This is a genomic window from Halomonas sp. IOP_6, from assembly GCF_021151565.1.
GTDB classification, from domain to species: Bacteria; Pseudomonadota; Gammaproteobacteria; order Pseudomonadales; family Halomonadaceae; genus Vreelandella; species Vreelandella alkaliphila.
On the sequence record NZ_JAIRBO010000004.1, the window covers coordinates 343,017 to 400,687 of the forward strand.

50 protein-coding genes and 1 tRNA gene (2 of these 51 cut by a window edge) are annotated in these 57,671 nt (G+C 52.9%); 33 read left to right on the plus strand and 18 right to left on the minus strand.

Annotated features, from left to right (window positions below):
- The 3 genes in view from K7H08_RS10000 to K7H08_RS10010 are tightly spaced (each overlapping or abutting the next) and all read right to left on the minus strand, a layout consistent with a single transcriptional unit that may run on beyond the window.
- Window positions 1-211, minus strand: partial view of a TRAP transporter large permease gene (locus K7H08_RS10000; protein ID WP_125752651.1) — the 5' portion only. 1,052 nt of this gene lie to the left of the window's left edge; the window shows 211 of its 1,263 coding nt (coding positions 1-211); it begins with the start codon at window positions 209-211; its stop codon lies beyond the left edge, outside the window.
- Window positions 208-732 (minus strand): TRAP transporter small permease, encoded by a 525-nt coding sequence (locus tag K7H08_RS10005; protein ID WP_038479280.1) that lies wholly within the window; start codon window positions 730-732, stop codon window positions 208-210. Before K7H08_RS10005 ends, K7H08_RS10000 begins: the two co-directional genes overlap by 4 nt.
- A complete protein-coding gene (locus K7H08_RS10010) occupies window positions 732-1,772 on the minus strand; it encodes a TRAP transporter substrate-binding protein (protein WP_193061108.1) in 1,041 nt (346 codons plus the stop codon). The genes K7H08_RS10005 and K7H08_RS10010 overlap by 1 nt, the downstream gene beginning before the upstream one ends.
- Before the next feature lie 290 nt (window positions 1,773-2,062).
- Between K7H08_RS10010 and K7H08_RS10015 the strand changes: the two genes are divergently transcribed.
- Window positions 2,063-3,454: an FAD-binding oxidoreductase gene (locus tag K7H08_RS10015; protein ID WP_231657818.1), complete on the plus strand. Its 1,392-nt coding sequence runs from the start codon at window positions 2,063-2,065 to the stop codon at window positions 3,452-3,454.
- A gap of 35 nt (window positions 3,455-3,489) precedes the next feature.
- On the opposite strand, the gene K7H08_RS10020 is transcribed toward K7H08_RS10015, so the two are convergent.
- Both K7H08_RS10020 and K7H08_RS10025 read right to left on the minus strand, forming a co-directional pair.
- Window positions 3,490-4,437 (minus strand): LysR family transcriptional regulator, encoded by a 948-nt coding sequence (locus K7H08_RS10020; protein ID WP_231657819.1) that lies wholly within the window; start codon window positions 4,435-4,437, stop codon window positions 3,490-3,492.
- Between the two features lie 121 nt (window positions 4,438-4,558).
- Window positions 4,559-5,554 (minus strand): TRAP transporter substrate-binding protein, encoded by a 996-nt coding sequence (locus K7H08_RS10025; RefSeq protein ID WP_231657820.1) that lies wholly within the window; start codon window positions 5,552-5,554, stop codon window positions 4,559-4,561.
- Window positions 5,555-5,697: 143 nt separating this feature from the next.
- Here K7H08_RS10025 and K7H08_RS10030 point away from each other — a divergent pair.
- Window positions 5,698-5,774, plus strand: a tRNA-Arg gene (locus K7H08_RS10030).
- A gap of 217 nt (window positions 5,775-5,991) precedes the next feature.
- Here K7H08_RS10030 and K7H08_RS10035 read toward each other — a convergent pair.
- On the minus strand, window positions 5,992-6,840 hold the full coding sequence (locus tag K7H08_RS10035; RefSeq protein WP_231657821.1) for a sulfurtransferase: 849 nt from the start codon (window positions 6,838-6,840) through the stop codon (window positions 5,992-5,994).
- 245 nt (window positions 6,841-7,085) lie between these two features.
- On the minus strand, window positions 7,086-8,003 hold the full coding sequence (locus K7H08_RS10040) for a LysR family transcriptional regulator (RefSeq protein WP_231657822.1): 918 nt from the start codon (window positions 8,001-8,003) through the stop codon (window positions 7,086-7,088).
- 130 nt (window positions 8,004-8,133) lie between these two features.
- Here K7H08_RS10040 and K7H08_RS10045 point away from each other — a divergent pair, with 130 nt between their 5' ends.
- The 6 genes from K7H08_RS10045 to K7H08_RS10070 are packed head-to-tail and all read left to right on the plus strand — an operon-like array spanning window position 8,134 to window position 14,458.
- Complete coding sequence (locus tag K7H08_RS10045; RefSeq protein ID WP_231657823.1) at window positions 8,134-9,108, plus strand: TAXI family TRAP transporter solute-binding subunit; 975 nt, start codon at window positions 8,134-8,136, stop codon at window positions 9,106-9,108.
- A gap of 18 nt (window positions 9,109-9,126) precedes the next feature.
- On the plus strand, window positions 9,127-11,004 hold the full coding sequence (locus tag K7H08_RS10050) for a TRAP transporter permease (protein WP_231657824.1): 1,878 nt from the start codon (window positions 9,127-9,129) through the stop codon (window positions 11,002-11,004).
- Entirely contained in the window at window positions 11,001-11,930 is a 930-nt protein-coding gene (locus K7H08_RS10055; protein WP_231657825.1) for a 3-hydroxyacyl-CoA dehydrogenase NAD-binding domain-containing protein, read from the plus strand. The genes K7H08_RS10050 and K7H08_RS10055 overlap by 4 nt, the downstream gene beginning before the upstream one ends.
- Complete coding sequence (locus K7H08_RS10060) at window positions 11,927-12,775, plus strand: 3-keto-5-aminohexanoate cleavage protein (RefSeq protein ID WP_231657826.1); 849 nt, start codon at window positions 11,927-11,929, stop codon at window positions 12,773-12,775. The genes K7H08_RS10055 and K7H08_RS10060 overlap by 4 nt, the downstream gene beginning before the upstream one ends.
- Complete coding sequence (locus K7H08_RS10065; RefSeq protein WP_231657827.1) at window positions 12,772-14,145, plus strand: acyclic terpene utilization AtuA family protein; 1,374 nt, start codon at window positions 12,772-12,774, stop codon at window positions 14,143-14,145. Before K7H08_RS10060 ends, K7H08_RS10065 begins: the two co-directional genes overlap by 4 nt.
- On the plus strand, window positions 14,138-14,458 hold the full coding sequence (locus tag K7H08_RS10070) for an AtuA-related protein (RefSeq protein ID WP_120386128.1): 321 nt from the start codon (window positions 14,138-14,140) through the stop codon (window positions 14,456-14,458). The genes K7H08_RS10065 and K7H08_RS10070 overlap by 8 nt, the downstream gene beginning before the upstream one ends.
- Before the next feature lie 93 nt (window positions 14,459-14,551).
- On the opposite strand, the gene K7H08_RS10075 is transcribed toward K7H08_RS10070, so the two are convergent.
- The gene (locus K7H08_RS10075; RefSeq protein ID WP_095603511.1) at window positions 14,552-15,544 is read right to left on the minus strand and encodes a YeiH family protein; all 993 of its coding nucleotides are present in this window, start codon (window positions 15,542-15,544) and stop codon (window positions 14,552-14,554) included.
- A gap of 99 nt (window positions 15,545-15,643) precedes the next feature.
- On the opposite strand from K7H08_RS10075, the gene K7H08_RS10080 reads away from it, so the two are divergent.
- The 10 genes from K7H08_RS10080 (at window position 15,644) to K7H08_RS10125 (ending at window position 29,224) form a co-directional block, all read left to right on the plus strand.
- On the plus strand, window positions 15,644-16,564 hold the full coding sequence (locus tag K7H08_RS10080; RefSeq protein ID WP_231657828.1) for a LysR substrate-binding domain-containing protein: 921 nt from the start codon (window positions 15,644-15,646) through the stop codon (window positions 16,562-16,564).
- A gap of 453 nt (window positions 16,565-17,017) precedes the next feature.
- A complete protein-coding gene (locus tag K7H08_RS10085; RefSeq protein ID WP_231657829.1) occupies window positions 17,018-18,367 on the plus strand; it encodes a purine-cytosine permease family protein in 1,350 nt (449 codons plus the stop codon).
- A 262-nt stretch (window positions 18,368-18,629) separates the two neighbouring features.
- Window positions 18,630-20,675: a hydantoinase/oxoprolinase family protein gene (locus tag K7H08_RS10090; RefSeq protein WP_231657830.1), complete on the plus strand. Its 2,046-nt coding sequence runs from the start codon at window positions 18,630-18,632 to the stop codon at window positions 20,673-20,675.
- Window positions 20,672-22,645 (plus strand): hydantoinase B/oxoprolinase family protein, encoded by a 1,974-nt coding sequence (locus tag K7H08_RS10095; protein WP_231657831.1) that lies wholly within the window; start codon window positions 20,672-20,674, stop codon window positions 22,643-22,645. Before K7H08_RS10090 ends, K7H08_RS10095 begins: the two co-directional genes overlap by 4 nt.
- A gap of 107 nt (window positions 22,646-22,752) precedes the next feature.
- On the plus strand, window positions 22,753-23,721 hold the full coding sequence (locus tag K7H08_RS10100; RefSeq protein ID WP_231657832.1) for an AraC family transcriptional regulator: 969 nt from the start codon (window positions 22,753-22,755) through the stop codon (window positions 23,719-23,721).
- A gap of 57 nt (window positions 23,722-23,778) precedes the next feature.
- Window positions 23,779-24,063 (plus strand): cupin domain-containing protein, encoded by a 285-nt coding sequence (locus K7H08_RS10105; protein ID WP_038479197.1) that lies wholly within the window; start codon window positions 23,779-23,781, stop codon window positions 24,061-24,063.
- Window positions 24,064-24,558: 495 nt separating this feature from the next.
- Complete coding sequence (locus tag K7H08_RS10110) at window positions 24,559-25,548, plus strand: Bug family tripartite tricarboxylate transporter substrate binding protein (RefSeq protein ID WP_231657833.1); 990 nt, start codon at window positions 24,559-24,561, stop codon at window positions 25,546-25,548.
- 104 nt (window positions 25,549-25,652) lie between these two features.
- The gene (locus tag K7H08_RS10115) at window positions 25,653-26,153 is read left to right on the plus strand and encodes a tripartite tricarboxylate transporter TctB family protein (protein ID WP_198348844.1); all 501 of its coding nucleotides are present in this window, start codon (window positions 25,653-25,655) and stop codon (window positions 26,151-26,153) included.
- Window positions 26,154-26,184: 31 nt separating this feature from the next.
- The gene (locus K7H08_RS10120) at window positions 26,185-27,693 is read left to right on the plus strand and encodes a tripartite tricarboxylate transporter permease (RefSeq protein WP_198348845.1); all 1,509 of its coding nucleotides are present in this window, start codon (window positions 26,185-26,187) and stop codon (window positions 27,691-27,693) included.
- 124 nt (window positions 27,694-27,817) lie between these two features.
- A complete protein-coding gene (locus K7H08_RS10125) occupies window positions 27,818-29,224 on the plus strand; it encodes a hypothetical protein (RefSeq protein WP_231657834.1) in 1,407 nt (468 codons plus the stop codon).
- A 9-nt stretch (window positions 29,225-29,233) separates the two neighbouring features.
- Here K7H08_RS10125 and K7H08_RS10130 read toward each other — a convergent pair whose 3' ends face one another.
- The 3 genes from K7H08_RS10130 to K7H08_RS10140 all read right to left on the minus strand — a co-directional run bounded on the left by K7H08_RS10130 (window position 29,234) and on the right by K7H08_RS10140 (window position 32,070).
- Entirely contained in the window at window positions 29,234-29,947 is a 714-nt protein-coding gene (locus tag K7H08_RS10130) for an SDR family NAD(P)-dependent oxidoreductase (protein WP_198348846.1), read from the minus strand.
- 103 nt (window positions 29,948-30,050) lie between these two features.
- Complete coding sequence (locus K7H08_RS10135) at window positions 30,051-31,202, minus strand: acyl-CoA dehydrogenase family protein (RefSeq protein ID WP_231657835.1); 1,152 nt, start codon at window positions 31,200-31,202, stop codon at window positions 30,051-30,053.
- Window positions 31,203-31,248: 46 nt separating this feature from the next.
- Window positions 31,249-32,070, minus strand: a complete 822-nt coding sequence (locus tag K7H08_RS10140) for an IclR family transcriptional regulator (protein WP_231657836.1) — start codon at window positions 32,068-32,070, stop codon at window positions 31,249-31,251.
- Between the two features lie 279 nt (window positions 32,071-32,349).
- Between K7H08_RS10140 and K7H08_RS10145 the strand changes: the two genes are divergently transcribed.
- From K7H08_RS10145 to K7H08_RS10185, 9 genes are all read left to right on the plus strand, one after another.
- Complete coding sequence (locus K7H08_RS10145) at window positions 32,350-33,141, plus strand: enoyl-CoA hydratase (RefSeq protein WP_231657837.1); 792 nt, start codon at window positions 32,350-32,352, stop codon at window positions 33,139-33,141.
- Complete coding sequence (locus tag K7H08_RS10150; RefSeq protein WP_231657838.1) at window positions 33,141-34,670, plus strand: 3-hydroxyacyl-CoA dehydrogenase; 1,530 nt, start codon at window positions 33,141-33,143, stop codon at window positions 34,668-34,670. Before K7H08_RS10145 ends, K7H08_RS10150 begins: the two co-directional genes overlap by 1 nt.
- A gap of 40 nt (window positions 34,671-34,710) precedes the next feature.
- Complete coding sequence (locus K7H08_RS10155) at window positions 34,711-35,934, plus strand: CaiB/BaiF CoA transferase family protein (protein WP_231657839.1); 1,224 nt, start codon at window positions 34,711-34,713, stop codon at window positions 35,932-35,934.
- Window positions 35,935-36,053: 119 nt separating this feature from the next.
- Window positions 36,054-36,785 carry an oxygen-insensitive NADPH nitroreductase gene (gene nfsA / locus K7H08_RS10160; RefSeq protein WP_089040414.1) on the plus strand — a complete coding sequence of 244 codons (732 nt, stop codon included), beginning with the start codon at window positions 36,054-36,056 and terminating at the stop codon, window positions 36,783-36,785.
- A 385-nt stretch (window positions 36,786-37,170) separates the two neighbouring features.
- A complete protein-coding gene (aroQ, locus tag K7H08_RS10165; protein WP_198348853.1) occupies window positions 37,171-37,614 on the plus strand; it encodes a type II 3-dehydroquinate dehydratase in 444 nt (147 codons plus the stop codon).
- A 331-nt stretch (window positions 37,615-37,945) separates the two neighbouring features.
- Window positions 37,946-38,767, plus strand: coding sequence for a CoA transferase subunit A (locus K7H08_RS10170; protein WP_038479192.1), 822 nt, complete (start codon window positions 37,946-37,948; stop codon window positions 38,765-38,767).
- A complete protein-coding gene (locus K7H08_RS10175) occupies window positions 38,764-39,537 on the plus strand; it encodes a CoA-transferase subunit beta (RefSeq protein WP_089040417.1) in 774 nt (257 codons plus the stop codon). The genes K7H08_RS10170 and K7H08_RS10175 overlap by 4 nt, the downstream gene beginning before the upstream one ends.
- A gap of 10 nt (window positions 39,538-39,547) precedes the next feature.
- Window positions 39,548-40,750 (plus strand): 3-oxoadipyl-CoA thiolase, encoded by a 1,203-nt coding sequence (gene pcaF / locus K7H08_RS10180; RefSeq protein ID WP_198348856.1) that lies wholly within the window; start codon window positions 39,548-39,550, stop codon window positions 40,748-40,750.
- Window positions 40,751-40,760: 10 nt separating this feature from the next.
- On the plus strand, window positions 40,761-41,594 hold the full coding sequence (locus K7H08_RS10185; protein ID WP_231657840.1) for an alpha/beta fold hydrolase: 834 nt from the start codon (window positions 40,761-40,763) through the stop codon (window positions 41,592-41,594).
- Window positions 41,595-41,809: 215 nt separating this feature from the next.
- Here the strand turns inward: K7H08_RS10185 and catC are convergent, their stop codons facing one another.
- Genes catC through K7H08_RS10200 form a run of 3 tightly spaced genes read right to left on the minus strand, consistent with a single transcriptional unit; the run spans window position 41,810 to window position 43,850 of the window.
- On the minus strand, window positions 41,810-42,100 hold the full coding sequence (catC, locus tag K7H08_RS10190; protein WP_089040420.1) for a muconolactone Delta-isomerase: 291 nt from the start codon (window positions 42,098-42,100) through the stop codon (window positions 41,810-41,812).
- A gap of 39 nt (window positions 42,101-42,139) precedes the next feature.
- Window positions 42,140-42,436 carry a YciI family protein gene (locus tag K7H08_RS10195; RefSeq protein ID WP_198348858.1) on the minus strand — a complete coding sequence of 99 codons (297 nt, stop codon included), beginning with the start codon at window positions 42,434-42,436 and terminating at the stop codon, window positions 42,140-42,142.
- Window positions 42,437-42,482: 46 nt separating this feature from the next.
- Entirely contained in the window at window positions 42,483-43,850 is a 1,368-nt protein-coding gene (locus K7H08_RS10200) for a short-chain fatty acid transporter (RefSeq protein ID WP_331460285.1), read from the minus strand.
- Between the two features lie 136 nt (window positions 43,851-43,986).
- On the opposite strand from K7H08_RS10200, the gene K7H08_RS10205 reads away from it, so the two are divergent.
- The 6 genes from K7H08_RS10205 to K7H08_RS10230 all read left to right on the plus strand — a co-directional run bounded on the left by K7H08_RS10205 (window position 43,987) and on the right by K7H08_RS10230 (window position 52,657).
- Window positions 43,987-44,892, plus strand: coding sequence for a 3-hydroxyacyl-CoA dehydrogenase NAD-binding domain-containing protein (locus tag K7H08_RS10205; RefSeq protein WP_231657842.1), 906 nt, complete (start codon window positions 43,987-43,989; stop codon window positions 44,890-44,892).
- Window positions 44,889-45,917 carry a cyclase family protein gene (locus K7H08_RS10210; protein WP_231657843.1) on the plus strand — a complete coding sequence of 343 codons (1,029 nt, stop codon included), beginning with the start codon at window positions 44,889-44,891 and terminating at the stop codon, window positions 45,915-45,917. Before K7H08_RS10205 ends, K7H08_RS10210 begins: the two co-directional genes overlap by 4 nt.
- 116 nt (window positions 45,918-46,033) lie before the next feature.
- A complete protein-coding gene (locus tag K7H08_RS10215) occupies window positions 46,034-47,800 on the plus strand; it encodes a sensor histidine kinase (protein WP_231657844.1) in 1,767 nt (588 codons plus the stop codon).
- Entirely contained in the window at window positions 47,797-49,179 is a 1,383-nt protein-coding gene (locus tag K7H08_RS10220) for a sigma-54-dependent transcriptional regulator (protein ID WP_231657845.1), read from the plus strand. The genes K7H08_RS10215 and K7H08_RS10220 overlap by 4 nt, the downstream gene beginning before the upstream one ends.
- A 239-nt stretch (window positions 49,180-49,418) precedes the next feature.
- Window positions 49,419-50,444 carry a TAXI family TRAP transporter solute-binding subunit gene (locus K7H08_RS10225; protein WP_038479180.1) on the plus strand — a complete coding sequence of 342 codons (1,026 nt, stop codon included), beginning with the start codon at window positions 49,419-49,421 and terminating at the stop codon, window positions 50,442-50,444.
- Between the two features lie 80 nt (window positions 50,445-50,524).
- Entirely contained in the window at window positions 50,525-52,657 is a 2,133-nt protein-coding gene (locus tag K7H08_RS10230; protein WP_095603552.1) for a TRAP transporter permease, read from the plus strand.
- A 91-nt stretch (window positions 52,658-52,748) separates the two neighbouring features.
- Here the strand turns inward: K7H08_RS10230 and K7H08_RS10235 are convergent, their stop codons facing one another.
- The 4 genes from K7H08_RS10235 to K7H08_RS10255 all read right to left on the minus strand — a co-directional run.
- On the minus strand, window positions 52,749-53,675 hold the full coding sequence (locus tag K7H08_RS10235; RefSeq protein ID WP_038479174.1) for a YihY/virulence factor BrkB family protein: 927 nt from the start codon (window positions 53,673-53,675) through the stop codon (window positions 52,749-52,751).
- A 124-nt stretch (window positions 53,676-53,799) separates the two neighbouring features.
- The gene (locus tag K7H08_RS10240) at window positions 53,800-54,321 is read right to left on the minus strand and encodes an RNA polymerase sigma factor (RefSeq protein WP_038479171.1); all 522 of its coding nucleotides are present in this window, start codon (window positions 54,319-54,321) and stop codon (window positions 53,800-53,802) included.
- 82 nt (window positions 54,322-54,403) lie between these two features.
- Window positions 54,404-56,851 carry a GNAT family N-acetyltransferase gene (locus K7H08_RS10245; protein ID WP_269438860.1) on the minus strand — a complete coding sequence of 816 codons (2,448 nt, stop codon included), beginning with the start codon at window positions 56,849-56,851 and terminating at the stop codon, window positions 54,404-54,406.
- A gap of 2 nt (window positions 56,852-56,853) precedes the next feature.
- A protein-coding gene (locus K7H08_RS10255) for an MFS transporter (RefSeq protein WP_231657846.1) crosses the window boundary here: on the minus strand, window positions 56,854-57,671 show its 3' portion. It continues 355 nt past the right edge of the window; the window shows 818 of its 1,173 coding nt (coding positions 356-1,173); its start codon lies beyond the right edge, outside the window; the stop codon is at window positions 56,854-56,856.

Sequence of the window (57,671 nt, forward strand, 5' to 3'; positions counted from 1 at the left end):
TACCCTGGGCCATTAAGTCACCGGCCAGAATAAACATCGGGATAGCGACCAGGGCAAACGAGTTAATGCCCTGGAACATCTGCTGGGTGACCACCATCAGTGGCACGCCCGACTGGTACAGCGCATAAAGCGTGCTTGCCCCAATCGCAAAGGCAATCGGCACTCCCAGTAGCATAAACAGGAAGAACAGCCCGAACAGCACCAGAGTCATAGTGGCTCCTCCGGCGCGGCGACCGTCGGCTCACCGTTCACCAGTACGTCGATCATATCCACCAGGGCGTACCACGCCATGATGGCGGCAGAGAGTGGGATGACTGCATAGATGTAGGTCATCGAAAGCCGCAGTGAGGCGGATTTCTGAAAGCTTTGCACCTGCATATAGCGGTAGCCAATCACGATGAGCGCGATCATAAACGCCAGTACCACCGCCAGTGCAGCCAGGCGCGCCAGCTTGCGCAAGGGCAGGGGAAGCGCATCCACGGCAAAGGTCACGGCGATATGCCGCCCGCGTTGGAAGGCTAAGCTGCTGGCTAAAAACGTAATCCACACCAGCAGAAAGCGCGCGACTTCTTCCGTCCAGCCAACGGCGCTGAACAGTACCCGCGACACAATCTGCAGAGTGATCACACCAATTAAAGCTGCCATGCCTGCAAACACCACGGGCTGGATGATGGCATCCAGCCCGCGTTCGCTACGTTTCAATAGTGTTAAAAGTGGCTGTGCAAACGCCATCACTGATTTAGCGCCTCCTGAATGCGCGGTAGGTAATCACCAAACTGCTCGCCATACTTCTCATACACTGGCGCCACGGCGGTCTGGAAGGCTTCAATATCTGGAGTTTCGTTGATCTCCATGCCCGCCTCGCGAAGCTCAGCCAGTTGTTCAGCTTCCATGATAGCATTCTGCTCTCTTGCGTATGCAGATGCTTGCTTGGCGACATCCAGAACAATGGGCTGAAGCTCTACCTGGAGGCCGTTCCAGGCGGGAAGGCTCATAATAAACGTTGCTGGCGCATAAATATGCCGAGTCATCGTTAGGTAGTCCTGGGTTTCCGCAAGGTTGAAGGCATGAATAGCGTTAACGGGGTTCTCTTGGCCATCAATAGTGCCTTGCTGCAAGGCGGTTAATGCCTCTGTCCAGGCCATGGGTACAGCGTTGGCACCGAGCCCGCGGAATGTATCAACATAAACCTCATTTTCGATGACCCGCAGCCTTAGGCCTTGAAGGTCTTCAGGGGCATTGATTGCATGCTGGCTATTAGTGATATTCCGAAAGCCACGTTCAGCGTATGCCAATCCCTTCAGGTTCACATCCTGTAATTTGCCTAGGATTTCCTGGCCGATTTCACCATCCAGCACAGTATAGGCCGCTTCGGAGCTGGGAAAGAGAAACGGGAGCTCGAAAACGGAGAACTCATCGACGAAGTTAGCCACCGGCCCGTTGGTGATAATGCCCATATCCACAGTGCCGATTTGCATACCCTCTAATAAGGTGCGCTCATCGCCCAGCGAGGCATTCGGATAAATATCCACGCTAACCGCGCCATCGGTACGTTCGCTAATCAGCTGTTGGAAGCGCTCAGCAGCAATATGGTAAGTATCTTCCGTATTCACTACATGGGCTAGGCGCAGCGTAGTAGGGGCTATCTCTTCCGCTTGTCCAGCGAGGGGCAAACTGAGTAGACCTACTCCAATAAGGGGAAGAGTTAGCTGTTTAAGTTGGCGTGCCGATTTAGTCACAGCGTTCAGCGTAAAGCAGGCAAGGTTACTCACATTATCTCCTAAGAATTAGTGGTTTTAATTATATTGAGGCGTGGTTTTATTGTTTTCTTAATGCTCATCTATATCACATTGATTATAGGGGGCAAATTACTTATTTTTATTCCATTATTCGTTCTGCTAATCCGAAAAATCTTTATATAACTTGTACTTGAGTGATTTTTAGGTTGGCGATAACCTGCAAGAGGTTACTTTTAATTGCGCACTTTTGAATGAAGCACTACAGGGTTTTAAACGCCAAGTGCTTAAACCAATGGTGTGGTCAGCTAAATCAGGAATAAGAAATGGATAAGTTGCTGAACGACCTTGTTGCAATCGTCGGCCCTTCGGGGGTACTGCTTGGTGATGATGTCTCGCAGCGTAGCGTAGATTGGTTTACAGGGGCGCCTTGTCGCGCTAAGGCGATTGTTAGGCCGCGCAGCACAGAACAGCTGAGCCGTGTCATGGCTTTGTGTTATCAGGCCGACCAGCCTGTGGTGACACACGGGGGCATGACCGGCATTGTGCATGGCGGGGTGGCAAGCCCAGACGAAATCGTCGTGTCGCTGGAGTTGATGAATCAAATAGAGGAGATCGACCCGGTTGGTTCCACAGTTCTAGCTCAGGCTGGGGTGACCCTGCAGCGCGTACAGGAAGCAGCGCAAGAGATCGATATGCAGTTCCCACTTGACTTGGGGGCAAGAGGCTCTTGCACCATTGGTGGCAACATCGCCACCAATGCCGGTGGTATACGGGTAATACGCTACGGCATGATGCGCCAGCAGGTACTGGGACTAGAGGCGGTACTTAGCGACGGCACCGTAGTGAGCTCATTGAATAAAATGCTGAAAAACAATGCAGGATACGATCTGAAGCAACTGTTTATTGGCAGTGAAGGTACGCTGGGAATCGTTACCCGTGCAGTACTACGGTTACAACCCAACATGCCCAGCGAGCAAACGGCATTAGTGGCGGTGCCCTCTTTCGATGCGCTGACTCAGCTGCTGAATCTTGTCTCTCGTGAGCTAGCCAATAGCCTCAGTGCCTTTGAAGCGCTGTGGAATAATCACTATAAACTGATGACCACAGAAAGTGGTAAGCATGCGCCTGTACTAGCGGATAACTCACCTTTCTACGCCATTATTGAAACACTGGGGCTGGATGAGGCCGAGGACGCTGAGCGTTTTTCCCAAGTGCTGCAAAAGGCACTAGAGGTCGATTTGATCACCGATGCGGCTTTGGCGAGCTCCCAAGCCCAGCGTCAGGCGATCTGGGCCATAAGAGAAGATATCGAAGTGCTGGTGAACGAGCTGAAACCGATGTTCTCCTACGATGTCAGCCTGCCGATTCCCAGTATGCAAGCGTATGTCGATATTTTAGAAGAGAACCTTGAAGCCCAGTGGCCTCAATCAGGCAAAATGGTGGTATTTGGTCACCTTGGTGATGGCAACTTACACATTATGATCACGGTACGTGACGATAGCCCGGACAGCCGACGCCAGGTTGAACAGCTTGTCTATTCGCCTCTAAAAGCGTTTGGCGGCTCCATTTCTGCAGAACACGGCATAGGTCTTGAGAAGAAGGACTATCTGTCAGTCTCCCGTACCAGTGAGGAGATTGCCTTAATGAAACGCCTGAAAACCGCGCTGGATCCCAAAGGGCTATTGAACCCCGGCAAAGTGATAGCGCTGGACTAGCGTTTGCCTGAATGGTCAGTAAGTATCGCCAGCCTTTAGGGAGCGGGTGTTATCAGCTCCCTAATTAGCGATCTTAACCAGTGTATGCCTGAGTCGTGATCCTTCCTTTCATCCCAGCATAGGCATACTTTAAAGGGCGCTACATCTAGGGGCAGGGCGTAGAACTTCAGGCTATTGTTGCGACAAATCACCTTGGCGGCACTCTCAGTCACCACACAGAGTAAATTCGTCGAGACCAGTATCTCTTGGAGAGGAGTGATATAGGGTGTTTTGGCGACGATTTTGCGTTCTAACCCCAGTATTCTCAGCTTCTCATTGATTAACAATGGGCTGTCTTCGCGGTGAGACAATGCGATTTGTGGGGCGTTTAAAAAAGCGTCAAGCGTGATCGTGTCGTTGTCTCCGTATAGGGAAGCATCACCAACACAGCCAATTACATCATCAAACAGGTATTCGTGATAAGAGGTGAGTGGCAAGCTTTCCAACTGCACCATGGCGAGGTCGATATCGTGGGCTTGTATGGCGTGCTGAGCATCTTCGGCACTGGCTATGCGGGTAGACAACATGTTGAAGCATAAGTCGGGCGCATGGGTTAAACAGTGCTGAATGAGCTTAGGTTGTAACTGCTGGCTTACATAGTCCACCAGGCTGACACGAAACTCGCGTTTCGATGTAGCCGGTGAGAACTCGCTGTTGCTATACACCGCCTGATCGAAGTAGAACAACCCTTTGGCCACAGCGGCATCCATCTGCCGGGCAAGCGGAGTTGGCTGCATGCCATCCAGCGTTTTAATAAATAGCGGGTCATCCATCAGCAGGCGCAACTTCTTTAGCGAATGGCTGACGGCTGGCTGGCTAAGGCAGAGCGCTTCTGCGGTAAGGGTTAAGCTCCTTTTCCAATAAAGCGTATGAAAAACCAATAATAAATTGAGATTTATCTTATGTAGTCTCGTTGCCAACTTTATATTGGTTGGTTCAGTCATCAGGCGTCTCTAATTGGCAAAGGCTGTTCACGCAGTACGCTGACACTGCGCAAACAGCTATCGGTCACTTCAATAAAACCAACCTCACGCTACGGGAAGCCGGGCAGGTAGCAAAGACCGTTTACTTAAGTGCCTCCTGAATGCGCGGCAGGTAATCACCAAACTGCTCGCCGTACTTCTCGTACACCGGCACAACAGCAGCTTGGAAGGCTTCCATATCCGGCGTTTCGTTGATTTCCATACCGGCTTCGCGCAGCGCCGCCAGTTGGTCGGCTTCCATATCCGCATTCACTTGGCGCTCATGTTCGGCGGCTTCTTGGGCGGCTTCTTTCAGTACGGTTTGTGCCTGTTCTGGCAGTTGGTTCCAAACGGGCATGCCCATTACAAAAATGGCCGGGGCGTACGTATGGCGGGAAAGGGTCATGTAGTTCTGGGTTTCATCCAGTTTGAACGAATGGATCACGTTTACCGGATTTTCCTGGCCGTCGATGGTGCCTTGCTGCATGGCGGTCAGCGCTTCTGTCCACGCCATGGGAATAGCGTTGGCGCCCAGCTCGCGGAAGGTGTCGGTGTACACCGGGTTTTCCATCACACGAATGCGCAGCCCATCCAGATCTTCCGGCGAATTCACCGCGCGTTCGCTGTTGGTCAGGTTGCGGAAGCCGCGCTCTGCGTAGGCCAAGCCTTTCAGATTCACGTCAGACAGTTTATCCAGCAGCTCCTGGCCGATCGGGCCATCGAGCACGCCATAAGCAGCTTCTGGTGAAGGAAATAGGAACGGCAGTTCAAATACTGCCATCTCTTCGACAAAGTTGGCCACCGGGCCGTTGGTGATCAGCCCCATATCCACGGTGCCGATCTGCATGCCTTCCAGCAGAGTGCGTTCGTCACCCAGCGAGGCATTGGGATAGATTTCGATGTTGACCTTGCCATCGGTGCGCTCTTCCACCAGTTCTTCAAACTTGGTCGCGGCGATATGGAAACCATCTTGCTCGTTGACCACGTGGGCCAAACGCAGGGTAACGGGGTCCATATCAGCAAAATCAGCGGCATTCGCGGCGCTTACTAGCGCCAGTGAAATGCCCAGTGCCAGCGTGTTACGTGCAAAAGTTTTCATTATAGTGTGTTCCCAGTTTTACTAAAGATAGGAAGTGCTCCTAAAGCATGCACCACACTGCGGAAAACGGTCAATCAAAGCGCCTGTAAAACAGCTGACTAGCTGGACACAGCGCGCCCACACGGGTACGATACGCACCCAAAGCGCCCGTAGCTCAGTTGGATAGAGTGTCGGCCTCCGAAGCCGAAGGTCGTAGGTTCAATTCCTACCGGGCGCGCCAAATTAATGAAAAAGCCCACGAGAAATCGTGGGCTTTTTTGTTGGCACCCCGTTTTCCCACCTTTGGTTCCTTTATGCACTTCGTGGCGTTCGCCATCGTGTTGAGACCCATAGCCTCTGTGTGCTTGGAGTGTAGCGAATTCAAGCCCGACGCTTGCTGTTTGCGTAGAGATTTGTGAAGCGTCCATTGCTACTGGTCAGAGCCATTCATACAAAGCCTAAGCCACTGGGAGTGACTCATCGCTCCCCCAGTCTGCCCAAGAACCGTCGTACAGCGATAGCTGATGGTATCCCGCCAGTTCGGCGGCCAGCAGAATGATGCAGGCGGTGATGCCCGAGCCACAGGAAAACACCAGTTGGGGTTCACTGTTGGATTGGAGAGACGGAGCAAGCGTTATAAAGATTGTCTTCAGCTCGCTAACAGGTTTAAAACAATTTCCCTCTAGCACCTCTGTAAACGGCAAATTATGGGAATTGGGGATATGACCACTGCGTACCCCAGGGCGGGGTTCAGGCACCTGTGCCAGGAAACGTGAACGTGATCGGGCATCAACAACGGTTACTCGGCTATCGTCCAGATGGTGCAAAACGTACGCTGAGTTTCGCACTCGGCTGTGATCAAGGTTGGCGACGAAGTTGCCGGGTTTGGTTGTCGTTTCCGCGATGGTAGAAACAACGTCCCGCTGTTCGGCTAGCCACTGTGGCAATCCTCCATCCAGAACAAAAACGTGTTGAACGCCCATTGATCGGAAAATCCACCAGGCCCGCGGCGCCGAATAGATGCCTTGATTATCGTACAGTACGACGAGGCTTTCGGTCGTAATGCCCAGCTTTTGAGCTTCCTCAGTGACTTGCTCCTCTGTTGGAAAGGCGTGAGTCTGAGAAGAGCCGGTATCACAAAGCACACTTTCAAGATCGATCTGGCGGCTACCCGGTATCCACACCGGGCGATCATAGACGATAGGCTCTTTACCAATCACCGTCGCCATGCTCGCATCGATCAGCACTAACCGTTTGTTATCTAGGTTGTCTTGCAGCCATTGGGTCGTCACAAGGGGGGATGACATTATGTTCTCCAATCAAGTGCTGGCAGTTTGTGTTGTTCGGGCGATAAGTAGAAATGTGTTATAGCATCTCTATCTCAAACGCCGCTATTTGCCCGTTGAGCGCTTGAAAACTCCGCGCCTACTAGGTGACTTGGCTTGCCAGTCCCACTTATCGTAAATATATAGCCCTTCAAACAGGCAGCCCAGGGTATCCAGCAGCATACTGAAACCGATGGAGTAAGCCCTGGTAACGTTGGAGCTGCTTTTTAGTGTTCATGGGTAGAAATACCTCCTAATTGTCCGGCGTGTGCCCGTATAGTTTCCAACATGGTGGTTGCCGCAGCAGAAGGTGAAACTCGGGATGGCGTAATGATTCCCAGCGAGCGGGGCACATAAGGATCAATTAAAGGACGCCACTCTATACCTTCTGCAGAAATCTGACGGAAACTGAGTGAAGGAAGCGCAGCAACCCCTAGGCCTGCGGCGACCATTCGTCCAGCTGTACCTATTTGGCTCACTTCACACATCAAATCCATTTCCAAACTCAATTCGCTCAACACGCTCTCAATCGCAGCACGCGTGCTCGAAAGACGGCTCAACCCAATAATGGGATAGTGCAGTAGTGCCTCCCAAGGAATGGTATCCAACGTCAACAAGGGGTGCCCAACCGGGCATACCGCTACAAAGTAATCTTCTACGAGTGATTCAAAATGGGTCGCTTCTGCGAGTAGCGGTTGTACCGATAGCCCAATATCTGCCCGCTGGTCACTCACCAAGTCATCCACCTGGGAGGCCAACACATCGTGAACACTAATGGCAATATTGGGAAAGCGTTGGCGGTAGTCGGCGAGCACGGTCGGTAAAAAACCCGCCGCTAATGTTGGCAACGCTGCCAACGTTATTTTGCCTCTCTGTTTGTTGAACAGCTCTCCAAGGTCGCCCAGAGCTTCATCCCAATCGCTAATCAGTCGTCTAGCAGTGGGCAGAAAAAACTTTCCTTCCGGGGTGAGCTGCACGCCGCGAGGAGAGCGGTTGAACAGCACGCCACCGACACACTCTTCTAATTTGCGAATGGCAATACTTAACGCTGGCTGTGACATGTAGAGGCGCTCAGAAGCCTCAATGAAGCTGCCGAACTCGGCGATTGCTACAAAAGCTTTTAACTGACGTATAGAAGGCTGCATAAATAAAGTAAAAGTCTCGTTCGTATAATTATATTAGACAAATACTAGCAGGCTCTCTCATTCTTAATAAGTCAAATGACGTACATCTTCTGGAACCAACAACCCACAATACCCAGAGAGAGCAATGACTATGTATTCGCTAAAAACGCCGCTCTTAACCGCTATCCTCAGTGCTGGCTTGATCGTTGGCACTGCGGCCCAAGCAGAAGAACAGCTTTTAATTGGCTCTACCTCCACATCCTCTAGCCAATACGGCTATTTCGTTGCCGTTGGGCAAATTATTAATCAGCATGTGGATGGTGTGCGCACCTCGGTAGTAGAGACCGGTGCCACGGTCGACAATTTGCGCCGCATTTTAAGAAACCAGGTCGATATGGGCCTCGTCACCACCAACGTGGGCTATCACGCCTATGCGGGTGAAGGTGAGTTTGAAGGTCGCCCTGTGGATAACCGCCTTCTTTGGGTCTACTCCCAAGCACCACAAAATGTCGTGATGCGCGAAGATTCTGGCGTTACGAGCATGGCAGAACTAGACGGCGCGCGCCTTAACCCTGGTATTACCGGCTCTGCTACCGAAGCCACGACGATTGCCGTTATGGAGACGCTTGGGCTCACCCCTGAGTATGTGCGCGGTTCTACTACGGATGTGGTTGCCGGTGTAAAAGATAACCGTATGGCGGGATACGTTAAATCTGGCGTGGGTGAAAAGCTGGATGGCTCCTCCATGGATATTGCGACGTTTACGCCGATCCAAGTGCTGTCGCTTAGCGATGAACAAGCTGAAATTCTGAATGAGCAAATGCCAGATATTTCTGTCGTTCACATTCCTGAGGGAGCAGCTGATGGAGTGCCAGCTTACTCCACTTGGAGCTTTGGCTTAGCGATGCATGCAAGCCCAGAGCTTGATGAAGAAACGGCCTACCAAATTGTTAAAGCCGTGATGGAGAATCCCGAGCCGCAAGTCAGTGCGCTAGCTAACCTTGCCGATGTTGATATCGCCGAGCTCACCCTAAACAGTGGAACGGTGCCCTTTCACCCAGGTGCCGCGCGCTATTTTGAAGAGCAGGGATACGAGATTCCTGAACATCTGATGCCGTCAGAATAAGGCGAGGAGCTCGATTCCATGCGCAATAAACTGCTCATGCTGGTCGCCCTGTTTTTGGGCGGCTTCATTTTCTACACCTCAGCGACCGGGCCTTTTGAAAGCTTGGTTCACCGCAGTCTCTTTCTTGCGCTGGTTATCGGGCTGGGGTTACTCACTTATCCATTGGGCGCTGGTAAAGCATGGCGCCCCTTAGGGATAGTCATTGATTGTTTATTAGCCTTGGGGGCAATAACCGCCTGCCTGTTCATTACTTTCAACGCTAATAGCATTCTGACCACCTTACCCTGGGCAACGACGCAGGATATGGTGTTCACTGCCATTTTAGTGGTGTCCATTTTGGAAGTTGCCCGACGGGCTATTGGATGGGTATTTCCACTACTAGTGGCAATGGGTATCGCCTATGCTCTGCTGGGAGACCGACTTTCAGGACCGCTCAGCCATCGAGGTTTTGATACTAGTTTCGTGACGGAAACGCTGTTTCTCGGTGATTTAGGCGTATGGGGGATGCTACTCGGCGTAGCCGCTACCACCATTGCCGCGTTTGTACTCTTTGGAAGCTTGCTGCTCCACACAGGTGGTGGCCAAACCTTTATTGATCTTTCAATGCGCATTGGCGGGCGTAGCCAAGGGGGGGCCGCCAAAATTGCGACGGTGGCTTCCAGCCTGTTCGCTATGGTCAGCGGAAGTGCGGTAGCCAACGTTGCCACTACGGGCAACTTCACCATTCCTATGATGAAACGGCTCAAGTACCCACCGGCCTTTGCTGGCGGCGTTGAAGCTGTTGCCTCCACTGGGGGCCAGATCGCGCCGCCGATTTTAGGCGCGGCGGCGTTTATCATGGCGGAGATACTTGGTGTCAGCTACGTCACGATTGCCCTAGCTGCCGTATTACCCGCGTTCCTTTTCTATGTGGCTGTCTTTTTTACGCTGCACTTAGTAGCTGTGAGAAGCGAACTTCCTTTAGTACCTGAAAGCGAGCTTCCCGCGTGGCCAGATGTACTCCAATTTAAGCGTCTAACCCCTATTGTTGCCGCGTTGGGTGGCTTGTTTGGTGGCGTTCTTAATGGCTACTCCATCCAATTCGCAGCTTTCCTGGGCATTACCTTTCTGTTGATCAGTTATCTTTTCTTTGCTCTCTTGAACCGAACGCCGCCCCGTCAAATCGTACGTTCGCTAGTGACAGGCCTGGAGGATGCCGGCAAGGGCATGGTCATCATTGGCGTTTTGCTAGCAGGGGCACAGATTTTGGTGGCAATGCTCAACCTAACGGGTATTGGCGTCACGCTTTCGACGCTAGTAGTCAGTGTCGCTGGTGAGCAGGTTCTCCTGGTGGCGCTAATTGTCGCGGTCATCTGCCTCATTATGGGCATGGGCATTCCTACCACCGCAGCCTATGTATTGGTCGCCGCTGTACTGGCGCCTGCGCTAACCCGCATCGGGATCGAGCCGCTGGTTGCCCACCTGTTCGTCTTCTATTTTGCGACCATCTCTGTCATCACTCCGCCCGTGTGCATTGCGGTTTTTGTTGCCGCTGGCATCGCTAAGGCTGGCTGGCTACAGGTCGCTGGTCACGCGATCCGCCTAGGGGCCACCACCTACATTATCCCTTTCCTGATTCTGGCGTACCCCGCGCTTATCGGTTTAGGCGATGCCTGGGACATTACCTTAGCCGCTGCTCGTGCCATGGCCTTTGTCTTGGCTTTCGCCGGCATATTGGGGGGGGCCCGGCTCTTCGGCAACCGATGGCTGGATAGTGCGCTACTGGCAACCTCAGGGCTATTGGCGCTGGTGCCGAATATCGCACTTGGGTTATTGGGCATTGCGAGCCTGACGGGGCTCTATCTATGGGCGTGGCAATCCTCTCGGCGTATTGCACTTCAAGGAGTGGAGCTATGAGTCATCAAGGAGTGAGCATGACGAATATTGTGATGATTGGTTGTGGCACTATCGGCATTAGTTGGACCGCCTACTTTCTTTCTCGCGGTTTACATGTCACCGCTTTTGACCCGGATGCCACCGCCCGCGCCAACTTTACTCAGCGTGTGGCTGAGGATATGCGTGCCCTTGGCACCGATACCCGCACGCCCGTGGTAGCGCAAACACTGGCAGAGGCCTTACAGGGCGCAGAGCTGGTCGTCGAAAATGCGCCTGAATCCGTAGCGCTCAAGCAACAGCTATTAGCAGATATTCAACGGGCAGCGCCATCGCAAGCGTTGGTGGTGAGCAGCACCTCCTCTTTAAAGCACTCTGATATCACCCAGGGTGTGCCTGCGCCTGAGCGCATTATTATCGCTCACCCCTTCAACCCACCCCACCTAGTCCCTCTGGTCGAACTCTATGGGCCAGATACTGAGCTGGTGCAGCGATTGGTCGATTTTTATCGAAGCATCGGTAAGCAGCCGGTGATGTTACGTAAAGAGATGATCGGTCATATTGCGAATCGCCTCTCTTCGGCATTGTGGCGGGAAGCGCTTTATCTATTACAGGAAGGCGTGGCCAGCGTAGAAGACATCGACCTGGCTGTGACGGCAGGCCCTGGATTGCGTTGGGCCATTCAAGGGCCGTTCCTGACCTATCATCTGGGTGGTGGTCAAGGGGGTATTCGCCACTACTTGGAACACCTCGGCCCTAGTCAGGAGTATCGCTGGGCAAGCTTAGGCCAACCGACCATGAACGACGAACTTTATGCGCAAGTGATCCATGGGGTGGAGTCGGCTACGCATGGCCAATCACTGCCTGACCTTTTCTCTGAACGAGATCGTCAATTGACGGCTATTCAGCAAGCGCTAGCGACTAACGTAAAACAGGAGGAGGCCCGATGAGCGCCTCACCTTGTTTGCTAATGGTTGCTCCCAACGGGGCTCGGCGCGTCTATCAAGACCATCCTGCCATCCCACTGACCCCGAAAGAGCTCGCGCGGGATGCTCAAGAGTGTCTAGCGGCTGGCGCCTCAGCTATGCATGTGCATGTGCGTGAAACCGACGGACGCCATTTACTTGATGCTGGTGCCTATCAAGATGCGATTAGCGCCATTCAGGATGCCGTAGGAGATCAGTTACTCCTTCAGGTCACCAGCGAAGCCGGTGGGCGTTATTCGCCTTCAGAGCAGAGACGTGTCATTGAGGCGTTACAGCCAGACTACGTTTCTATCGCGGTGCGTGAATGGTTCGGCGATGCTTATGAGGTTCGAGCCAGTGGCGAGCTGTGCCGTTACCTGGCAAGTTGCGGCACTCATATTCAATATATCGTTTATTCGCCTGAAGACATCATCTATTTCAATCAGTTAAGAGAGAAAGGTGAAGTGCCTAATGGCCCGGCTTTCTTACTCTTCGTGCTTGGGCGCTATGCGGATCCACCCATTGCCGATCCAAACCGCCTACCGAGCTTTTTACACGCATTAGTGGTTGGCGACCATTGGGCGGTCTGTGCGTTTGGGCCGACCGAAGGTGATTGCTTAGCGCTGGCAGCCCAGCAAGGTGGCCATGCCCGCGTCGGCTTTGAAAATAATCTATGGCGAGCGGATGGCCAACTCGCGACCAACAATGCCGAGCTAGTCGCCGCGACTAAAGCCCGTATTGAAGCAACGGGACGTCGGGTGATGAGCGCATCCGAAGCACGTCGTTTTCTTGCACTTACCACCGCTGCTAACACGGGGGTGACCTTATGACGGTCGTAGTAGGTTGTGGCGCGGGTTTCTCTGGTGATCGTACCGATGCGGCTAGGCCGCTGGTCGATGCCCTCATGTCTTATGATGCCCCTCGTGCGCTGATGTTTGAAACACTCGGGGAGCGCACGCTGGCGGCTGCTCAGTTACGCCGGATCAAAAACCCTGACAGCGGCGATGAGCCGCTGCTGGAAGAGTTTTTATCGCCTGTTCTGAGTGACTGTCTGGCTCACCACATTACGATTTTGGGTAACTTTGGCGCGGCTAACCCAGATGCCGCGCGTCGTCGCATTCAGCAGTTGGCTAAGCGCTTAGGCCACTCTCAAGCGTGCTTGGCCACTATTCAAGGCGATGACGTAAGAGATCGCCTGCATGAGCTCGACTGGCTGGCTTGGGAAGGCGAAAAGCGCGCAATTTCAACCTTAGAGCAAGTTGTTGCCGCTAATGTCTATCTCGGTGCAGATGCCCTAATAGAGGCAATGACCCAGGGGGCTCAAGTCGTGATCACAGGACGCGTGGCCGACCCTTCACTGGCGCTTGCTCCTATCTGCTACCACCACGACTGGGCAAGCGATGATTGGGACAGACGGGCAGCAGGGGCATTAGCAGGTCATTTAATCGAGTGCGGCACGCAAGTGACGGGTGGCTACTTTGCTGACCCCGGGGTGAAAGACGTGCCTGGCATGGCTTCGCTGGGGTATCCACTTGTCGAAGTTGAGCGTAATGGGCGACTCGTTGTGACTAAACCCCCAGGCACAGGGGGCTTGGTCACTGAGCAAACAGTAAAAGAACAGCTGTTATATGAAATACACAACCCCAGCGCCTACATCACACCGGATGTGGTTATTGATCTTGAGCATGTTTGCATAAAGCAACTGGCCAAAGACCGTGTTGAAGTTACCGGGGTACGTGGCAAACCCTCGCCAGCGCGGTTAAAAACCACCGTTAGCTTCCTCGCAGGCTATCAAGGTGAAGCTGAAATATCTTATGCGGGCCCGAATGCTTTCGCCAGAGCACAACTAGCCAGAGAGACGCTGCGTCAGCGTTTGTCATTACGCTGCCCCGCCGATCTGCGCGCCCGTTACGACTTAATTGGTGTTTCTAGCGTTTTTGATGGCGATGCCCACCTAAACACTCAACACAGAGACGCAACAGCGAGCGACATTCGCCTTCGCCTCGCGGTAGAGCATGCTGAAAAATGCGTAGTGGAGCGGGCAACACAGGAGTTATTAGCACTTTATTGCTGTGGACCAGCGGGCGGTGGCGGTATACGTCGGCATCATACTCAGCGGTTAAAAACCGCCTCTTATCTAGTACCAAGGCAGCAAGCTGCTCCTGTTGTAACACTGCATAAAGGAGAAGGTGATGAGTGAGCTATTGCACCGTTACGCACATGCCCGGGCAGGCGATAAAGGTGACCGACTAAGCTTAGGGGTTTTTGTGTATCAGGAGGCTCACTATTCCTGGCTCATCGAACAACTCTCGGCATCAAGCGTTGCCGCGCTATTTGAGCATCGAGGCGTTAGTCACGTAACCCGCTACTTACTACCACATCTCAATGGAATGAACTTAGTTCTGGATGATGCGCTACAAGGGGGAGTTAATGGCGCACTCAACTTAGATGGCCACGGAAAAACGTTGTCGGCCTTACTGTTATCTATGAAAGTAGCGTCACCCCCAACTTAACTGCACTAATGAAAGTCAGTAGGCGTTCTTATTTTTAGACCATGACGTTTGAACTTGTAGAGGCGAGGAGGTGTGAGATGGTGCAGCCTCTGTTCAGCCCATCAGAAGCTGACTGGCTAGGCCACCTCCCACCAGAAGTAAGCCAAACAGGATGAACCCCAGTATAAAAGGGCGGATACCCAACTCCTTGAGCTTTTCGACTCGGGTTTCAAACCCCAGTGCGGCCATGGCCATGGTCAACGCAATCTGACCCGCCAGAACGAGTATCTGATGGAGGCTGCTAGGCAAGTGGATAACACTGTTGAACACAATCATGGCGATGAACCCGAAGGCAAACCAGGGGATTATGGGCTTGCCCGCCTCTGATCCTGAGTCACGGGCCTGCTGACGAAGCCACCATTGCCCGACGATCAATAGGAAGGGCAGCAGCAGTATCACGCGAACCATTTTGACAATGACAGCACTGGCCAATGCCTCGGGGCCCACCGCATCAGCAGCGGCCACGACCTGGGCGACTTCGTGGACAGTCGCACCGATATAGACCCCAAAGAGACCTTCGTTCATTCCCGCAAGCGGGTATAAAAGAGGGTAGACAAGCATTCCCATTGTGCCGAAGAGTACGACAGTGGCGACGGCTATGGAGGAGGCAGCGGGCCGCGAACGAATGACCGTTTCGGTTGCGAGCACCGCCGCTGCACCGCAGATGGCACTGCCTGCACTTGTTAATAGTGTTGTTTCACGATCCATACCCAGTATGCGGGTGCCGATCTGATAGCCGATGATGAGAACACTGCAGATCACCACCAGATCCAACAGCAACACCTTAAAACCAAGGGCGAAGACTTGTTGCAGAGTTAATGACAGTCCAAACAGTACAATGCCGCCCCGCAGCAGCCAGCGGGTGGCGAATGTTAATCCTGGTTGAGTACTGGGAAGGCGGTGTGCAAGAGGCAGGTTACCCACAGCCAGGCCTAACAGTAAGGCGAATACCAATGGGCTAATACCTTTGGAAGCGAGTCCGGGGAGGTTAGCCAAGCCAAAACCTGCCAAGGTTAGGGTGCTACACAGAATCAGACCTTGCCACATGATGCTTTCTCTTGTTGGTGCGTACGTGGCTAGCATAGGGGCAAAAATGCTGTATGGTTATCAACATATAACCATATGGCTGTTCGGTAAAAACGATATATGACCCCTCATGTGACTTTTCGCCAGTTACAGGTTTTTGTCGCTGTTGCTCGTGACGGCACGGTTATTGCTGCTGCTGATCACTTAAAACTGTCTCAATCGACTATTAGCCAATCGCTCTCAGATCTTGAGCGTCATCTGGGTGTCGAGCTTTTCGAGCGGCTAGGCCGACGCTTGCAGCTCAATAGCATGGGAAGCTACCTGTTACCCCGTGCTGAGCGCCTTCTGGAAGGTATGGCCGATTTTGTTGCTGTCGCTGAGGATCCCGAAAGCCAATTGCAGGGCACGCTTAATATATCGGCCAGCGCTACCACGGGGACCTATCTGCTCCCCCCTCTGGCGGGATACTTCAGCAATCAGAACCCGAGGGTGGATCTTCGGCTACGATTGCGTAATACCGGAGAGGTGATTACGGATCTGCTGCGTTTTGATGCCGATTTGGGGCTGATCGAAGGGCAGTGCCACGAATCGCGCCTGAAGAGTGAAACATGGTGCGAAGACCAGCTTGTGATTGTCTGTTCCCCACAGCATCCCCTTGCCAGGAAGGAGTGGCTGGATGACGCTGATATCAGAGCTGCCGCCTGGATACTGCGCGAACCTGGATCAGGCACGCGTGAAGTATTTGAGGCTGCTGTGTTACATCATGTCGAACGATTGCAGGTGCGCATGGAACTCAGTCAGCATGAAGCCATCAAGCAAGCAGTGAAAGCTGGCCTCGGTTTGGGCTGCCTCTCTCATCGCAGTGTGGAAGGGGAGCTTGAAAGAGGAGAATTGATTTCGCTGAACAGTGGGTTAAAGCTCACCAGGATTTTTTCATTGGTGTGGCATCCAGAGCGTTATCGGAGCCCGTTGTGGCAAGCGTTTAAGGTTTTTTTGATCGATAATCATGGCAATCCTCCAAAGTCAGGCAGGCCACAATAACTGGGTTCGAAATGTACAGCTAATATGTCGTGCACAGAGCCTATCGGAGACACTGCTTTTCACGCTCAGGCTGCCAGTAAATGGCATCAATTCGGTCACATCAGAAGCTCATCAGAAAGTACGCTTCTTAAAAGTCACGCTTGAAGAGGCGTTAGCAGCGCGAGCCCACTATCAAAAAGCTTTGGATCAATTGAGGCAGATGCCTTAACGACGGCAATTTGTTCCCAGAGAAGCCTGCGGTGCACGTCAGGTTAATTGACAGTACACCGTAGGCCAAACACTTATCGGTTGTAGAAGCTATTGTTTAGGTGCATCAGCGCTTTCTCACGGGACAATAACAACTAACCCCATAATAGCGGTTCACTACTCAATAACATCTCTCTTTAAATTACAGAGAAGTTGTTGCTGGACTGTTGTTTCTAAAATAAACGAAACAATATAAAGGAAAGTGAAATGAGTAATAAAAATCAAAATAAGTCATCTGATCTCGACTTCTCAGAACGGCCGGTTCCACTCGAAGGCCGAATGCCTAAATTAAATTTAATGATGGCTTGGTGGGCAGTTTGTAGCGCCATTTTTTATATGGTGGTGGCAGCGGCCATGGCCCGTAGCTATGGTACTACTAACGCACTGATCGGTATTGTGCTGACGGTGATTGCCTATGGCGTTATTAATGGTGTAATCAGTCGCTACTCAATGAAAACAGGGTTAACAGTTGCTTTGTTTTCAAAAATTTTATTTGGCCATTTTGGTGCTGTAGTTGCAACGTTGATCTTTTTTGCAACAGCTCTCTACTACGCCGTTTTTGAAGGTTACGTGATGGCTCTGGTGCTCTCTGAATGGAGCGGCACTCTTCCCATGGCTGTAGCTACTGCAATCGTGGTGTTTTTTGGGGTTGCATTGATATTTGGAAGTGTGCAGCACTGGCTCGATAAGTTTAATGGCGTGCTATTGCCGGTCTATGTAGTAGGAATGTTGATTGCGGTTGGCATGGCGATCGCTGAGTTTGGTTATCCCACTGGTTGGCTGACGCGTGTACCAGACAGTGGCGCCCCAAGCTTGGGGTGGTTACATACCTTTGCCTACTATATGGGTGTCTGGGTATTAATGATGTTTACCTTTGACTATGCGCGGTTTGGACGTACTGAAGACTCCGGCTTTCACACTCATATCACTTTTGGTATTCCTTTCTACACTATGACCTTCCTATTTAGTGGGGTGGTAGGCATTTTATTAGACTCTATGATACCTACGGACGGTCTTTCCGAAGCATCAATCGTACTAGGGTTACTGGAGTTGATGGGATTTGGTGGTTTGTTGCTGGTTTGGGTGACACAGAGTCGTATCAATACGGCCAACTTCTATCTTGCAACCGTCAATTTTGAATCCTTTATCCGCAAAGTAACAGGCATTCAGATGTCAAAAGTGGCTGCTGGGTGCGCTATTGGTGTCATTGCTTATGTATTGATGATGGCAGATGTATTTTCGTACATCCTCCAGGCGTTGGCATATCAAGGGGTCTTTGTGGTTGCTTGGGTGGGCGTCGCATTAGCGCATATCTTATCCAAAACCTATCAGGATCGTTTCAATGGTCATGTCGAATTAGATAACGCCTATATACCTGCCTTTAATCCTTGTGGTTTGCTGGCCTGGTGTGGCGCCACATTGACGGGCATTGTGATAATGAATATTCCTGCTATCGCTGGCTTCTCTGCTCCAGCCACTTTTGCTTTTGCCTATGTTGCTTATAGTCTTGGTCTAAAGTTTGCAAGAGAAGAGTGGTATGTTGCTAGTCTTAAATAGTAGCATCCAATTAATAAGTAATTATTTTATAGTTTGAATAGAGCTTTGCGTGGGCAGTTGAGAGCAAGTTGCTAACTTTTAGAGCAGCTCTGTCCACGTTTTTTTAAGACTTTTTTTAATAGCTTGTTAATACGTTTTTTTACTGGTTATTAATGAGGGTTCTTGGTTTTAGGTGGTTTTTTTGTTGGCATGAAAATATAAATATATATTTTCTTCTTTCCTCAAGCGAAAAACATGAGTAAAACAATTATAAGGAGTCGATATGCCTGATATAAGAGTTGCCGTTGACGCAGGTGGAACTTTCACTGACGTGTGTATTTATAACTCGTCCACTCAAGAGTTTCGTGTCACTAAAGTACCCTCTACGCCAAATAATCCCATGCAGGCAGTGATCAATGGGGTTAGGCGAGGTGAAATCGAACTGGCTGATGTAGACCTGTTCTTTCATGGAACGACTGTCGCTACGAATGCATTGATTACACGACGCTTCCCAAAGGCATCTTTGGTGACGACCAAAGGCTTCCGTGATGTTATCGAAATCCGCGATGGTACTAAAGATAATCTCTGGGATGCTTATGCGGATGTAAGCGGCCCCTATATTCGGCGGCGTGATCGCTTTGAGGTCACTGAGCGCGTTGATTATGCCGGTGAAATTGTCACCCCGCTGAATGAGCAGGAGGCGAGAGAGCTGGCACGTAAACTTAAGCGACGAGGCACCACAACGATCGCTGTATGTTTTATGAATTCTTATGCCAATGCACATAATGAGCAGCGCATGCGTCAGATTCTCGAAGAAGAGATTCCCGGCGCCAATGTATCTACGTCCTCAGAGATACTGCCCGAAATTTTTGAGCATGATCGTTTTAATACTGCAGTAGCCAATACGGTATTAGGGCCGCTGGTATCCGATTATGTTAAGCAGTTGGATGATGAGTTGACCGCTGGTGGCTACGTCAATGATTTACTGCTTTTACACTCTGGTGGCGGATCGATGACACCAGCGATGGCCAAACATTTTCCTGTACGTCTGGCAGCATCTGGCATTGCGGCCGGTGCCATTGCAGCTAAGCATATCGCCGAACAGTGCGGCTACCAAAATGCAGTCGGCCTGGATATGGGCGGGACATCAACAGATATTTCCCTAATCCATGATGGTGAACTGCGGGTAACCAAGCAGTGGGGTGTGGAGTACGGCCACCCAATTGTATTTCCTAGCATCGAGGTGCTGACCATTGGTGCTGGCGGCGGCTCGCTAGCCCATATCGATATTGCTGGTGCCTTACGCAATGGGCCCCAATCAGCTGGCGCGGATCCAGGTCCAGCTTGCTACGAGCGTGGTGGCATGGAGCCTACTAATACTGATGCCAACATAGCATTAAATCGCCTGGGTACTAGCTTGGCCGGTGGAGCACTAGAGCTTAACCGAGATAAAGCTATTGACGCGATCAAAGATAAAATCGGCCAACCGCTATCGCTAGAAACAGCCGAGGCTGCCCAAGCTATCCTAAAGGTAGCGAATGCCAACATGGCGGATGCTGTTCGCTTAGTTTCCATTCGCCGTGGTCTCGATCCGCGTGATTTTGCCCTGATTGCTTTTGGAGGAGCAGGTGCATTGCATGGCGCTGAAGTTGCCAGAGAGCTTGGTATCCCTGCAGTGATCATACCGCCCAATCCGGGGGTTACATCAGCCATGGGCTGCTTGCTAGTGGATATCCAGCATGATCTGTCGATGATGTATACCGCATCCGCTGATAGCGCTGATACTAATGATCTTGAGCATCAGTTCTGTGGCCTGGAGAAGGAGGCAGCCGATCGCCTGCGCCATGAAAACGTTGCGGATGAAGATGTCGTGCTTCAGCGAGGGATTTCAATGCGCTACCAGGGGCAATGGCGTTCACTGCAAGTGCCGATGAATAACAGCGCCCACTCACTAAAAGATGCGATGGAAACCTTTCATCAGGAGCATGAACGCCAGTTCTCATTCCGCCAGGATACACAGCCGGTCGAAATCTATCAGTTGCATCTTCGTGCCATTGGTAAAACTCCTAAGCCGTCGTTCACACCCTTTGAAAAGATTGTCGGTGCAACCGTAGAACCGCATGCTCAAAGGAATGTGTTCTTTGATGGCCAGTGGCACGCCACCCCCATTTATCAACGTGAAACACTTCCACCCGGTTTTGAACTGGCAGGCCCAGCGATTATTGATCAGTTGGATTCTACAACTGTCGTTCCCCCTAACACGACGGCGTTAATTGATGAGTGGAAAAACATCCGGATTCAGATCATCGAAACAGGAGAGCGCGCATGAACATGCCCAACAAAATTAACGTAGGCACCCTAGATCCGGTTACGTTTGAAGTGCTGAAAAATGCGTTTGCTACAAGCGTTGATCTCATGAGTGAGCAGATCCTGCGTACCTGTTATTCGTTTGTGATTTATTCCCGTGATTTTTCTTCTGCACTGTGTGACGCCAAAGGTAATACCGTTATGCAGGGCAGTGGTGATATCGCCGTGCACGTGGGCACTCTTCACTTTCAATGTAAAGCAGTATTAGAAGAGTTTGCCGATGATATTAAGCCTGGTGACGTATTTGCCATTAATGACCCCTACCGTGGAGGTACTCATCTTAATGATGTTAGCTTCATCCGGCCGATTTTCGTAGCTGATGAGATTATAGGTTTCGCCCAAAATAAAGGGCACTGGGCGGATATTGGAGGCAATGTTCCTGGATCTTTTGATGTCAATGCTAGTACTCACTTTAGTGAAGGGCTGCGGATTACTCCGATACGGGTCTGGCGTCAAGGAACCTTCTTACATGATGTTGCTCAGTTGCTGGTTTCCAATACGCGGGCTCCGAGTCAGGCACTGGGCGACTTGCATGCGCAAGCGGAGGCCACTGCCGTGTGCGAACGAGAAATCCTGCGCCTGGTTGAGAAATATTCCAAAGAAACAGTTATCGAAGCCATGCAGGAGACACAGGACTACGTCGAACGTATCGTATTGAAAAGCTTGGCGGACATGCCTAAGGGCGAATGGGAAACAGTGGATTATATTGATGTCGATCCTGCACAGGGAGAAGGCATGGTTCCTATTTGTATTAAGCTGAAACTAGATGGTAACGGCATCCACTATGACCTATCAGGCTCGGCACCAGCCGTCTCCACCTTTCTAAATTCTGGTTATGGCACAACCCACTCAGCCATTTACGCGGGTACTAAGACATTCTTTCCAGATGTACCGCTAAACTCAGGCTTTTATCGAGCCGTGACAGCAAATATTGGTGAAGAGGGCAGTGTGGTTAATGCAGGCTGGCCGCATGCAGTGACTGGCTTTTGCTCGGGCCCCTACGAAAAAATCATGAATGGTGTCTTCGAATTATGGAGCGGTATCATGCCGGAACGGGCCATGGCCTGTGCCTTCAATTTAGAGTATTTGTTGATTGGCGGTAATGATGGACGAACAGAGTCAACTAACTACTTTATGTGGTATGACTGGATGGCGGGAGGCTGGGGAGGCCGCCAAACGAAGGATGGGTCTTCGGCAACATCCCCTGTTTTTGGTACAGGTCTCGCTGTGCAGCCTGTAGAAGGTCAGGAACGTCTTAACCCAGTGTTGACGATGTGTCATGAAATCGGCATGGACTCAGGTGGCCCAGGGCGTTTTCGTGGTGGATGTGGGGTGCAGAAAGGAGGAGTGCTTACCAAGGTCGACAAGACAGTAATGAGCTATTGCTGTGACCGTGGTCGCTCGGTAACTTGGGGGCTTAATGGCGGCCTACCTTCCGTTCCACACGGCGTGTGGATTAATAAAGGCACTCCAGATGAAAAATATCTGGGCGCAACATTCTCCAATGTGCCAGTGCATTCAGGCGATACGTTTACACGACCCTCCGCAGGTGGAGGAGGCTTTGGGGACCCGCTAAAGCGTTTGCCTGAAGAGGTGCTTGAAGACGTTATTGATGGCTACGTCTCAGTGGCTCGGGCTGAGCTAGATTATGGGGTGGTGATTACCGTAAACGATGCAGATATTGATGATTATGCGATAGATACTGAAGGCACATCTAAAGTTCGGGATATGATTCGTAAAGAGCGCCATCAATGGTTACAGTCACCGCCTGAACAAGTGGCTCGCCAATACCGTGATGGTGATTTAGATGTACTGGATGTGATTCGTCGTTATGGCGTGGTGCTTGATTGGGGAACTGGCGAATTGCTTGAAAAATCAACCCAGCAATACCGTGAGTCACTGCGCAGGCGTTCATCGGACCATTGGGCATGATCCAGGGTATTTTTATCGCCATTAATAAAAGCCATTGAGGCCTACGACTCGTCGCCCCGCCGCAAATTTTGGTGGGGCTCTAACGACTCGATGATGAGGCGAATAAAATGAATAATGCCAGCATCGATAAAAGCCATTCTAGTGCCATGTTAATGTCCAGCTCGCAGGAACGCTGGACCAAGTTGGTTTCACAAACGTATTTCCCACTGACCCTGAATTACGGGAACCCGGAAGCACGCTTTCAAGGATCTTTGAAAGTATGGAAGGCGGAAGGCAGTGATTTTTCACTATCGAGACTGTGTTCTTACCAAGCAGAGTACTCACGCTGCCAGGCGCAAATAGCACAAGATGACCACGCTTCTTTTCTGGTCACAATTCCACTGCGCACCCATGTGTTCTTTACTCAACACGGCCGTAGTCTGAATTGTCCCCCAGGTCATTTTATTGTTGAACAGGGGGATGCCCCTTACCGCTTTGGCTATGAATTACCTAATGATATGTGGGTATTCAAAGTTCCTAGTCAATCGATGAAGCACAGAATTCGCAGGCCTGAACGATATTCGCAGCACTGTTTTTCAGCAGAAAAAGGTATTGGCTGTGCCTTTGTAGAATTCTTAATGATCTGCTCTCAAAGGGTCAATGAATGCAGTATCAATGACCAGAACCGCTTGTTTGAGCAGGCGTTAAATATGCTAACACTCGTCTTAGAGCAGGATGAGCGTGTTCTTAATAGTGATCAGTCGCACCTCAAAACCGCACATCTTATGCGTATCGAGCGCTATATTTCTGCCAACCTTGGTGACCCTGATTTGACACCTGCTCGTATCGCCCACTACAGCGGCATTTCATTACGTTATCTGCACAAACTATTTTCCGGTTCGGGCTATACCGTGCGTGAATGGGTAAAGGTGCAGCGCCTTGAAGCAGCCCATCGAGACCTGGAAGCGACGCCCACTGGTATTAATATCGGTGAGATCGCTTATCGCTGGGGGTTCTCCGATCAGGCACAATTCTGTCGAGCCTTCAAACAGCATTATGGCTACTCGGCCAGTGAACTGCGGTTTCAGGTAGTTTAGGTATTTCTAGAGCTTCTCCCCCCAAAAAATAAACTTAAATCAGTGCGAGGCAATGTTATGACCAGACCCCAAGCAAGCAGTCAGCGACAAATAGATAACGATCAAGTAATCGTCACCCGTTGGGACTTCCCTCCTGAAGCAGAAACCGGCTGGCATCGTCACGATCATGATTATGTGATTGTGCCAATTCATGACGGCAAGATGTTACTCGAAACGCCAGAAGGCAACCGTGAAGTGATGCTACAAGCAGGTGTATGCTACAACCGTGTAGAAGGCACCGAACATAATGTCATCAATATTGGCGAGAACGCTTTTTCTTTTGTTGAAGTTGAACTGAAGTAACGCAGGCAGCCTCAAGTAAGCTAAAGGCTTGAGGCGTTTTCCTTCGCTTTTAGGCTTATCAAACGCGTTGTTCCCCTCTTGAAAAGAAAACTGTGTGCCTCGGGGTTAATGCATTGCGAACTTGCTGCCCCAGGCCCGCACTGGCTGAGACGCCGTAGGGAGAAGCGTTTCTGCGAAAAAAGATCATGGGTTTCTTGGGAGACGTAAAGCGGAATGACCATTAAGGAGCTATGCCGTCAGAATGGTTGTCCGTAAGCCAGTTACTATTGCTATCGATAAGCCCTGAAAAGCCCTGTTGAGCTCCCACCATGAGATAGACCTCATTCCATCAGCCTCGCCATTTTTGAGCAGCGAGTCACATTTTTGGCGTGGTATAAACTAAAGTCGGGGTTTCTGGCATGAGTTCGATGGCAGTAACCTATGGGTATAAAACGCGAATAGTTGTTCGTCTTGCGAACTTAAATTATAAGTACTCTAACCCATGAAGAGTCCACTATGAAAAAAATTCTAAACGCTCTTTGCACTGCCACCTGCGGTGGTGCCGTCGCACTATCTCTCTCCGTATCCACTGCTCAGGCGCAGGATTGGCCCACTGATGATGTACGCTTGGTGGTTCCCTATGCGCCTGGTGGAACTACTGATGTGTTGTCACGTCGTGTGGCCGACTTGCTGCAGGAAGAGCTCGATACCAATGTGGTGGTAGAAAACCGCCCAGGGGCTGGCTCTACTGTTGCTACTGGCCGTTTGGCTCGCGGTGGTCGTGATATCGATCACACCATATTAATGGCGTCACCTGGGCATACCATTGGCGCTGCTATTTATCCTGGTCTCACCTACGATCCGGTCGAGGACTTCGTATTCATTCAGAATATGATTGATATTCCTAACGTGATGGTGGTGCCTGCTGACAGTCCTTACAACAGCGTGCTTGAGTTTGTTGAGGCAGCGAAAGAACAGAATATGACCTTTAGCCACAGTGGTGTGGGTAGTTCTATCCACATGTCTGGAGAGCTGTTTAAGACGCTGACTGAAACCAATATGACTGCGGTACCTTTTGCTGGCAGTGGTGCAGCCTTACCAGCCTTACTGGGAGGTGATGTCGATGTCTCTTTCGAGAACATGCCGACTGTGTTCTCGCATATTCAGTCCGGCGATTTGAGAGCGCTGGCGGTTACTTCAGCTGAGCGTTCTGAATTTCTACCAGACGTGCCAACCCTCAAGGAAATTGGTGAGTATAACCTCGACCAGTTTGTCACTACCGCTTGGTTTGGCCTGATTGCCCATCACTCTTTCCCCAAAGAAGCGACAGCTGCCATGCAAAAAGCGTTGCAAGAGGTGATGGAGCGTGAGGAGTTCACTAGCTTTGTCGAACAGCTGGGTGCAGAAAAAGGCACTATCGCTGGTGATGAGTTCAAAGCTTTCATCACTGATGAAGTTGCTCGCTGGGACGAAGTAGCGACTGAAGCCGGTATTCGTCAAGAGTAAGTCATTGGCTAGTACATAGCATGGTGAGGCGGGGGTTACGACTCTCGCCTCAATTGGTTTCCTTGTAGAGCTTTTTTACGTCTTTACGTTGAGAGATTACCCCGATGACGAAGTTTCACTCTACCGGTGGCACGTTGATCAAGGATCCGTGGGATGTAGTCGCCGGGGTTATGCTGCTGGGCTTTTCCCTGCTGCTGCTTTTCTATCTGGTTCCCAATTACATTGGTCAACCCCCCATCATGCAGAATCCGATGATGTCGCCGCGTTGGTTGCCAAACATTGTGGGCTGGTTGCTGCTGGTGTTCTCGGTACTGATGATTATTCAAGGTGTGCTAATTGCTGACGATGCGGAGGATAACGGGCGTCGCTTTGAACGCGGTCCATTATTGCGCTTTGCTCTGATGGCACTATCTCTGATTGTTTACGCTGGCCTGTTTGAAATGTTAGGCGCGGTAATCAGTGGCATCCTCGCCACTTTGATACTTTTCATCGCCCACCCGGTGCGTACTTGGTGGGTTTACGGTCTAGCTATCGTTTTCCCGGCGGGCGTGACGCTACTGTTTACGGGGATTATGAACGTGCCGCTGCCGATGTGGCCGTTCTGAGCTCACTGCCACCTTTAAGATCTGGTGATTTATGGAAAACATTACAGAAGTACTGCAGCTGTTTCTGGCCACAGAGAACTTTGTGGCAATAGCTGTAGGGGTGGTGATTGGCGTTACTGTTGGCTCTATCCCGGGTCTTACTGCCACTATGGCGGTGGCCTTGGCACTACCGTTTACTTTTTCTATGGAGCCGGTCGCGGCCATACTGTTGTTGGTAGGTATTTATAAAGGTGGTATGTATGGCGGCTCAATCACCGCTATTTTGATTCGTACGCCGGGTTCGCCAGCTTCGGCCTGTACGTTACTAGATGGCTATCCGATGGCGCAGCAAGGAGAAGCAAAAAAGGCGCTCAAGATGGCGCTCTATGCGTCGGTGATTGCGGATTTCATTTCTAATATTGCATTGATCTTTTTTGCTGCTTATTTAGCCAAGATTGCACTTAACTTCGGTGCGCCGGAATTCTTTTGGCTGATCTGTTTTTCTTTGACTATTATCATCTCGCTTGCCAGTGGTTCAATGATCAAGGGGTTGATTGCGGCTCTTTTGGGCATCCTGCTCTCGTTGGTAGGGCTCGATTCAGTGTTTGGCTCGCAGCGCCTGACCTTTGGCAACTACAATCTGATGGACAGTATCTCGTTCATTCCGCTATTGATCGGTCTGTTTGCGATACCTGAAATTATCGAATTTTATCGCAAAAAGGTGATACCTCACCTACGTGCCAAGGCGAGTGGTGCTGGCGTGTCTTTCAGCGAGCTCAAGGGCAGCCTCAAAAGCATCGTTCGAGGTAGTTTGATAGGTGTCATTATCGGCGCTATCCCAGGCACTGGGGCAACTGCAGCGGCTTTCATCTCGTACAGTGATGCCAAGCGTCGTTCGCCTCACCCAGAGCGCTTTGGAAAGGGAGAAGTAGAAGGTGTCGCTGCTTCCGAAGCAGGAAACAACGGCGTCGCTGGAGCCACGCTGATCCCACTGCTGTCATTAGGAATTCCCGGCGATGTGATCACCGCCATTATCCTGGGAGCCTTCATGGTCCATGGGCTGACCCCTGGCCCACTGCTGTTTCAGGAAAACCTGCCGCTCATCTATGCACTTTTCCTCGGTATCATGCTCAGTTCCGTGATCTTGTTATTTGTGGGGAATGCGGCAATCCGTTACTTCTCCCTGATCGCAGATATTCCCAAATCGATTCTTTTTCCGATTGTGTTGATGTTCTGCGTATATGGGGCTTATGCGGTCAATAATGATACTTTCGATGTGTGGTTGATGTTGGCTTTTGGGGTTCTGGGTTATGTGTTTAATCGTACCGGTATCCCGGCTGCTCCCTTCCTAATAGGCTTTATTTTGGGGCCTATGTTCGAGGATAACCTGCGTCGCTCGCTGTTAATCGGTTCCAACGATCTGTCGATTTTCGTGCGTGGTCCGATCACCTGGTTCTTCATCGCTCTAACCTTAGGCTCCATATTGCTGGCCCTTTATCGTTTTATTACCTCGCGGCAAAAAGCGAAACAGAGTGCGAGTGAGCCTGGGGCGGGAGCGTGATGCTGTCGACCTTACGCTAAGTGGTGTTTTGCCTTAAGCCCGCGAAGTGGGCTTAAGGCGCAAGGAAATCGAGCCGGCCACCGTAGGGTGCCGGCTTTTTTTTACTAGTGAGGTGGAGCCAACCATGAGTTCCCGCATAAAGATGCCAGTTACAAACGTATGGTCTAGCCGTTTGCTAGCGGGTGTGGCAGTGCTAACCGTGGTGCATTTGTTGAGTGGCGCAACGTGGGTCGCAAGCTTGGCTCAACTACTTTTGGCAGGCTTTCTAGTGCTTGGTTGGATCCGTTTTAGCGCGATGGCTCGCATGCTAGCGTTGGCCTGTGTTGCAGTGTCATTTTTTGCACTGTGGCGACTTCCTTCTCCTTGGGTAGTGCTTTATGAGGCGGCTAATGGCTTTGTCTTTCTGGCGGCGTTCATGACGGCACTTGCGGTGCTGCGCTTGCCGGCTTATCGGTCGAGACTCATTCGCCGCTGTGGACAGAGCCTACTATTGCAGCCTCCCACATGGCGTTATCCGATGCTCTCGTTGGGTTCTACCCTATTCGGTATCGTGCTCAACTTTGGCGTGTTGAACTTGTTCATGTCGATGATCGATAAGGCTAATACTCTCGGCTCGGCCCAGGGACGAGTGTGGCTGCAGGAGGTGCGTCGCCGACGCATGCTCTTGGCAACCTTACGCGGCTTTACCCTGGCACCTCTGGTTTCCCCGTTAGGTATCGGCGTTGCGGTGGTTTTGGGTAATCTGGAACCGCTGACCTGGGGTGAGCTCTTTCCTTATGTGCTGGCATCGGCAGTCGTGTTATTTCTGATGGGGTGGGCTTGTGATCAGATTGCTGGTCCTCGTCCGAGAGCCAGCGCAGCAGGGAGTGAGAGGCCCTCATTGATGCCGCTAGTAGCTTTTAGCCTGCTGCTGCTGGCTCTGGTCCTGCTTGTTTTTGCACTTGCCACCATGCTATCTCTGCGATTGCCTCAGGCTGTTGTGATCGGTGTACCACTGGGAGCATGGGTATGGTTGGCCTGGCAGTGCCGTGATATTGGGCATGCTGGCGTGGGGTCAGCCACTGCTTTGCTCTCCCGTCGTCTGCCTGATGTACTGGGTGGGATTGGTAATGAGGTCGTCGCGCTGGGTTCAGGTGCTTATCTTGGGTATCTCAGCGTGGCGCTGCTTAATCCGGCCCAGCTCGATGGGGTGGCATCACTCCTTATCGCTGCTGGCAACTGGTTGCCAGCACTCGCGCTCTTACTGATCGTGGTGCTTGCCCAGATAGGCGTCAATCCCATTATCAGCGTGACCTTCTTAACCAGCATGGTCGCCCAGGTAGGGCTAGAGGGGGTGTCATTGCCGCTGTTGGCGGCGGCGATGCTGGTGGGGTGGTCATTGACGATGGTGTCGTCGCCGTTCACGGCGGCAATGATGATTATGTCGCGCTTCACAGGTATAACGGCGGGTCAAATTGGCCTGCGCTGGAACGGAGCATTCCTGGCGGCCTCGTTGATGATGGCCGCCGTACTTTTTCGATTAGCAAGCTGAGCTATTGCCTCAACCTACCGTGACACCACCGCAAACGAATAATGTTTGTCCCGTGATGAAACTGCTGCGTGGGTCGCAGAAGAAACTAACTGCTTGAGCAACATCGTCGGGTTGCCCCATACGCTGGACAGGGATGTTCTCAATGATACGGCGCGCACGCTCTGAGTCGGGTGGGTTGTTCTCCCAGAATGCTGTCGTGGCAATAGGTCCTGGTGCCACACAGTTAACCGTAATGCCATCAGCAGCTAGTTCTAGCGCCCAAGTGCGGGCCATCGACTGTAATGCTCCTTTCGTCGCGCTATAAAGAGTGCGGGCCTCCTTGCCGAGCACCACGCGACTGGCGTTCATAACAATGCGTCCCTGGCCATGCTGCCGCATATAGGGAAGAAGAGACTGAGTACATACCAACGCGGAGCGCACGTTGAGATGCATCAAAGAATCGAAGTCCTCAATACGAGTGTCGTCGAGAAGCGCAGGACGCACTATGCCAACATTATTGACAAGACACGTCACCGGGTGGGCGTCAGCAATTTTTTCGAGCACTTGGCGGGTCGCATCAATATTACTCAGGTCGACTAGGTGTGCATCGGCCTTTAATGATTCTGCCTCTGGCGCCTCAATGTCGAGGACAATGGTGCGATAGCCATCTTGTTGCAAGCGCAACGCAATGGCTTGGCCGATGTTGCGGGCACCGCCGGTGACGATAGCAAAGGGTTGTGGCATGGTTACATCCTTCTAGTTAAAGGCGCGTAGGGCGGAATAGCGGACGAGGGGGATGAATGACCCGGCGGCAACGGGGAGGCCTACGGTCATCAGCAAACACCCGCTATTGAGCGTCGCGAATCATGTTGCGCGAGATGATTACCTGTTGGATTTGGGTGGTGCCTTCATAGAGCCTGAATAGGCGTACATCGCGATAGAACCGCTCAACGGCGTATTCGCTTATATAGCCAGCGCCGCCATGAATTTGCACACCGCGGTCGGCGACCCTGCTGCACATTTCGGTAGCGAACATCTTTGCGCAGGAGGCCTCGGTGCTAACGTTCTGGCCCTCATCACGCTTGCGTGCGGCATCTAGAACCATGCAGCGAGCGGCATAAATCTCGGCCTTGGAGTCGGCCAGCATGCCCTGGATAAGCTGGAATTCGGCAATAGGCTTGCCAAATTGTTGGCGTTCCATTGCAAAGCGTAGAGAGTCATCTAGAACACGCTCAGCGGCCCCTACGGCAATGGCGGCAATATGCAGGCGTCCCTTATCCAAAACTTTCATGGCGGTCTTAAATCCGACGCCTTCTTGTTCGCCAATCAGTGCGCTGACCGGTACGCGTACATTATCGAAGATTACATCAGCGGTGTGAGCGCCTTTTTGGCCCATCTTCTTATCGCGTTTACCAATGGTAATGCCGGGGGTGTCGGCTTCAACGATAAAGGCGCTAATGCTCTTGGCGCCTTTGACCTCCAGGTTAGTGCGTGCCATTACGGTAAAAATACCGGCATGCGGGGCGTTGGTGATGTAGCGTTTGGTACCGTTAATCAAGTAGTTGTCGCCATCTTTTATAGCGGTAGTGCGCAGCGAGGCGGCGTCAGAACCAGAGTCGGGCTCCGTTAGGCAGAATGCACTCAGAATCTCGCCGCTGGCCAATCGGGGCAAGTAGTTAGCTTTCTGCTCGTTGGTGCCGTCTAGCAGGATGCCGATTGAACCGATGCCGTTGTTAGTACCGATGAAGGAGCGGAAGGCGGGAGATGTCCTGCCCAGCTCGAAAGCAATATTGACTTCTTCCTCCATGGTCACACCAAGACCACCATATTCTTCGGGAATAGTGAGCCCAAAGAGACCCATATCACGCATCTGTGAGGCAATGTCATCGGGGATTTCATCGCTTTCAGCTATTTCTTCCTCACGTGGAATTAACGCTTCTTTAACAAAGCTACGTATGGAGTCGAGCAGGAGCTGCATGGTTTCCTGGTCACGAATCATGTGTGCCTCTTAATGTAAGGTAAGTAGATCGTTGGAGTAGTGGGTTTTACGAGATCTGGGTCTTTATATCGTTGACCAACTGGACTAATTGGGGCCCGATAGACTCTTCCAGCTTTTCCCGTGATATCTGGAACTCAGGGCCACCACAGTTGAACGACAGAATTCCCAACTGCGGGTGATGGAGGGGCACCGCAACGGCATTCACTTTTCGTTGCCATTCTCCAATCGACAAACAGTAGCCGTAATCGGCGTAGTCTCGAAAAGCACGTTCTAATGCTTTGCGAATAACAGGCCAGTCGCAGGGATAAGACTCCCGTAGGTGGTCCATTAGCGTGTCTGTCTCTTGTGGAGGTAGAGCAGCCAAATAGGCGCGTCCCGCCGAGCTTTGGTGAAGAGGAAGACGCGTACCGGTTTGGCGACGGATGGTGGAACGTAGAGAACTCTGAACCACATCTAGATAAACCATGTCTAGGCGATCTCGGGCAGACATGGCCACTGTCGCACCGACTTCGTCGGCGAGATTTACCATCAAAGGTTGGGCAATCGCGCGAATTGGCAGGTTGGATAGCATGGAATAGCCAAAGGCCATAACGCCCACATCCAATTGATACTTCCCTCGTGATATAGAGCGCAGATAGCCCAGCCGGGCGAGAGTATGCGTGAGCCGGCTAACGGTGGGGCGTGGCAGCCCCGACTTCCTAGCCAGATCGAGGTTGCTTAGGGCACTCTCGCTTGGAGTGAAGCAGCGTAGTAGTTCAAGCCCTCTCGCCAACGCAGTTACGAACTGCCGGTCTTTCTCCTGCTCGCCCGCCGCATTCATCGGGTCTATTACGATCTGAAAATCGCCCTGATTGTCTGTTGTCTTCACCGATTTCTGCCTCGTTAGAGGTTTTTGGACAGATTGATTTTGCAGCTTGTTGTCGATAAATGTCAATCATGCAGTCTTAATGTCCGTATGGCGGACATTTTAATGTTGCAATATAGAGCGTTTTAGAAATTGTGTATTTATTATAAGTATTTGATAAATATGTATTTTTATTATGGTTGTTTTTCGATAGATTGACAGTTATTCCAAAAGCTGTGTAAGTTTTATCTCTTATCAAAACATTTGTCCGTAATGCGGACATTATTGGTGGCGAAATTTTGAATGATAAACAAACAGCGCTCTTCCGAGGTCTATCTTGCCTCGCTTGATGATGGGGTGGCGGTGGTTCGTATTGATCGGCCGCATGCCAAGAATGCTCTCAATGGAACGGTGAGGTGCCAGTTAGCCGAGCTTTTTTCGTCTCTAACCCGGCAGGATGAGGTGAGAGTCATTGTACTGACCGGGGGCGAGCAGGTGTTTGTTGCAGGTGCTGATGTAAAGGAGTTTGCTGAGGCTTCTCCGACTGAAATGCATCTACGCCACAATGAGCGTTTCTGGGAGCCGGTGGCACGCTGTCCTAAGCCAGTGATCGCCGCAGTTAATGGGTTTGCTCTGGGAGGTGGCTGTGAGCTTGCCATGCACTGCGACATCATCATCGCGGGGGAGTCGGCACGGTTTGGGCAGCCAGAGGTAAAGCTGGGTCTAATGCCTGGTGCGGGTGGGACGCAACGGCTAGTACGAGCAGTAGGGAAATTTCAGGCCATGCGCATGCTGATGACCGGCTGCATGGTATCAGCGGCAGAGGCGTTGGCCATGGGACTGGTTAGCGAAGTGGTGAGTGATGATCGGACACTGGAACGCGCCACAGTACTGGCACAAGAAATCGCGCATTTGCCTGCTCTAGCGCTAGAGCACATCAAAGAAACGGTGCTCATGGGGGCTGATCTGCCCTTAGAGAGCGCTTTGGTTCTCGAACGTAAAGCTTTTCAGCTGCTTTTTGACACTGTGGATCAGAAAGAGGGGGCTGCTGCCTTTATCGAGAAGCGCAAACCGAGCTACCGAGGAGAACCCTAATGGCGAGAAAAGTGAACCGGCTGGGGATTGTCGGCACAGGAGTGATGGGGGCTGGAATAGCCCAGATCGCTGCGCAGGCAGGGCTGGAGGTCGTGCTGTTTGATAGCCGCGATGGGGCAGCCCGTGCTGCACGTGATGGTTTGCAAGGAACGTTCGATAAATTGGTTAGCAAGGGCAAAGTATCGCGGGAGTTTGCTGGAGCCGCTTTGTCTCTTCTTACCATCGCCGAATCGATGAAGTCTTTTGCGGATTGCGATGTGGTTATTGAGGCAATCGTCGAGGATCTGGGAATCAAGCAGAGCTTATTTGGCGACCTCGAAGCGATCGTTTCGCGAGATTGTATCCTCGCTACCAATACCTCTTCACTGTCAGTCACCGCTATTGCTGCGGAGCTAACTTATCCTAGTCGAATGGCCGGCTTTCACTTCTTCAATCCTGTTCCACTGATGAAGGTCATTGAGGTGATCGGGGGAGTCAATACCGATGAAACTGTCGTTAATACACTGCTGGAGTTGGCAAGCCAACTTGGACATGCTGGTGTGCGTGCTCAGGACTCCCCAGGCTTTATTGTCAATCATGCTGGACGTGCCTACAGCACGGAAGGCCTGAAGATTTTAGAAGAGCAGGTGGCGCCGCCTGACGATATCGACCGGATTCTTCGCGAGGAGGCTGGTTTCCGAATGGGGCCACTCGAACTTTTTGATTTGACTGGCCTTGATGTTTCGCACCCTGCAATGGAGTCGATTTTCACGCAGTTCTATCACGACCCGCGTTATAGGCCTTCTTATATATCCCGGCAAATGTTGAAAGGGAATCGCCTGGGCCGCAAGACGGGGGTGGGCTTTTATCGCTATGAAGGTGGACAAAAAATCGCCGCGCTGGCGCCACAGCCTGTGCCCACGATCAGTGATTTTCCGCCGTTCTGGGTGGGATGTGAGGATATCGACCTACGTGAGCAGGTCGTGTCACTGCTGGTGTCGCTTGGCGGGCGAGTAGAAAGGACAGATTCACCATCGGAAGAAGCGCTCTGTTTACTACTGCCCTTTGGTGATGATGCGGTGAGTGCGAGTGCGTATTTCGGTGTCGACCCTGAACGCACACTCTGCCTTGACACATTTATGGGGCTGGAGCGGCATCGCACACTGATGATGACACCCGTCACGCGACAGCAGATATGCGACGCTGCTCACGCATTATTGGCCTCTGATGGAACCGGAGTGACCGTGATTCGTGACAGCGTGGGGTTTGTCTCTCAACGTGTGCTGGCCGCAGTGGTTAATCTAGCCTGTGATATTGCTCAGCGTGGGATTGCCACGCCTACCGATATCGATAATGCCGTTAGATTGGGACTTAATTATCCCTATGGACCGTTGGCATGGGGAGATGCGTTAGGCCCGAAGAGGTTGCTTGCCATTCTTGAGCGTATCAATGCCTTAACGGGGGATCCTCGCTATAGGCCAAGCCCGTGGCTGCGGCGTCGCGCAACGCTTGGCGTATCACTGTTACATGAAGCACCGAGTGTTCGGTGATGTTGAGGTTGATTATGTTAGTTGAAACGAGGTGGGTGTCATGGGAGCACTGACGGGAATTCGTGTGCTTGACCTAAGCCGAGTACTGGCTGGCCCCTGGTGCAGCCAAGTATTGGCCGATCTTGGCGCGGATGTCGTCAAGGTAGAGCGCGTAGGGCGAGGCGATGACACGCGTGCTTGGGGCCCGCCATACATGAAAGATACTCAGGGTAACGAGACTCCGGAAACCTCGTATTACCAATCCTCCAATCGCAATAAGCGCTCGGTGGCTGTCGATATTACCACCGCAAAAGGGCAGGAAGTTGTTCGTGCACTGGCGGCTGAGAGCGACGTGCTGGTCGAGAACTTCAAAGCGGGCTCCCTAAAGAAGTATGGGTTGGATTATGAATCACTCTCCAATCTCAATCCGAGGTTAATCTACTGCTCCATTACGGGGTTTGGCCAGACAGGGCCTCGTGCGCAGGAACCTGGCTATGATTTCATTATCCAGGGAATGGGGGGGCTCATGAGCATCACCGGGGAGCGTGATGGCGTTCAGGGTGGCGGCGCGCAGAAAGTAGGGGTGGCTGTCACCGATGTGATGACAGGGCTTTACTCGGTTATTGCCATTCAGGCTGCGCTACTGGCACGTGAAAAATCTGGTCGCGGCCAGCATTGCGACATGGCGCTGCTGGATGTGCAGGTGGCGGCATTAGGCAACCAGAGCCAGAACTATCTAAGTACAGGCGTTTCACCTGGGCGCTATGGTAATGCGCATGCCAACATTGTGCCTTACAACTCCTTTCGTGCCAGTGATAAGGACTTCATTATTGCTTGTGGCAACGATTCTCAGTTTGCCGCGCTGTCCAGCGCTATTGGGTTGCCAGAGCTTTCTGCTGATCCTCGGTTTTCAAAGAATCAAAGTCGGGTCAGAAACAGAGATGCGATCACCCAGATTCTCTCAGAGCATTTTAAACGCGATACAGCTGAAGCGTGGGTAAAAAAAATCAGCAACGTTAGGGTACCTGTAGGGCTAATTAACGATATTGCCGACGCACTAGCAGAGCCCCAGGTGGATGCCCGTGGCATGCTGGTTAATATCCCCCATTCTCTGAATCCTGACTTTAAGATGGTGGGTAGCCCAATCCATCTTTCCGACACGCCCGTAGAGTACAGAAGACCAGCACCACTGCTGGGACAAGATACTAACGATGTACTCACCGAGTATCTTGGTCTTTCGCCAGAGCAGTTATCGCAGTTGAAAAATGACGGCGTACTGGGATAACCCATGCCTCCAAGTCGCCGACGACGGCTTGGTGGGTGATCTTTGCGAGGTTCTGCCAGGGCTCAAGGGTAAGCTGTAATGTTAAACACCAATTAAATATTATTAGATGGAAGTGCATAATGAACGATACGATTAAGTTATTGAAATCTCATCGCTCAATTAGAAAGTTTGAAGAGCGGGAAATTTCGCCGGAGTTATTGATAGAACTGATTCGTACAGGGCAAGCAGCAGCAACCTCCAGCCATATACAGGCATATAGCATAATACATGTCACCGATAAGCATTTACGCGATCAGCTAGTCGAACTGACAGGTGGGCAAAAATACGTAGCGAGCAGCAGTGATTTCCTAGTCTTTTGTGCCGATATGAAGCGTCCACTTGAAGCGGCGAGAAGCACAGGAGAAAACGTCGTGAGTGGTATGACCGAGCAGCTTTTGGTTGCTACGGTAGACGTTTCACTGGTAGCACAAAACATTGCGATTGCGGCGGAGTCAGAAGGGCTAGGAATTTGCTACATAGGAGGTATACGCAATAATCCACAAGCCGTGAGCGAACTGCTAAGTTTGCCACACCATGTATATCCTGTATTTGGTATGTGTATTGGTTATCCTGCACAAGATCCAGATATTAAGCCGCGGTTACCCGTTGAAGCTATCGTCAAAAAGAACAGGTACAGCGATGATTCAGAACATGTGAATGCTTTTAATCTCACCATGCATCACTATTACCAGACCCGCAAAGGGGGAAATAAAGTTTCAGACTGGTCTCAGAGTTTAGCCCCACTTTTTAATCAAAAGCTGCGTTCGCATATGCAAGAATTTCTTATTGATAAAGGCTTTGAAATGAAGTGAGGAATAGTTTTCAGATCTAATAGACAGTCTATCGCCACTCTTTTGTGTGGCTGGCTGTTTGATACAAGCTTATATCCAGCTGTTTATGGCGAGCCGTCTAGTTGAGTGTTTGATACAGGCGGCTTGCTTGGCTGGTTTAACGGATGATCGCCGTTACGAAGCCACGGTCATCAGGTTTTAACCTTTCATTTTAGCCTTTTCCTTCCATCAGTGCCCCCTCATTGAAATAACCTTACTAGCACATAGCCAATATAGTATGTTGTTCGAATAGCGCCCAATTGAGCGATTTTCAGACATTATGAAGACAGATTAAGCACTAAACGACACGTTATTATAGGCATAACGACTTCCGACGATGACGTAATGCCACGAAAGGAGATGAGCAGTGGGACAACCAAAAGTAACGGTCCTTCACGGACCTAATTTAAATCTTTTAGGCGTTCGTCAACCAGACGTTTACGGCTATGAGACGCTGGATGATGTTAATAACGCTTTGGCTGAAACAGCTGAGAAGCAGGGCTGGGATATAAGCTGTTTTCAAAGCAATCACGAGGGCGAATTGATTGACGCCATTCATGCGGCGCGTCTCGATGGCACGCTGGCTATCATCATCAACCCGGCCGCCTATACCCATACGTCTGTCGCTATCCTCGATGCGCTCAATGCCTTTGAAGGTAGGGTCATTGAGGTGCATATCTCAAATGTCCATAAACGCGAAAGCTTCCGTCATCACTCCTATGTCTCGCAGCGGGCAGATGGGGTCATTGCGGGGCTTGGGACGGAGGGTTACCAGGCCGCTTTAAACGCCATTATAAAATCTTGCGTTTAAACGGTACGCGAAGCCGTACGAGGGCAAAAAGCAGTGCAAAGACCATAAAGATATCTCCTTCATGAAAAGCTGCGTAACGCTTGTGACCCGACGCTATACCTTGGTAGTAGCTTACGCCAAGTAGCGCGTACATCTGCCTGGCTTAAGAATGAATAATTATTTGAAATGATAAGGTTTTTACCGATGTTAACGAGAGGGGAGGCTTAGCCTCCCCTTTTGTATGCGTGCTTGGTGGGGTTTGACGAGTGAATATGACGGGAGTAAATTGTTCGCACTACAAATCAAAGTTCGTTATTCGAACTTGTCGAGAGTCACTGCCAGGAGGAGACCTATGGCTGAGTTCTTGAGCTTGCATGACGCGGTAGCGCGCTACGTCGAAGATGGCGCCACCGTTGCCATGGAGGGCTTTACCCACCTGATTCCGTTTGCCGCGGGCCACGAAGTGATCCGTCAGAAAAAGCGCGACCTGACGCTGATCCGCATGACCCCCGATATCATCTACGACCAGTTGATTGGCGCGGGCTGTGCTAAAAAGGTGATCTTCTCCTGGGGCGGTAATCCCGGCGTGGGCTCGCTGCATCGACTGCGCGACGCGGTTGAGAAAGGCTGGCCGCGCAAAATTGAGATTCTTGAGCACAGTCATGCCGCGATGGCCTGCGCCTTTGAGGCTGGGGCTGCTGGCCTGCCAATGGCTGTGCTGCGTGGCTATGTCGGTAGCGAGCTGCCGAGCGTGAATGATCAAATCAAATTTATTGAGTGCCCGTTTACCGGTGAACGCCTAGCAGCGGTTCCTTCTGTGCGACCGGATGTGTCGATCATTCACGCTCAACGGGCGGATCGACAGGGTAATGTGCTGGTGGAAGGTATTGTTGGCGTACAGAAAGAGGCGGTGTTGGCTGCTAAGCACAGCATTGTCACCGTGGAAGAGATTGTCGATGACCTGAACGCTCATCCCAATGCTTGCGTGATCCCAGGCTGGGCGATTAGTGCCGTTGCCGTGGCAGAAAAGGGCGCGCTGCCTTCGTATACCCATGGCTACTACGGTCGCAGCAACCGCTTCTATAAAGAGTGGGATGCCATTGCTCGTGACCGCGATACCTTTACTCAATGGATCGACAAGAATATCTACGGTGCAGAGGAGCAAGCCAAATGAGTCAGGAATACACCTCTTCTGAAATGATGACTGTGACCGCTGCCCGTGCGTTAGAAAATGGCATGACCTGCTTTGTGGGTATTGGTCTACCTTCTGAAGCCGCCAACCTGGCACGCCTAACCCACGCGCCTGAGGTAGTGCTGATTTATGAGTCCGGCACCCTGCAAACCAAGCCTGAGATTCTGCCGCTCTCTATTGGTGACGGTGAGCTGTGCGAATCAGCGTTGACCACGGTGGCCGTGCCAGAGATGTTCCGTTACTGGTTACAGGGTGGCAAAGTGAACGTAGGCTTTTTAGGCACCGCACAAATCGACCGCTTTGCCAACCTTAATACCACCCTGATCGGTGATTACAAAGCGCCCAAGGTTCGTTTGCCGGGCGGCGGCGGTGCGCCGGAAATCGCCACCAACGCTGGTGAAGTGTTTATTACCCTGAAGCACTCAAAGCGCGCGTTTGTGAAAGATGTCGACTTCGTCACCACGTTAGGCTTTGGCCGTGATGGCAAAGGACGCGATAACGTTCCCAATATTGGCAAGGGTCCCACGCGGGTCATTACCGACCTATGCGTGATGAAGCCCGACCCGGACACCAAAGAGCTGGTCGTCGTCTCGCTACACCCCGGCGTCACCCGTGAAGACGTGATTGACGCAACCGGTTGGGATATTCGCTTTGCCGAACAGCTGGAGAGCACGCCGGAACCGAACCCCAACGAGCTTGAAATATTGCGCGAACTGAAAGCACGCACCGAGCGTGCCCACGCGGGTGAATAAGGAGCTTTGTATGAGTGATGTCTATTTATGCCACCCGCGCCGCACTGCCGTTGGCCGCTTCGCTGGTACCTTGGCCAGCGTGCGCCCCGATGATTTCGCCGCGACGATTTTTAAAGCCGTACTGGCGGAAGCGCCGGATCTTGACCCTGCTGCCATTGACGAAGTGTTTATGGGCTGCGCCAACCAGGCCGGTGAAGACAACCGCAACGTGGCACGTATGTCGTCGCTGCTGGCGGGCATCCCGACCTCGGTACCCGGCACAACCATGAACCGCCTGTGTGGTTCGGGCATGGACGCGGTCGGTACCGCGTTTCGCGCGATTAAAGCGGGCGAAATGGAGCTGGCACTGGCAGGCGGCGTGGAGTCCATGTCGCGAGCGCCCTACGTGATGGGCAAGGCTGAAGGCGCTTTTGCGCGCGGGCAAAAGATCGAAGATACCACCATCGGCTGGCGCTTTATCAACCCGCTGATGAAGAAAGCCTACGGCGTTGATTCGATGCCAGAAACGGCGGAAAACGTCGCCGAGCAGTTCACTATCTCTCGGGAAGATCAGGATGCCTTTGCCCTGCGCTCTCAGCAGAAAGCCGCTGCCGCCCAAAAAGCGGGGCGCTTTGCCCAAGAGATCACCGCCATCGAGATTCCCCGCCGCAAGCAGGCGCCGCTAATCTTTGATCAGGATGAGCACCTGCGGGAAACCTCCCTGGAAAAACTGGCAGGGTTGCCTACGCCGTTCCGTGAAGGCGGTAGCGTGACCGCAGGCAATGCGTCGGGCGTTAACGATGGCGCGGCGGCGATGCTGGTGGCCAGTGACGCGGCGGTTAAACAGCATGGTCTGACACCGATGGCGAAAATTATTGGCATGGCCACGGCCGGCGTTGAGCCGCGCATCATGGGATATGGTCCGGTACCTGCTGTGCAAAAACTGCTTAAACGCACTGGTATCACCATGGATGATATCGATGTGTTTGAGTTCAACGAAGCGTTCGCTGCCCAGGCACTGGCCTGCATGCGTGACTTGGGCCTTAAAGACGACGATCCACGCGTCAACCCTAACGGCGGCGCGATTGCCCTGGGTCACCCGCTGGGTATGTCCGGTGCGCGCCTGTTAATGACCGCTGCTCATGAGCTGCAAAACAGCGGCAAGCGCTATGCATTGTGCACCATGTGTGTAGGCGTGGGTCAGGGTATTGCCACGCTGATTGAACGCGTTTAACGGAGGTAGCATGGCCTTTCATACTATCAATGGCCGCAGCGTCGCTTACCGATTGCTCGGCTCGGATGTGAATCCACTTATCGTGCTAGCGCATCCACTGGGCATGAGCCAAGCCGTGTGGGACGACATCATTCCCGCGCTGCTACCCCGCTACCGGGTGCTGACCTGGGATCTTCCCGGCCACGGTGCTAGTCAGGCAGCCAGCGGTGCACAAATCACTCCCGCTGATTTAGCCGCTGAGGCTCTAGCATTGGCAGAGCTGGCGGCTGCTGAGCGCTTTCACTTTGCCGGTACGTCCATTGGCGGTGTCGTCGGCCAGCAGTTGATTGCTGAGCATAGCGACCGGCTGCTCTCCGCTACGCTGACCAATACTGGCGCAGTGATCGGCAATTCTGATCTCTGGAACACCCGCGCAGGCCGAGTGCGCCAGGAAGGTCTGGCAGCGATGTCTGAAGAGATCGTGCCGCGCTGGTTTGCACCACAGGCCTTTGAGGAAAGTCCAGCGCTGAAAGCAGGATGGTGCGTACAAATGGGCCGTGGCGACGATGAGTCCTACGCCCAGCTATGCGAAATGCTTGGTCGTGATACGTTCACTGGAAAGCTTTCAGGTAAGAACGCCCCTCATAAGGTCGTTCCTAATAAGGTCAAAGTACAGCTGTTTGGCGGCAGTGAAGATCTGGCCACGCCGCCGGCAACGTTGGAAGCCTTGGCTGCGGAACTCGACGGCGCACCGTTGGAGATATTTGACGGTGTTGGTCATGTGCCGTCGGTAGAAGCTCCGGCGCTGTTCGCGCAAAAGCTTATTGCTGTGCTTTCCGCCGATTTAGGTGACGGTGTGGCGTAAGCCTCCGGACTGGAGGGTCGCAAATAGGTATAGGCAGAGAGAAGTATTTCTATAACCGCATAACCGTCATGCCCACTAAGCGCTAGAGACACACTACGATACTCTAGCGTTTGGTGGGCATGACGTTAGCGTTTCTATAGATTCAACGATATGCCGCGCTCGTTAGCTATTAAGAGCCTGTAAGAAAACGCGGCGGAGTCGATAGAGCAGAGCTGTTATGCGTCACCTTCGTGTATAGATGAAGGATGACCGCATAATGGCTTCACATGGATATCCATATAGGGAAACAGCGGCAAACCGCTAATAAGATCGTGGAGTTCAGCATTGTCACTGACGTCGAAGATGCTGACGTTGGCGTAGCTGCCAGCGATCCGCCATAGGTGGCGCCATTTGCCTTGCCGTTGTAGCTCCTGAGAGTAGGCTTTCTCCTTTGCTTTGATGTCAGCCACTTGCTCGGCGGGCATATCCGCCGGCAGTTTTACGACCATTTCTACATGAAACAGCATTGCACTTCTCCATGGGTAGTTTTGCTACAGGTATTCGCGCTACAGAGTGTTTTTTCGATTTAAATAGGCTTGTCGCCAGCGCACGATTTTAACCTCGGCGAATAGCCCCGCTTGGTGGAATGGATCGGACTCGATGAAGTGCTCGGCCTCCTCGCGGCTATCCAAGTCGACTAGGTAGATACCGCCAGACGCCGTTTCGCCATCATCGGAAAGCTTGGCGCCACAGGCCAATAAGGTCACTACGTTGGCATCCAGATACTCCAGGTGGGCTTGGCGTACCTCCAGGCGTAGTGCCTGCTGGCCGGGCTTGTCGAAAGTTTCGATCAAAAAAGGCATGGGGCAGTCCCGTAAGTCAAGAGTCGTTAAGCGTAGATAAGAATGGTTAGGCGCCGAGGTAGCCCCAGATCAGCATCGCGCTGGCGTAGATGACCCCGAGGTAGATTAGGATCAGCACCATGTAGCCCATCACATCACGTAACTTCAAGCCGGAGATGGCTAACACCGGGAGGATCCAGAACGGCTGAACCATGTTGCTCCATTGGTCACCAATTTGGACGGCAAGCGCCGTGGCTGCCTGGGAAGCACCAAGTTCTGTGGCGGCTTGAACCATAACAGGACCTTGGACAGCCCATTGGCCGCCACCGGATGGTGCCAGCAGGTTGATGATGGCGCCGCTGATAAATGACCAGATAGGCAAGGTTTGCGCACTGGAGATATCAACAAAGGTATTGGCGAACGAAACCACCAGCCCTGACCCCACGAGAATTCCCATGATCCCCGCGTAGAAAGGGTACTGCACGATGATGCCAGAGACGATACGAATCCCATCCGTCAAAGCGGCTAGGTAGTTGGCAGGCGAGGCAAATAGCAATATACCCAAAAACAGGAAGGCGAAATTGATGGTATTAAGGTTCAGCGAACCGCCATCGAATGCATACAGTGCAATATACAGCATGCCTAGCGCGCCAATGCCAATGCCCACCACTTTGCTGCGATTCAAACGTTCGGCGGTGGTGGTTTTTGTGTCGTTGGGAAGCGGAGCTACGGAGGGCTTGGCTACCGTGGTTGGGTCGATTTCGACGATATCTTCGGCGTGCTTGGGATGCAGCCAGGCATTGAAGAAAGGAAGAGTGAGAAGAATAAGAGCGCTGGTGATCAAAAGAATGGGCGAGAAAATTGTTTCGCTCAGTGGGATTAATCCAATCGTATCCTGAAGAAAGTGCCCTTCGGTGGCGATCAGTAGCGGCACGCTGCCAGACAGGCCGATACCATAAAGAGCAAAGCCAGAATACGCCGCAGCGATCACTAGTGGGTAATGTAAGCCTTTCACGTTAAGCGCCAACTTCTGGGCGACTATACCGCCGATGACCAAGCCGAAACCCCAGTTTAGCCAGCTACCGATACCTCCCACCAGAGTGGCAACAACAATCGCGACGAAGGGCGTTGTGACGCGTGCTGCGACGCGGTTGAGTATGCCGTCAACCAAGGGCGTTTTGGCCAGGATATAGCCCGCTAGGAGGATGACCGTCATTTGCATGCTGAAGGCCAGCAAGTCCCAGAAGCCATCGCCCCAATAACGCACCGCATTTAAGGGGCTGGTGCCCTGCATTAACACTGCCAGGAGCATTGTGAGCATGGTTAGAAGGATCGCGATGACGAGAGGATCGGGCATGTAGCGGTTAACGAGCCGGGTGAAGAAATTTGCCAGCGCATTCATAGGAAGCCCTCTTATTGTCGGCGTGCCTGTCATTGTCTACTATGTACGCATAGCGCACATAAGTTCGTTTTTCGTGAGTGATCTTTGACTCACGACTAGTTTTATTCAATGCGACATTTGTCTAGGTTCACTTGAATGATCTCCGAGCCAGACGAAGGAGGAAGTACTGATGCAGGACGATTCATTGCAAGCTGCTGTGGTAGGTGCGGGAACCATGGGCACCACGCTGGCCAAGTTAATGGCGACGCATGGTGTCAAGGTCACTGTGGTTGATACCAACCCGAAGGTATTGGAAGCCAGTCGCTTGAATATGGGGGAGAGTGCCGAGATCATTCGCTTTACCCCAGATTTGGAGGTGGCGAAGAGTGCCGATTTTGTCATCGAGAGCGTGACAGAAGACGTTGCGATTAAGCGAAAGGTCGTGGCGCAAATCGAGTCTGAAGTAGCCGATACTTGTATCATCGTGACCAATACATCGGGTATTCCGATTGATGACATCGGAAGTGCCATGCGGGTGCCGCAACGGTTCCTGGGGACGCACTTCTTTAATCCGGCGGATATCATACCTGCCGTGGAAGTGGTGCCAGGCAGCCATACCGAGGCGGCAGTAGTGGAAAAGGTGTGCGGTTGGCTAAAGCGTTGGGGGAAACGCCCTGCGGTACTGAATACCTGTGTACCTGGTTTCGTCGCTAACCGGATCCAGCATGCGGTGATGCGTGAATGCCTCTCCCTGTTGGAAAAAGGGGTCGTGGAGGCCGAAGCGCTGGATGATATCGTGCAGTACTCCATTGGCGTGCGTATGGCGTTGAATGGCCCTTTATGTCAGCGCGACCTTAACGGGTTGGACACCCATCTGAATATCGCCCATTACCTCTATGCGGATCTCGAAGCACGTCAGCAACCTGCCGCTCTGCTTGAAGAGTACGTGGCCCAAGGTCGCCTAGGTGCCAAGGCTGGGCAAGGTTTCTACCAGTGGAGTGATGAGACGCGGACCCAGCACCAGGCCCGGGAGCGGGAAAACCTGCAACGTATCATTGAAATCGCTACCCAACATGCCGGTGGAGACAAGTTATGAATCAGCCTCGCTGGAAGAAACGTCCTGAAGGTAGCAACTGGGGCGAGTTTGGTCCTGACGATCAACTGGGGCGAGTCAACCTGATCGGCACCGAGCAGGTGCTCAAAGGTGTGAAGGAAGTCCACGAAGGGGTGACATTCTGCTTGTCGCTACCTCTGGATATCCCCGGCGGAAAGGTGTTGAACCCCCGTCGTTCGCCTCCGAAGCTAACTCCGACGGCCTTGGGTGATGACCAGTACATCAACTTTCCCCTGGCGACTCATAGCCCTGCGTTGCATGACGTTATTAGTGACGACCAGGTTCAGCTATCGTTGCAGTACTCCACGCAGTGGGACTCCCTGGCTCACGTGGGCGCTCTGTTCGATGGCGATGGTGATGGTACGCCAGAACGCCGCTACTACAACGGCTACCTGGCCGAGAAGGATGTGCTCGATCTGAGCGGAGAATCGGCCCAGTGGCACGACTCCTATGCTAGACGCCTGGGAGTCGAGACACTGGCAACACATGGCATGCAAGGCCGAGCCGTATTGGTCGATTTGGTGAGAGTTTTCGGTGCGGGAAGAACGCTGGTAGGGCACCTGGAGTTGATGGAAGCGCTGAAACAACTGAACGTGGTGGTGGAGCGTGGCGATATGCTGGTATTGCGCACAGGGTTCGCCGAGGCGTTGTTGGATATGCAGGGTACGCCGCAGCCAGAGGTGCTGAAAAACACCGGGGCAGTGCTTGATGGCAGTGATTCAGCCTTGCTGGAGTGGATCACTGAAAGCGGCATTGCGGCGATCTGCGCGGATAATTATGCGGTAGAAAACTTAGACCGTGAGTTGGCGTCGAGCTGCTGCTCTAAACTTCCATTGCACCATCATTGCCTGTTCAAACTCGGATTGCCGCTGGCGGAGTTATGGTATCTGAAAGATTTAGCGGAATGGTTGCATAGCCGCCAGCGCAACCGGTTCTTGCTAACGGCGCCACCACTTCGGCTGCCAGGCGCCATTGGCTCGCCGGTGACTCCAGTGGCAACCGTATAGTGATGAGTTTGCTGTTGCGCTGGAGAGCGTTAGAGATACCTTCGACAATGGGAGTGCTTACGCCTGGGTGATAAGCTCTTAGGTCTGATCAATTCGACCATTGAGGCAAACTCACAGTGAGCAGAAAGATTTGGCTGTATGCGCTGGTTCTGGCCTCTTTAATCGTGCTGAGCCTTTTGGGGTTATGGTGGTTATGGCATTGGCAATACAGCCACGCCGAAGCAGATGCCCAGCGTCACGCAAATACGCGTCTAGCGCTCTACACCAGCAGCCTGCAAGGTGCGCTTGAGCGCTTTAACTACCTGCCTGACTTACTGGCCCAGCAACCTTTAGTCCAGGCTGCCCTGCGCGAACCTAGTGAGCTATTGCTGTCTCCTGTTAATCAGCACTTGGCAGAGGTCGCTGAGCGTTCGGGCGCTGACGCCATTTTTCTGATGGATAAGCAGGGCGTCACCCTGGCCAGCAGCAACTATGAGCTCGAGCAAAGTTTCATTGGCCACGATTATCACTTCCGCCCCTATTTTTACGATGCCATGCAGAGCGGTAGCGGTGAATTCTTTGCAATAGGTGACACAACCGGACTGCCGGGTTATTTCACCTCTTATGTCGTTACGCTTGGCGACGACACTGTCTCTGCGGGTGTCCTGGTGGTTAAGGTCTCACTGGAAGCGCTTCAAGAGGATTGGCGTCGAGCACAAGAAAACGTCATTTTGTCGGATGCCAATGGCGTTGTGATACTTTCTAGCCGTGAGCAGTGGCGGTTTCAGCACATTGATGGGCTTTCTGATGATGCCTTGGCGCAGATTAGTGCCCAACGTCAATTTCTCGATAAACCGCTTTCCCCGCTCGGCCAGCGTCTACATGACGATACGCTGGTAATAGGCAACCAAGCACAAGGGGGAGGCGAGCGTTTTCTGGTCGCTTCCCTACCGCTTTCTACACTGGGTTGGTCGATGCATTATCTCAGCCCGGTGCGGCCACTTTATATCAGTGCTCGCAACATACTCCTGGCGGGCTTAGTCACGCTTGCCGCTCTTTTGTTGTTTGGCTTGTGGCTACGTGAACGCCAAAAACGCCAACACATGCGCGATGCTCAGGCGAAAATCATCCAGCAAACCAATATTCGCTTGGAAGAACGTGTCCAGGAACGCACCCAGGCCTTAGAGGATGCGCAAGCTGAACTGGTCCAAGCGGGTAAATTGGCCGCCTTGGGGACCATGGCGGCAGGCATTGCCCATGAGCTTAATCAACCTCTTTCAGGCATCCGTACTTATGCTGCTAACGGTGAGCGGTTGTTGGCGCTTGGCCGTCAGGAAATGGCAGGTGACAACTTCCAACGTATTCAGGTATTAAGCAAACGCCTCGCCCGGCTAATCGAGCAGCTAAAGCTGTTTGCTCGCAAGGGCGAGAGCCGCGAGAGTGTGGATCTTCCGGCCAGCCTGAACTTCGTACTAGAACTACTGGAGGAGCGTTTCCAGCAGCAAAAAGTGCGTTTGGAGCGTGACGGCGATTGGCCGCAGTCACTCTGGGTACGCGGCGATGACGTTCGCCTGGAGCAGTTGCTCACCAACCTGCTGCGTAATGCGCTGGATGCGTTGAACGACATAGCCAATGGTGTCATTCGTCTGCATGTTGAGGTAACTACGGAACAAGTGCAGCTGACGATCCATGACAATGGACCTGGCTTGCCCCAAGAAGTGATCGAGCAGATGTTCGACCCATTCTTTACGACTAAACCGGTTGGGGAAGGCTTGGGGCTGGGGCTGTTTATTAGTTACGGCATTGCTCAGGATCTTGGCGGTAAGCTCAGCGCTGGCAATCACCCCGCTGGGGGCGCTTGGTTTCGTCTGTCATTACTGCATGGTGAGGAGACACCTTCATGACGCAAGCATCTTCTAGCACCTTAGCTCGACTATCGGCTGCTTCTCTGCCCGTCTGGCTGGTGGACGATGAAGCCGATGTCCGTGACTCTCTTAGCCAATGGTTGGAGGTGTCGGGGTTAGAGGTTCGCACGTTTTCACGCGCCGGTATGGCGCTGAATGCACTTCAAAACGGCCAGCCGTGCGGTGTCGTCGTCAGTGATATCAAGATGCCCGAGATGGATGGCTTGGCCTTGTTTGCCGCCGTGCAAGTGCTCGATACGCCGCCCCCGGTGATTCTGATCACGGGCCACGGTGATGTCCCCATGGCGGTTGCTGCGATTCAGCAGGGGGCCTGGGACTTTGTGCAAAAGCCCTTCGATCCTGAACGCCTTGAAGAGTGTGTACGACGAGCACTAGAGCATCGTGCCCTGGCGCTGGAAAACCTACAGTTACAGCAGGCATTACGGCATAACTATTTAAGCACGCGCCTGCTCGGCGACTCTGCGCTGATGCAAGTACTACGGCGCCAAGTGGAAAACTTAGCTGCTAGCCGCGCCAACGTGGTTATCAATGGTGAAACGGGCAGCGGCAAGGAAGTCGTGGCTCGCGCCTTGCACGACTTTGGCAGCGGTAGCCAAGGCGCTTTTGTGGCGTTGAACTGTGGCGCCATGAACAGTGAATTAATCGAATCAGAGCTATTCGGGCATGAAAAAGGCGCCTTTACCGGGGCGGGGGAGCGGCGTATAGGTCTGCTGGAAACCGCCAGCCACGGCACCCTCTTTTTGGATGAAATAGAATCACTGCCACTGTCTGCCCAGGTTAAGCTGTTGCGCGCACTGCAGGAAGGTGAAATTACCCGGCTAGGCAGCAACCAGGTTATCCACCTCCATCTTCGGGTCGTGGCGGCCAGTAAAGAGAACTTGCTGGAAATGGTCTCGCAAGGAGATTTTCGCGAGGATCTTTATTATCGCTTGGCGATTGCCGAGCTGGCGATTCCTCCCTTGCGTGAGCGCCGCGAAGATATTCCCTTACTGTTTCGCCACTTCTGCCATCAAGCCGCTGATGTTCACGAAAGGCCGCTGCGCGAACCCACCACAGAACTGCTGACTGCCCTCGGCAATCATCGGTGGCCTGGAAACCTCCGCGAGCTGCGCAATATTGCCACGCGCTTTATTCTTGGGCTGGATCTGCCCTGGCAAAGCTCGCCTATGCCGCCACATCAAGCGTCTGCGCTCTCTGTGCGTATGGAAGCATTTGAGGCTACCGTCTTGAAAGAAGCGCTACAGCGCCATAATGGCAATATTCAAGCGGTACTCGACGAACTCGATCTGCCTCGCCGTACACTCAATCAGAAAATGCAGCGTCACCAGTTGCGCCGAGAAGACTTTCTCGCGACCTAAACGGTTGATTCAAGAGTTAATGCGCTAGGGCTGATTCATCGGCCATTTTTTGCCGATGAGGGCAAAGTCCATCGGCGAAAAATGGCCGATGGTCGCTCAGGCGTCTTTGCCTTTTGTCGTAGAAGTAAAATTATAATTTATTGATTTTTATGCTTTTGTTTAAAGTTGGCTAGCTTCTCGCTCTATTGGGGAAGGAGTAGTGATTACTCCAACAATTCCAATAAGCTGGGAGCAACACCATGCTAAAACGCCAATTTCTTAAAACCGCTCTTTGTCTCGCTACCGCCGCTGCATTCGGCGTCAGTGCCTCTGCCGTTACCGCCCAGGAACCTACCGAGGGCGGACAATACATCATGGGCACTGCTACCACCGGTGGCACGTTCTATCCAGTAGGCGTCGCACTTTCTACACTGATACGTGTCAAGCTCGAGCCTACCCACGGCATCTCCGTTTCCGCCATCAGCTCGGCGGGTTCAGCGGAAAACTTGCGCCTGATGGATGATGACCAGGCTCAATTCGGCATTCTGCAAGCGCTCTACGGCGCCTGGGCATGGTCCGGTGAGGGGCCAGTGCCCAAAGCCTATGACAACGTACGCTCAGTTTCTATGCTGTGGCAGAACGTCGAACACTTTGTGATGCGTGACTCACTTGTCGATACTGGCACCATTGATGACTTGGCTCAGCTATACGGGCGCGGTTTCTCCATTGGTGCGCGCAATTCCGGTACCGAAGGCTCTGGTCGGCAAATTCTTGCCGGTCTGGACATTGATCCGGAGCAGATGGATATTGCCTACCTGGGCTACAGTGCCAGCGCTGATTCCATGCAGAACGGCAATATAGATGGTATGAACATACCGGCAGGCGTTCCGGCCTCTGCCGTGACCAGCGCCTATGCCAATATGGGCGATGACATTACCACGCTGAACGTGACCGCTGAGCAACTTGAGCGCATTAACAGCCAGTACCCAGTGTGGAGCGCTTTCGAAATTCCCGCCGACACTTACCCTGGTCAAGACTCCCCGATCAATACCATTTCCCAGCCCAATATTTTGGTGGTTAACGCCGATGTGCCTGAAGAGCATGTGTATCAGATCACCAAAGCCATGTTCGAGAACCTGCCGTTTCTAAACAACATTCACCCAGCAACGCGTGACATGGCTCTGGAAAAAGCGCTCGACGGTCTGCCGATACCACTGCATGCCGGCGCCGCGCGCTATTTCCAGGAACAAGGCATAGAAATTCCTGAGCATCTTCTCGAAGGCTGAAGGCCTATCGCCCTGCATCTGCCTGGCATAAGCCGGGCGGATGGCCTCCCTATGCCTTACTTAGTGTTATGAGGTACACCATGAGTCATTCGACACCTGATACGGTGCGCGATGAATCCGCAAGCAGCGCTTCAGAGCGCCTTGAGCACCCCTGGCTTGGGCGGATTCTGAGCTTGCTCGCCATCATCGTTGCTTTCTCACATATCTATTTCAATACCCTGGGCACTGTCTCAGAGATTTGGGTTAGTGCATTACACTTCGGTATGTTCGGCCTGTTGTGCGCGCTTTCCGTGCCGATGTTCAAAGCGCGCTCGGCTAGCGGTCAGCGCTTATTACTCGCCGTTGATGTGTGTCTTGGTCTAGCCGCCCTAGGCTGTGCGTTCTATTTAATCGGCTTTGAGGATGCGCTTTATGCCCGTGGGGTACGCTTTTCCCTGGCTGACTGGATCGTGTCGATTACCGCTTTGGCGTTGGTATTAGAATTTGCCCGCCGGACTACCGGCTGGTTTATCCCGCTGCTATGTATCATTGCGCTGACGTACGTTGCCTGGTGGGGGCGCTATGTCGGCGGGGTGTTCAATTTCCCCGGGCTGAACTGGGAAACCGTGCTGTTTCGCAGCTTCCTCGGCGGTGACGGCATGCTGGGATCGATTGCCCGGATTTCCTGGTCTTACGTTTTCATGTTCATTCTCTTTGGTGCCTTCCTAGTACGTTCGGGTGCTGGAGAGTTCATCATTGAGCTAGCGCGTTGTGCCGCGGGTCGCTTTGTTGGTGGCCCGGGGTTTGTCGCGGTATTCGCTTCAGGGCTTATGGGGTCAGTGTCTGGCTCCAGCGTAGCCAATACGGTTTCCACCGGTGTGATTACTATTCCCTTAATGCGTAAAGCGGGCTTTCCACCGCGTTTTGCGGCTGGCGTTGAAGCCGCGGCTTCAACCGGGGGCCAGCTTATGCCTCCCGTCATGGGGGCGGGGGCTTTTATCATGGCCTCTTACACCCAGGTTTCATATCTCACCATCATCGGGGTCGCTGCGCTTCCTGCACTGCTGTACTTCCTTTCGGTGGCCATGTTCGTGCGTATCGAAGCCAAGCGTAGCGGTACTCATCAGGTAGAAACGGAACAAGCTCCAAAACTGATTGATGTATTGAAGGGCGGTTGGCACTACCTGCTACCGCTCGTGGTGCTGGTCGTCGCCCTTATCAATGGCTTCACTCCCACCTATGCTGCCGGTATCGCTATCGTGTCGGTGGTCGTTGCTTCCTGGTTATCACGTTCACCCATGAAGCTTCAGGCAATTATCGACGCTTTGGTACTGGGCACCCGCAACATGGTTTCCACCGCCATTTTACTGCTGACGGTTGGTTTGATCGTCAATGTGGTGTCGACGACCGGCATTGGTAACATCTTTTCGTTGATGATCTCTGATTGGGCGGGCGGCAGCCTGTTAATCACCATCGTATTGATCGCGCTGGCCTCTCTTGTACTGGGGATGGGGTTGCCGGTGACGGCCGCTTACATCGTATTGGGCACACTATCGGCACCTGCATTGTATGGTCTGATGGCACAAAGTCAGCTGTTAGAACTGATTATGGCCGGTGATTTGCCCGAGCAGGCACGGGCGATCTTTATGCTTGCCGCGCCAGATGCTTTGGAAGCGCTGAATGCCCCGATGGACGCTGCCAGTGCCCAACAACTACTGGCCGTGGTGCCGGACGATTTCCGTTCACAACTCTACGAGCAGGCGCTTTCGTCGCACACGATATCGATGATGCTGGTGGCGGCGCACATGGTGATTTTCTGGCTATCTCAGGACTCCAATGTGACTCCGCCAGTATGCCTTACTGCCTTCGCTGCGGCGGCTATCGCCAAAACGCCACCTATGCGTACCGGTTTTACCGCTTGGAAAATCGCCAAGGGCCTCTACATCATTCCCTTGCTGTTTGTTTGGTCGCCAATGATCACCGGGACACCGGCCGAGATGCTGGTGGTATTTGCCTTCGCGTTATTCGGTATTTACGCCATTATCGCAGGGCTGGAAGGCTATCTGGAAAGCGAGTTGCCCTGGTGGCTGCGCCTAGCCATGTTCCCCATTGGTGCTTTAATGCTGTGGCCCCACGGAAACTTGCTGCTGGACTTCTTGGGCTTGGCACTGTTTCTGATGACGCTGGTGTGGAGTGCCAGACGTGACCGCCAGATGGTTCATGCGACGGCCTGACTTTAGGCGAGCATAAAGGGGGCAGCCCTCTTATAAATAGCGCTCAAATAAATGCCGCCATCTTTTGATGGCGGCATTTCAATGTAATGTCTTAATCAACGTGGGTGATGGGTTGTCGGTCGGGGTCAATATGCCAAGGCAGGCCGAGGCGTGTGTTGCGCTCTAGCTCAGCAATGACCTGGGCGCCCAGCAGCAAAATGATGGCACCGACTTCCAGGCTGAGCAGCACAATCACCAGCGTTGCTAGGGACCCGTAAACGGCGTTGACGAACGAGAGGTGAGTGAAATAGTAAACCAGTAGCAGCCGCACGCCTTCCCACAGCAGTGCCGCGACGAAACCGCCGATTACCGCTCGGCGCAACGCGATACGCACGATCGGTAGCACCTTATAGATAGCGCTGAATAACAAGAAAACCCCAGCAAAACTGAATAAGTTGAGTACCGGTTCGGATAAACCCGCAAACGGCAGTTCTCGCTCAAAGAGCGCCATCATCAGCGTATTGAGCGAGCTGGCCAGGGTGACTATCAGTGTTAAGGCCAGCAGCCCCGCCCCTAGCACCAGTATGAAAGCGTAAGGCAGCATCACTGAAACCCACACACTGCGCTTGATATGGGGGCTCTCTGGCGCATGGAAGATAATCGCCAAGGCATCTTCGAGCATGCGAAAGGCGAAGGAGCTGAAGAGTAATAGAATGGGTAAGCTAAGGATGCCGATGACGCCGCGAGACTTCAATAAACTGCGGACGGCGTCCATCAACACTTCGGCATGGGCCGGTGCTAGGTGGCGCGCTTGTACAGCAAGAACGCTGAGTAAATGCTGTTGATCTACCACTTTTGTCAACAGCACAACCAATACTGCAAATAGTGGCACGATCGAGAGCAAAATATTATAGCCCACCCCACCGGCGAGCAGGATGCCGCGATTCTTCAGGAAGTGACACACTACACGCCAGGCAAAATGAGCCAGCCGTGGCAGCAACAAAAGTAAGGCATTGAGTGCCGTTTGGTTGCGCCCCATCGTTTGCCATTCTCCTTGTGTGCCAATGTCTATGCCTTGGCTGTGATTGTGCAGCGACAACAAGCGTCAGTGAATAGACTGACGCACAGACCGGCAAAAAGATAGGCAATGATCAGCGTTGCGTTTATTCCTGGCACAGCGGCGCAGACCCGACCAGCTCATTGCGGCAGCGTTCAAGTGCCTGGGCAATGTAACGTCCCGCCATGCGTTCAGAAACGCCAATGCGTCGGCCGATCTCGGCTTGGGTCAGCCCCTCCAGGCGGTGCCAGGTCAACGCCTGGAGAAGCCGTGGTGGCAACGATGCCATGGCTCGCCGCAATTGGCGCTGGCATAGGGCGCTTTCGGTCGCCGTTTCTGGGCAAGAGTAGGGGCAGGCGAGGCAAAGGTGAGGGTCATCGAGTGGCTGGTGGTCAATGCGTGAGTAACAGCGGCGATGATGATCAATCATCAGGTTATTGGCGATGCGAAACAGATAGGCGCGTGGCTCTTCAAGGCCTTCGTTGCATGGCCGTTGGCTCAGGCGCAAGAACGCCTCCTGACAGAGATCATCGGCGAGGGCAGGGCAGCGAAGCCGTTGTCGTAAATAGCCATTTAGATCACCGGCGTGCAATCGATACAGACGGGTGAGGTCCAGGCGGTCAGTCATGTGAAAACGGTCATAGTGTCAGGGTCTCGAGTGATGTTGGTGCTTGTAGGGCCCGCCCTTACCGCGGGCCCGGTGGGACGGCTCAGGTTAGCTCCATTGGTTGAGTTGCCTTGGTGTAGGTGATGGGCCGGAAAGCAGCAATGGGGTTGGCTAGGTTGCCAGCGAATTTGAGGTTTTTTGCTGGGTCAGCCAAATCAAGCATCTGCTGATGGTCGCTGAGCTGAAGCCTGTTTAAGCAGGAGAGGGTGAACGCTGGTGCGAACAGATCGTGCTGGTCGAATTTCTCTGCGAACTCAGGATGGTCCTGCTGGTAATCAATGACGCAGCGTGCAACTTGCTCCCAGAAGGCGTCTTCCGTTATGTCGCCTTGCTCGACAAGAATTCCCGCCATGAAACGTAAGAAACAATCAAACACATCGGTGAATATCGATAATATTTTGAGCGACTCGGGAATATCGAGGCGGATTCGCGAAATGGCCTCGGGTAGCTCCACCTCGGTATTCATGATGGCGATCTCTTCGGCAATGTCCTTCATGATGGCACGCACTGGGACGCCGTCCTTAAGCTGTAAGATCAGGTTCTCACCGTGGGGCATGAAGACTAGTTCGTAGGCATAGAAGCAGTGCAGCAACGGGCGCAGATAAACTTTTAAGTAGCGACCCAGCCAGTCAGCAGTGGAAAGTCCGGAAATAGTGATCAGTTGCGGTAGCAGCGCGCGTTGATGTGCATCGATATGTAGCAAGGCGGCCATTGTCATCAGCTGATGACCTTCGCACTGGTAGCGCATGGGGCTCTCTCGCCAAAGGCAGGCCAGCATCTTCTTGTAGGCACTACGGCTATCGAAGGCTGGCTCGATGGTATCGCGGCGAAAGCCGATTGCAGCCTCCTCGCGGAGGATCGTGAAGCTCTGGGAGCGAAGCTCAGGGTCGCCGTCGACCAATGCCTTGATCCAGTCGTTAATGGTCGGTGTGGCGCGCATGTAATTGGGCGAGAGACCACGCATAAAGCCCATGTTGAGAATCGACAGTGCGGTTTTCACATAGCGCCGATTTGGCTGGCTCACGTTGAACCAGGTACGGATCGACTGCTGGGCCTGATACTGATCGTGACCGTAGCCCAAGCAGACGATGCGGTTCCGAGCTACCTCAGCGGCGAAAGTGATGGATAGCTTGTGGAACCACTGCCAGGGATGAGCGGGCATCAGCAGGTAGTCCGTGGGGTCGAGATGGCGCTCTCCCAGCCGTCGGTGAAAGTCATTTACTGTTGCTGTGCCGAGCTCCTCGCAAAGCAGTGCCTCGTAGTCTAGGCCTTCGATGGCACTGAAATGAGCGTCTTCGCGATGTACTGCGAGCCATACCAGGGTGATGGGCGCTGCGGCTTCTGGGGCAAAGGCGTGGTAGTCAACGGCGTCGAAGCCCATGCGGCCATTATTAGCCACGAACACTGGGTGGCCCTCCGTCATGGCGGCCTCCAGTGTCTGGAAGTCGGCATCGGCTAACCCATCGGCGTCGGGACGGTTGCTGTCTAGCTTGTAGGCGCTGCCGAACAGGGTGCTGGCAATCTCTTCCAGGTAAACCGGCAGCATCTCATCGCTGATCCCCAGGGGCTGGCGGAATTCGAGGATGAAGTGCTGTGCGTCGATCTCAGCTGATACGCCATCGACCCGCTTATCAAGGGAGTCGAGGTCGATCATCCAGTGATCCAGCGCCAGACGACGGGCGCGGAAGTGGTACTCGACCGCCGCGTTCGGGGCGGCCAGCCGGTAGTTGCCGTTGCCTTTGGTATCCACGTGCAGTGCCTCGGGGGCCAGCAGGCGCTCATGGGAGAACTCAGCAATCGCCTTGCGGGTCAGCCAGCGGTTGGCTTGAGCCCAGTGGTCGGGGGTTAGGTGGGAAGTGACCCGTGTGGGGTCGGCGGCCAGTACCTGGGTGATGCGCGGGTTCTCGCGGCTCACCGCCGAGGCGAACGCTTCTCGGTCGCAGAAGGCGAGGTGAGCGGTCTTCTCGGGCAGCTGCACTTCGCGTTCGTAAACAAAACCTACTCGGCGGTTGAGCGGATGGATCTTGCGGTTGTTGACGTCCGGCTCTACCACGATGCGCCGTGTGTCGGGGTCTTCAAACATAAAGGCCAGGATGGTGGTGATCACCTGGACGCTGAAGCCGGTCAGCGGCGTCTTGGTAGGCGCCACCAAAAAGTGCATCCCGCGGTCGCCCTCGGCCACATCATAGTGCTCACTGATGGGATCGTGGCGAGGGTCGTAGCACTCCACCAGAAAAGCAGGTTGATCGTTGAATAGTCCTAGGTAGCCCTGTGCTTGATTGCTTTCCTGCAGGTCGCGGTAGAAGGCAAGAACGCGCTCAGCCGAGTGGCCCTGCATTCCCCAGAAACTTGCTCGGGGAGCGGTAACCCAGTCGTGTATCAGGGGCAGGTCCTCGGGTAGGTGCAGTGGGCGGAGGCTGAAGCAGCCTAGCCCTTGAGCGTGGCGGCTGTAGTTGATGCGTGTGGTCGGGGTCGGTTGAAAGAGGTTCATGGTTAGGTCCTTGCAGAAACGGGATCAGTTGGCTGTGCTTGGCTCGCCGATGGCCCGGCCAGCAGCAAGCGATAGGCGAGGGCGCAGAGGGCGAAACCTAACGCCGCGACGAAAAAGGGGCTGGCCAGGCCCTGGGTGTCGACCAAGCGACCAGCGCCCCAGGAGGCGATGAGCACGCCGAGCCCCTGGAAGATATGGATTTTGCTGAAGTCGCTGGCGTAGCGTTTTGGTGTGCTGAGCTGGAAGAGACGTACTTCCAGGCGCACAGAGACGCGAAACAGTGCCCAGCCGAGTAGCAGCCGACCCGCTAGGATGGCGATAACCTCGCCACTGGCTTGGAGCAGTAGGCCCGTGAGGCCGATTGCCAGGGGCAGAACGATGGCCGCACCGCTCGGGCGTCGGCACAACAGATCGAAAGCCAGCAGCGCCACGGCGACACCGCCGGGAATCGCGAAGACCGCGCCAGCCAGCGTCGCACTCGGTTGGCCCGAGGCTAGCGCCCAGTACTGGGCGAAAAAGGGTCGTGCCAGATAGGCGCTGAAGGTGAACAGCAGCATCACCACACCCAAGCGCAGAATAGCGCCGTTGGCGCTCGGAGAGGTTGGAGTGGCGGGTGCCGCGTGGGGCACTTGTCCGCGGCTGAGCAACAGCAGGCAAACCGCCACCTGGAGAATATCGCTCACCGCCATCAACTGGAACACGCGAGCCGGCTGCCAGAGTTCCAGTACCAAGCCACCGACGATGGCACCGAGAATGCCGCCAGCATGTACCACCACTGACAGCATGCCGATTAGGGTGGCGTGGCGGTCCTGGGGTTCAA

Excerpts from the sequence above, each read along its gene's own strand:
- K7H08_RS10005 (WP_038479280.1), bottom strand. The coding sequence starts at position 732 with ATGGCGTTTGCACAGCCACTTTTAACACTATTGAAACGTAGCGAACGC.
- K7H08_RS10015 (WP_231657818.1), top strand. The coding sequence starts at position 2,063 with ATGGATAAGTTGCTGAACGACCTTGTTGCAATCGTCGGCCCTTCGGGG.
- K7H08_RS10020 (WP_231657819.1), bottom strand. The coding sequence starts at position 4,437 with ATGACTGAACCAACCAATATAAAGTTGGCAACGAGACTACATAAGATA.
- K7H08_RS10025 (WP_231657820.1), bottom strand. The coding sequence starts at position 5,554 with ATGAAAACTTTTGCACGTAACACGCTGGCACTGGGCATTTCACTGGCG.
- K7H08_RS10035 (WP_231657821.1), bottom strand. The coding sequence starts at position 6,840 with ATGTCATCCCCCCTTGTGACGACCCAATGGCTGCAAGACAACCTAGAT.
- K7H08_RS10040 (WP_231657822.1), bottom strand. The coding sequence starts at position 8,003 with ATGCAGCCTTCTATACGTCAGTTAAAAGCTTTTGTAGCAATCGCCGAG.
- K7H08_RS10045 (WP_231657823.1), top strand. The coding sequence starts at position 8,134 with ATGTATTCGCTAAAAACGCCGCTCTTAACCGCTATCCTCAGTGCTGGC.
- K7H08_RS10050 (WP_231657824.1), top strand. The coding sequence starts at position 9,127 with ATGCGCAATAAACTGCTCATGCTGGTCGCCCTGTTTTTGGGCGGCTTC.
- K7H08_RS10055 (WP_231657825.1), top strand. The coding sequence starts at position 11,001 with ATGAGTCATCAAGGAGTGAGCATGACGAATATTGTGATGATTGGTTGT.
- K7H08_RS10060 (WP_231657826.1), top strand. The coding sequence starts at position 11,927 with ATGAGCGCCTCACCTTGTTTGCTAATGGTTGCTCCCAACGGGGCTCGG.
- K7H08_RS10065 (WP_231657827.1), top strand. The coding sequence starts at position 12,772 with ATGACGGTCGTAGTAGGTTGTGGCGCGGGTTTCTCTGGTGATCGTACC.
- K7H08_RS10070 (WP_120386128.1), top strand. The coding sequence starts at position 14,138 with ATGAGTGAGCTATTGCACCGTTACGCACATGCCCGGGCAGGCGATAAA.
- K7H08_RS10075 (WP_095603511.1), bottom strand. The coding sequence starts at position 15,544 with ATGTGGCAAGGTCTGATTCTGTGTAGCACCCTAACCTTGGCAGGTTTT.
- K7H08_RS10080 (WP_231657828.1), top strand. The coding sequence starts at position 15,644 with ATGACCCCTCATGTGACTTTTCGCCAGTTACAGGTTTTTGTCGCTGTT.
- K7H08_RS10085 (WP_231657829.1), top strand. The coding sequence starts at position 17,018 with ATGAGTAATAAAAATCAAAATAAGTCATCTGATCTCGACTTCTCAGAA.
- K7H08_RS10090 (WP_231657830.1), top strand. The coding sequence starts at position 18,630 with ATGCCTGATATAAGAGTTGCCGTTGACGCAGGTGGAACTTTCACTGAC.
- K7H08_RS10095 (WP_231657831.1), top strand. The coding sequence starts at position 20,672 with ATGAACATGCCCAACAAAATTAACGTAGGCACCCTAGATCCGGTTACG.
- K7H08_RS10100 (WP_231657832.1), top strand. The coding sequence starts at position 22,753 with ATGAATAATGCCAGCATCGATAAAAGCCATTCTAGTGCCATGTTAATG.
- K7H08_RS10105 (WP_038479197.1), top strand. The coding sequence starts at position 23,779 with ATGACCAGACCCCAAGCAAGCAGTCAGCGACAAATAGATAACGATCAA.
- K7H08_RS10110 (WP_231657833.1), top strand. The coding sequence starts at position 24,559 with ATGAAAAAAATTCTAAACGCTCTTTGCACTGCCACCTGCGGTGGTGCC.
- K7H08_RS10115 (WP_198348844.1), top strand. The coding sequence starts at position 25,653 with ATGACGAAGTTTCACTCTACCGGTGGCACGTTGATCAAGGATCCGTGG.
- K7H08_RS10120 (WP_198348845.1), top strand. The coding sequence starts at position 26,185 with ATGGAAAACATTACAGAAGTACTGCAGCTGTTTCTGGCCACAGAGAAC.
- K7H08_RS10125 (WP_231657834.1), top strand. The coding sequence starts at position 27,818 with ATGAGTTCCCGCATAAAGATGCCAGTTACAAACGTATGGTCTAGCCGT.
- K7H08_RS10130 (WP_198348846.1), bottom strand. The coding sequence starts at position 29,947 with ATGCCACAACCCTTTGCTATCGTCACCGGCGGTGCCCGCAACATCGGC.
- K7H08_RS10135 (WP_231657835.1), bottom strand. The coding sequence starts at position 31,202 with ATGATTCGTGACCAGGAAACCATGCAGCTCCTGCTCGACTCCATACGT.
- K7H08_RS10145 (WP_231657837.1), top strand. The coding sequence starts at position 32,350 with ATGATAAACAAACAGCGCTCTTCCGAGGTCTATCTTGCCTCGCTTGAT.
- K7H08_RS10150 (WP_231657838.1), top strand. The coding sequence starts at position 33,141 with ATGGCGAGAAAAGTGAACCGGCTGGGGATTGTCGGCACAGGAGTGATG.
- K7H08_RS10155 (WP_231657839.1), top strand. The coding sequence starts at position 34,711 with ATGGGAGCACTGACGGGAATTCGTGTGCTTGACCTAAGCCGAGTACTG.
- nfsA (WP_089040414.1), top strand. The coding sequence starts at position 36,054 with ATGAACGATACGATTAAGTTATTGAAATCTCATCGCTCAATTAGAAAG.
- K7H08_RS10170 (WP_038479192.1), top strand. The coding sequence starts at position 37,946 with ATGGCTGAGTTCTTGAGCTTGCATGACGCGGTAGCGCGCTACGTCGAA.
- K7H08_RS10175 (WP_089040417.1), top strand. The coding sequence starts at position 38,764 with ATGAGTCAGGAATACACCTCTTCTGAAATGATGACTGTGACCGCTGCC.
- pcaF (WP_198348856.1), top strand. The coding sequence starts at position 39,548 with ATGAGTGATGTCTATTTATGCCACCCGCGCCGCACTGCCGTTGGCCGC.
- K7H08_RS10185 (WP_231657840.1), top strand. The coding sequence starts at position 40,761 with ATGGCCTTTCATACTATCAATGGCCGCAGCGTCGCTTACCGATTGCTC.
- catC (WP_089040420.1), bottom strand. The coding sequence starts at position 42,100 with ATGCTGTTTCATGTAGAAATGGTCGTAAAACTGCCGGCGGATATGCCC.
- K7H08_RS10195 (WP_198348858.1), bottom strand. The coding sequence starts at position 42,436 with ATGCCTTTTTTGATCGAAACTTTCGACAAGCCCGGCCAGCAGGCACTA.
- K7H08_RS10200 (WP_331460285.1), bottom strand. The coding sequence starts at position 43,850 with ATGACAGGCACGCCGACAATAAGAGGGCTTCCTATGAATGCGCTGGCA.
- K7H08_RS10205 (WP_231657842.1), top strand. The coding sequence starts at position 43,987 with ATGCAGGACGATTCATTGCAAGCTGCTGTGGTAGGTGCGGGAACCATG.
- K7H08_RS10210 (WP_231657843.1), top strand. The coding sequence starts at position 44,889 with ATGAATCAGCCTCGCTGGAAGAAACGTCCTGAAGGTAGCAACTGGGGC.
- K7H08_RS10220 (WP_231657845.1), top strand. The coding sequence starts at position 47,797 with ATGACGCAAGCATCTTCTAGCACCTTAGCTCGACTATCGGCTGCTTCT.
- K7H08_RS10225 (WP_038479180.1), top strand. The coding sequence starts at position 49,419 with ATGCTAAAACGCCAATTTCTTAAAACCGCTCTTTGTCTCGCTACCGCC.
- K7H08_RS10230 (WP_095603552.1), top strand. The coding sequence starts at position 50,525 with ATGAGTCATTCGACACCTGATACGGTGCGCGATGAATCCGCAAGCAGC.
- K7H08_RS10235 (WP_038479174.1), bottom strand. The coding sequence starts at position 53,675 with ATGGGGCGCAACCAAACGGCACTCAATGCCTTACTTTTGTTGCTGCCA.
- K7H08_RS10240 (WP_038479171.1), bottom strand. The coding sequence starts at position 54,321 with ATGACTGACCGCCTGGACCTCACCCGTCTGTATCGATTGCACGCCGGT.
- K7H08_RS10245 (WP_269438860.1), bottom strand. The coding sequence starts at position 56,851 with ATGAACCTCTTTCAACCGACCCCGACCACACGCATCAACTACAGCCGC.